Annotated in this window: 54 protein-coding genes and 1 rRNA gene (1 of these 55 running past the window's edge); 24 read left to right on the forward strand and 31 right to left on the reverse strand. The window is 31.5% G+C overall.

Annotated elements, in window-relative coordinates:
- Positions 1-91: ribosomal RNA gene (gene rrf, locus FOF46_RS08150) — 5S ribosomal RNA — on the forward strand; the annotation flags it as partial.
- A 150-nt stretch (positions 92-241) separates the two neighbouring features.
- Here rrf and FOF46_RS08155 read toward each other — a convergent pair.
- The 5 genes from FOF46_RS08155 to FOF46_RS08175 form a co-directional block, all read right to left on the reverse strand.
- Positions 242-448, reverse strand: coding sequence for a hypothetical protein (locus tag FOF46_RS08155; protein ID WP_109439227.1), 207 nt, complete (start codon positions 446-448; stop codon positions 242-244).
- A gap of 58 nt (positions 449-506) precedes the next feature.
- On the reverse strand, positions 507-2,714 hold the full coding sequence (locus tag FOF46_RS08160; RefSeq protein ID WP_143916119.1) for an ATP-binding protein: 2,208 nt from the start codon (positions 2,712-2,714) through the stop codon (positions 507-509).
- Positions 2,715-2,911: 197 nt separating this feature from the next.
- Positions 2,912-5,872, reverse strand: a complete 2,961-nt coding sequence (locus tag FOF46_RS08165) for a DNA polymerase III subunit alpha (RefSeq protein ID WP_143916120.1) — start codon at positions 5,870-5,872, stop codon at positions 2,912-2,914.
- Positions 5,873-5,923: 51 nt separating this feature from the next.
- The gene (locus FOF46_RS08170; RefSeq protein ID WP_109439224.1) at positions 5,924-7,135 is read right to left on the reverse strand and encodes a DNA polymerase Y family protein; all 1,212 of its coding nucleotides are present in this window, start codon (positions 7,133-7,135) and stop codon (positions 5,924-5,926) included.
- A gap of 165 nt (positions 7,136-7,300) precedes the next feature.
- Positions 7,301-8,122, reverse strand: coding sequence for a hypothetical protein (locus FOF46_RS08175; protein WP_109439223.1), 822 nt, complete (start codon positions 8,120-8,122; stop codon positions 7,301-7,303).
- A 295-nt stretch (positions 8,123-8,417) separates the two neighbouring features.
- Between FOF46_RS08175 and FOF46_RS08180 the strand changes: the two genes are divergently transcribed.
- Positions 8,418-8,927, forward strand: coding sequence for a DinB family protein (locus tag FOF46_RS08180; RefSeq protein ID WP_109439222.1), 510 nt, complete (start codon positions 8,418-8,420; stop codon positions 8,925-8,927).
- A 13-nt stretch (positions 8,928-8,940) separates the two neighbouring features.
- Here FOF46_RS08180 and FOF46_RS08185 read toward each other — a convergent pair whose 3' ends face one another.
- The 16 genes from FOF46_RS08185 to FOF46_RS08260 form a co-directional block, all read right to left on the reverse strand.
- Positions 8,941-9,177 carry a DUF6095 family protein gene (locus FOF46_RS08185; RefSeq protein ID WP_143916121.1) on the reverse strand — a complete coding sequence of 79 codons (237 nt, stop codon included), beginning with the start codon at positions 9,175-9,177 and terminating at the stop codon, positions 8,941-8,943.
- Positions 9,167-9,979 (reverse strand): N-acetylmuramic acid 6-phosphate etherase, encoded by an 813-nt coding sequence (murQ, locus tag FOF46_RS08190; RefSeq protein WP_143916122.1) that lies wholly within the window; start codon positions 9,977-9,979, stop codon positions 9,167-9,169. Before murQ ends, FOF46_RS08185 begins: the two co-directional genes overlap by 11 nt.
- A 54-nt stretch (positions 9,980-10,033) precedes the next feature.
- Entirely contained in the window at positions 10,034-10,870 is an 837-nt protein-coding gene (locus FOF46_RS08195) for a DUF4249 family protein (protein WP_109439219.1), read from the reverse strand.
- A gap of 4 nt (positions 10,871-10,874) precedes the next feature.
- Positions 10,875-13,235: a TonB-dependent receptor gene (locus FOF46_RS08200; RefSeq protein WP_143916171.1), complete on the reverse strand. Its 2,361-nt coding sequence runs from the start codon at positions 13,233-13,235 to the stop codon at positions 10,875-10,877.
- 314 nt (positions 13,236-13,549) lie between these two features.
- Positions 13,550-14,221: a hypothetical protein gene (locus FOF46_RS08205; RefSeq protein WP_143916123.1), complete on the reverse strand. Its 672-nt coding sequence runs from the start codon at positions 14,219-14,221 to the stop codon at positions 13,550-13,552.
- 105 nt (positions 14,222-14,326) lie between these two features.
- Positions 14,327-15,382, reverse strand: coding sequence for a hypothetical protein (locus FOF46_RS08210; protein WP_143916124.1), 1,056 nt, complete (start codon positions 15,380-15,382; stop codon positions 14,327-14,329).
- A gap of 31 nt (positions 15,383-15,413) precedes the next feature.
- Positions 15,414-15,956 (reverse strand): hypothetical protein, encoded by a 543-nt coding sequence (locus FOF46_RS08215; protein ID WP_143916125.1) that lies wholly within the window; start codon positions 15,954-15,956, stop codon positions 15,414-15,416.
- 4 nt (positions 15,957-15,960) lie between these two features.
- On the reverse strand, positions 15,961-16,500 hold the full coding sequence (locus tag FOF46_RS08220) for an RNA polymerase sigma factor (protein WP_235011048.1): 540 nt from the start codon (positions 16,498-16,500) through the stop codon (positions 15,961-15,963).
- Positions 16,501-16,772: 272 nt separating this feature from the next.
- Positions 16,773-18,554 (reverse strand): SH3 domain-containing protein, encoded by a 1,782-nt coding sequence (locus FOF46_RS08225; RefSeq protein WP_143916126.1) that lies wholly within the window; start codon positions 18,552-18,554, stop codon positions 16,773-16,775.
- Between the two features lie 145 nt (positions 18,555-18,699).
- Positions 18,700-20,925 (reverse strand): NADP-dependent isocitrate dehydrogenase, encoded by a 2,226-nt coding sequence (locus FOF46_RS08230; protein WP_143916127.1) that lies wholly within the window; start codon positions 20,923-20,925, stop codon positions 18,700-18,702.
- Positions 20,926-21,891: 966 nt separating this feature from the next.
- Positions 21,892-22,242, reverse strand: a complete 351-nt coding sequence (gene rplS / locus FOF46_RS08235) for a 50S ribosomal protein L19 (RefSeq protein ID WP_109439212.1) — start codon at positions 22,240-22,242, stop codon at positions 21,892-21,894.
- A gap of 175 nt (positions 22,243-22,417) precedes the next feature.
- Entirely contained in the window at positions 22,418-24,175 is a 1,758-nt protein-coding gene (locus tag FOF46_RS08240; protein ID WP_143916128.1) for a YARHG domain-containing protein, read from the reverse strand.
- A 92-nt stretch (positions 24,176-24,267) separates the two neighbouring features.
- Positions 24,268-24,945 (reverse strand): tRNA (guanosine(37)-N1)-methyltransferase TrmD, encoded by a 678-nt coding sequence (gene trmD, locus FOF46_RS08245; RefSeq protein WP_143916129.1) that lies wholly within the window; start codon positions 24,943-24,945, stop codon positions 24,268-24,270.
- Positions 24,946-25,012: 67 nt separating this feature from the next.
- Positions 25,013-25,630 (reverse strand): tRNA (guanine-N1)-methyltransferase, encoded by a 618-nt coding sequence (locus FOF46_RS08250; RefSeq protein ID WP_143916130.1) that lies wholly within the window; start codon positions 25,628-25,630, stop codon positions 25,013-25,015.
- 323 nt (positions 25,631-25,953) lie between these two features.
- Entirely contained in the window at positions 25,954-27,402 is a 1,449-nt protein-coding gene (locus FOF46_RS08255; protein ID WP_109439209.1) for a glyceraldehyde-3-phosphate dehydrogenase, read from the reverse strand.
- A gap of 140 nt (positions 27,403-27,542) precedes the next feature.
- Positions 27,543-28,955: a trypsin-like peptidase domain-containing protein gene (locus FOF46_RS08260; protein WP_109439239.1), complete on the reverse strand. Its 1,413-nt coding sequence runs from the start codon at positions 28,953-28,955 to the stop codon at positions 27,543-27,545.
- 165 nt (positions 28,956-29,120) lie between these two features.
- On the opposite strand from FOF46_RS08260, the gene dapF reads away from it, so the two are divergent.
- The 4 genes from dapF (at position 29,121) to FOF46_RS08280 (ending at position 32,458) form a co-directional block, all read left to right on the forward strand.
- Positions 29,121-29,906 carry a diaminopimelate epimerase gene (dapF, locus tag FOF46_RS08265; RefSeq protein ID WP_109439208.1) on the forward strand — a complete coding sequence of 262 codons (786 nt, stop codon included), beginning with the start codon at positions 29,121-29,123 and terminating at the stop codon, positions 29,904-29,906.
- Positions 29,900-30,427 carry a GNAT family N-acetyltransferase gene (locus FOF46_RS08270; RefSeq protein ID WP_143916131.1) on the forward strand — a complete coding sequence of 176 codons (528 nt, stop codon included), beginning with the start codon at positions 29,900-29,902 and terminating at the stop codon, positions 30,425-30,427. Before dapF ends, FOF46_RS08270 begins: the two co-directional genes overlap by 7 nt.
- On the forward strand, positions 30,417-31,460 hold the full coding sequence (gene mltG, locus FOF46_RS08275; protein ID WP_109439206.1) for an endolytic transglycosylase MltG: 1,044 nt from the start codon (positions 30,417-30,419) through the stop codon (positions 31,458-31,460). The genes FOF46_RS08270 and mltG overlap by 11 nt, the downstream gene beginning before the upstream one ends.
- A gap of 353 nt (positions 31,461-31,813) precedes the next feature.
- A complete protein-coding gene (locus FOF46_RS08280) occupies positions 31,814-32,458 on the forward strand; it encodes a peptidoglycan-binding protein LysM (protein WP_109439205.1) in 645 nt (214 codons plus the stop codon).
- A gap of 11 nt (positions 32,459-32,469) precedes the next feature.
- Here FOF46_RS08280 and FOF46_RS08285 read toward each other — a convergent pair whose 3' ends face one another.
- The 3 genes from FOF46_RS08285 to dnaA all read right to left on the reverse strand — a co-directional run bounded on the left by FOF46_RS08285 (position 32,470) and on the right by dnaA (position 35,437).
- Complete coding sequence (locus FOF46_RS08285; protein WP_109439204.1) at positions 32,470-33,198, reverse strand: SAM-dependent methyltransferase; 729 nt, start codon at positions 33,196-33,198, stop codon at positions 32,470-32,472.
- Positions 33,199-33,423: 225 nt separating this feature from the next.
- The gene (locus FOF46_RS08290; RefSeq protein ID WP_244299589.1) at positions 33,424-33,870 is read right to left on the reverse strand and encodes a low molecular weight protein-tyrosine-phosphatase; all 447 of its coding nucleotides are present in this window, start codon (positions 33,868-33,870) and stop codon (positions 33,424-33,426) included.
- Between the two features lie 139 nt (positions 33,871-34,009).
- On the reverse strand, positions 34,010-35,437 hold the full coding sequence (dnaA, locus tag FOF46_RS08295; protein WP_109439202.1) for a chromosomal replication initiator protein DnaA: 1,428 nt from the start codon (positions 35,435-35,437) through the stop codon (positions 34,010-34,012).
- Between the two features lie 199 nt (positions 35,438-35,636).
- Between dnaA and FOF46_RS08300 the strand changes: the two genes are divergently transcribed.
- Positions 35,637-36,041, forward strand: coding sequence for an acyl-CoA thioesterase (locus FOF46_RS08300; RefSeq protein ID WP_143916133.1), 405 nt, complete (start codon positions 35,637-35,639; stop codon positions 36,039-36,041).
- Here the strand turns inward: FOF46_RS08300 and FOF46_RS08305 are convergent.
- From FOF46_RS08305 to FOF46_RS08330, 6 genes are all read right to left on the reverse strand, one after another.
- Positions 36,038-36,652, reverse strand: a complete 615-nt coding sequence (locus tag FOF46_RS08305; protein ID WP_143916134.1) for an IMPACT family protein — start codon at positions 36,650-36,652, stop codon at positions 36,038-36,040. The genes FOF46_RS08300 and FOF46_RS08305 overlap by 4 nt on opposite strands.
- A 10-nt stretch (positions 36,653-36,662) precedes the next feature.
- Positions 36,663-37,532: a hypothetical protein gene (locus tag FOF46_RS08310; protein ID WP_109439199.1), complete on the reverse strand. Its 870-nt coding sequence runs from the start codon at positions 37,530-37,532 to the stop codon at positions 36,663-36,665.
- Positions 37,529-38,134 carry an HAD family hydrolase gene (locus tag FOF46_RS08315; protein WP_143916135.1) on the reverse strand — a complete coding sequence of 202 codons (606 nt, stop codon included), beginning with the start codon at positions 38,132-38,134 and terminating at the stop codon, positions 37,529-37,531. The genes FOF46_RS08310 and FOF46_RS08315 overlap by 4 nt, the downstream gene beginning before the upstream one ends.
- Positions 38,127-39,170 carry a bifunctional diaminohydroxyphosphoribosylaminopyrimidine deaminase/5-amino-6-(5-phosphoribosylamino)uracil reductase RibD gene (gene ribD / locus FOF46_RS08320; protein WP_143916136.1) on the reverse strand — a complete coding sequence of 348 codons (1,044 nt, stop codon included), beginning with the start codon at positions 39,168-39,170 and terminating at the stop codon, positions 38,127-38,129. Before ribD ends, FOF46_RS08315 begins: the two co-directional genes overlap by 8 nt.
- A gap of 78 nt (positions 39,171-39,248) precedes the next feature.
- Positions 39,249-39,761: a hypothetical protein gene (locus FOF46_RS08325; protein ID WP_143916137.1), complete on the reverse strand. Its 513-nt coding sequence runs from the start codon at positions 39,759-39,761 to the stop codon at positions 39,249-39,251.
- A 106-nt stretch (positions 39,762-39,867) separates the two neighbouring features.
- Positions 39,868-40,329 (reverse strand): hypothetical protein, encoded by a 462-nt coding sequence (locus tag FOF46_RS08330; protein WP_109439195.1) that lies wholly within the window; start codon positions 40,327-40,329, stop codon positions 39,868-39,870.
- 72 nt (positions 40,330-40,401) lie between these two features.
- Between FOF46_RS08330 and FOF46_RS08335 the strand changes: the two genes are divergently transcribed.
- The 17 genes from FOF46_RS08335 (at position 40,402) to FOF46_RS08405 (ending at position 56,414) form a co-directional block, all read left to right on the forward strand.
- Positions 40,402-40,890, forward strand: a complete 489-nt coding sequence (locus tag FOF46_RS08335) for a GNAT family N-acetyltransferase (RefSeq protein WP_109439194.1) — start codon at positions 40,402-40,404, stop codon at positions 40,888-40,890.
- An 18-nt stretch (positions 40,891-40,908) separates the two neighbouring features.
- Positions 40,909-41,760, forward strand: a complete 852-nt coding sequence (prmC, locus tag FOF46_RS08340) for a peptide chain release factor N(5)-glutamine methyltransferase (protein ID WP_143916138.1) — start codon at positions 40,909-40,911, stop codon at positions 41,758-41,760.
- A gap of 113 nt (positions 41,761-41,873) precedes the next feature.
- Entirely contained in the window at positions 41,874-42,464 is a 591-nt protein-coding gene (locus tag FOF46_RS08345) for an LOG family protein (RefSeq protein ID WP_143916139.1), read from the forward strand.
- Between the two features lie 121 nt (positions 42,465-42,585).
- Positions 42,586-44,580, forward strand: a complete 1,995-nt coding sequence (gene ligA / locus FOF46_RS08350) for an NAD-dependent DNA ligase LigA (protein ID WP_143916140.1) — start codon at positions 42,586-42,588, stop codon at positions 44,578-44,580.
- Complete coding sequence (locus FOF46_RS08355) at positions 44,577-45,263, forward strand: lysoplasmalogenase family protein (protein ID WP_143916141.1); 687 nt, start codon at positions 44,577-44,579, stop codon at positions 45,261-45,263. Before ligA ends, FOF46_RS08355 begins: the two co-directional genes overlap by 4 nt.
- A 151-nt stretch (positions 45,264-45,414) precedes the next feature.
- A complete protein-coding gene (locus FOF46_RS08360) occupies positions 45,415-46,110 on the forward strand; it encodes a hypothetical protein (protein ID WP_109439189.1) in 696 nt (231 codons plus the stop codon).
- 956 nt (positions 46,111-47,066) lie between these two features.
- Positions 47,067-47,594, forward strand: a complete 528-nt coding sequence (locus FOF46_RS32310) for a hypothetical protein (RefSeq protein WP_208746763.1) — start codon at positions 47,067-47,069, stop codon at positions 47,592-47,594.
- A 209-nt stretch (positions 47,595-47,803) separates the two neighbouring features.
- Entirely contained in the window at positions 47,804-47,932 is a 129-nt protein-coding gene (locus FOF46_RS32950) for a hypothetical protein (protein WP_255412255.1), read from the forward strand.
- A 133-nt stretch (positions 47,933-48,065) separates the two neighbouring features.
- Positions 48,066-48,590 carry a DUF6913 domain-containing protein gene (locus tag FOF46_RS08365; protein ID WP_235011046.1) on the forward strand — a complete coding sequence of 175 codons (525 nt, stop codon included), beginning with the start codon at positions 48,066-48,068 and terminating at the stop codon, positions 48,588-48,590.
- A gap of 1 nt (position 48,591) precedes the next feature.
- Positions 48,592-49,464, forward strand: coding sequence for a 4-hydroxy-tetrahydrodipicolinate synthase (gene dapA, locus FOF46_RS08370; protein WP_143916142.1), 873 nt, complete (start codon positions 48,592-48,594; stop codon positions 49,462-49,464).
- A gap of 14 nt (positions 49,465-49,478) precedes the next feature.
- Complete coding sequence (locus tag FOF46_RS08375; protein WP_143916143.1) at positions 49,479-50,408, forward strand: ion channel; 930 nt, start codon at positions 49,479-49,481, stop codon at positions 50,406-50,408.
- A 235-nt stretch (positions 50,409-50,643) separates the two neighbouring features.
- Entirely contained in the window at positions 50,644-51,459 is an 816-nt protein-coding gene (locus FOF46_RS08380; RefSeq protein ID WP_333924905.1) for an outer membrane protein assembly factor BamD, read from the forward strand.
- Positions 51,460-51,474: 15 nt separating this feature from the next.
- On the forward strand, positions 51,475-51,807 hold the full coding sequence (locus tag FOF46_RS08385) for a DNA-directed RNA polymerase subunit omega (protein WP_109439184.1): 333 nt from the start codon (positions 51,475-51,477) through the stop codon (positions 51,805-51,807).
- Between the two features lie 4 nt (positions 51,808-51,811).
- A complete protein-coding gene (gene coaBC, locus FOF46_RS08390; RefSeq protein ID WP_143916144.1) occupies positions 51,812-53,023 on the forward strand; it encodes a bifunctional phosphopantothenoylcysteine decarboxylase/phosphopantothenate--cysteine ligase CoaBC in 1,212 nt (403 codons plus the stop codon).
- Complete coding sequence (gene porD / locus FOF46_RS08395; protein ID WP_109439182.1) at positions 53,016-53,900, forward strand: type IX secretion system protein PorD; 885 nt, start codon at positions 53,016-53,018, stop codon at positions 53,898-53,900. Before coaBC ends, porD begins: the two co-directional genes overlap by 8 nt.
- A 148-nt stretch (positions 53,901-54,048) precedes the next feature.
- Positions 54,049-55,701 carry a DNA repair protein RecN gene (recN, locus tag FOF46_RS08400; RefSeq protein ID WP_143916145.1) on the forward strand — a complete coding sequence of 551 codons (1,653 nt, stop codon included), beginning with the start codon at positions 54,049-54,051 and terminating at the stop codon, positions 55,699-55,701.
- Between the two features lie 218 nt (positions 55,702-55,919).
- Positions 55,920-56,414 carry a CAP domain-containing protein gene (locus FOF46_RS08405; RefSeq protein ID WP_109439180.1) on the forward strand — a complete coding sequence of 165 codons (495 nt, stop codon included), beginning with the start codon at positions 55,920-55,922 and terminating at the stop codon, positions 56,412-56,414.
- A 16-nt stretch (positions 56,415-56,430) separates the two neighbouring features.
- Here FOF46_RS08405 and FOF46_RS08410 read toward each other — a convergent pair whose 3' ends face one another.
- Positions 56,431-57,671, reverse strand: the 3' portion of a protein-coding gene (locus FOF46_RS08410) for an OmpA family protein (RefSeq protein ID WP_143916146.1). It continues 709 nt past the right edge of the window; 1,241 of the gene's 1,950 nt are visible here — the last part of the coding sequence; its start codon lies beyond the right edge, outside the window — the gene reads right to left on this strand; its stop codon occupies positions 56,431-56,433.

Consider the following 57,671-nt stretch of genomic DNA (forward strand, 5'->3'; position numbering starts at 1 on the left):
TGGGGCTCACCTCTTACCATTCCGAACAGAGAAGTTAAGCCCATTAGCGCCAATGGTACTACAATCGTGGGAGAGTAGGTCGCCGCCTTCCTTGAAAACCCTTCAATATCAATATTGAAGGGTTTTTTTTTATACCCAAATGTAATAATAATAAAATATGTGAAGAGAATAGAATTAATGTAAAATTCTATAAAGGAGGAGATTTCATCTCACTTCTACAAATTCAATCGAATATTACAATTTAATAAGCACTAAGGCAACATCCTCTAAAACAAAAAACAGGAAATCCAGGTAGTAATGGTGTGCATTGTGATGCATTAGTACAACTTTCTCCAGTAGACCCACTTCCATTAGAGTTACATTGGCTAGAACGAGAACCAATAATGTTAGATTGTTCTTTTTTGGTAAGTTGTTGAACTCCTTTTACGGTTAAAATTTTTGAATACATAATTATTTGAGTTTTAAGATTACTACTAATATACTTAAAAACTTGAAAGTATTCTTGTTTAGGATGCTTTTGAAATAGAGGTATTAAGGTTTAGTTCAATTTTCTTAAAGAATTCTTCGTTCTTATATGGCTTTCTCATAAAATCACTAAAACCAGAATCTGGATGAAGTATTGCTTTTATCGTATCTTGAGTATCTGAAGCGGTCAATGCAATAATAGGTATGTGTGGATCAAATTCTCTAATTATTTTAGTAGATTCCATTCCGCCCATTTTTGGCATATTCAAATCCATTAAAATAAGATCATATCTTTTTTTCTTTACCATTTCGATTGCTATGAGCCCATTATCAGCAATTTCAGAGTGATACTCCTTTGATTTAAGAATGTTTTGTGTAACTATTTGATTTATTTTATTGTCCTCAACTATTAAGACATTATAATCTTTGGTATTTAAGGAAATACAATTTTTAGTATTATTTTCTTTGTTAATAGCTTCATTTTTTTTGTCGATTTCAAAAGATATTGTGAAGTAAAATGTAGATCCTTTTCCGGGAGAGCTGTTAATTTTAATGTCACCTCCATGGAGATTAACTAAATTTTTGACTATATGTAACCCAAGACCTGTACCAGTAGTGTGATCTTTAGAATTGGCTTGAGAAAATTTATCAAAGATTAGTTCTTGTTTATCTAAGGGAATTCCTCTTCCATCGTCCTTTATTTCAAAGGTTATTTCAACCTCGTTATCGGTAATGACCGGGTTTATAAAATTCAGCCAAATATTTCCGTTTTTAGTAAACTTATTAGCATTACTGATTAAATTGATGAAAATTTGAGATAACCTTACGGCATCTCCAATAAGTTGATTAGGGATATCAGGATCAAGATTTAGATGTAAAGTATTGCCATTTTTTTCAGCTTGATATTCGAATGAATTTTTAATATCATCTGCAAGATTTTTAAGATCGTAACTAGATTTGTCAAGATGTATTTCATAAGATTCCATTTTGGTAACTTGTAATACGTCATTAATGAGATTAAGCAGGTGATCGGCTGAGAATTTCATGAGCTTTATAAACTTATGATTTTCTTTGTCTGTTATTCGTTCCATTAGAATCGAGGATAGACCTACTACTCCATATAATGGAGTTCTGAGCTCGTGACTAACCGTTGATATGAATTTTGTTTTTACAGCTGCCAGATGATCAGATTTTTCTTTTGAAATTTTAAGTTCTTTATTCCTTAATGCAAGAGATTGCCCAAGAGTTTTTATTTTTCTATGATTGTAAATAAAGAAACAAAAGAATATTAAGCATAATAGAAGCAGAGAGACAGTGAATATAGATATGGTTTTAGATTGTTTGGCTTTTTTAGTTTCTACAGTGTTTTTTTCTTCACTTACGGTTAACTGTTTTTTATATTGATGAGCTTCTTGCTTTTCTATGTCGAGAGCAGTTTGATGATGCTTAGTATATTTTTTTAGAATCGCATATGCTTTATCTTCTCTTCCAATTTTGACCAATAAATCTTCATATTTTTTATAAATAGTCATCGCCTGCCTGAACAATTGATTTTTTTCGGTTATAGTAGCAGCTAGTTCATAATACTTTATAGCATTACTATATTGTCTAAAACGATAGTAGTATTCTCCATAACTAGCATATGTAGTAGCTAATTTTGAGATGTCTTGCTGGTTATTAATGAAATATTTTTTGCATTTTTCTAGCAGATCATAAGCTTTTTTGTAGTTTTTTGTTCTTATGTAAATATTGGCAAGGTTTAGTGCTAAAACATGCTGAGATTTTTCATTTAAATCATTAGAATTCTCATAAATATGCTTTATTCTTCTAAGCGCTTTTTTTGGCTTATTAAATCCGTTTATATACACTAAAGCAATATTATTATTTATATCTATGGACAATTCTGGATATCCATCGAGTTCTTTTATAAATAATTCAGCAATTTTATAATTTTTGATTGCTTCTTCGTAATCTTTATTGGTGTAGTAAACTTTCCCTAGAGCATTATATGAATGCGCTTTTAGATAATATTTTTGTTTGGGATTAAATTTTTCTGAGACATCAATTACCGTTTCAATAGTCATGATACGACTGGCTCTTCCTAATGAATTAAAATGGTTTTCAGTATGAATAATAATGCTTTCTAATTCAGAAAACGACATTTCTTCATATTCATGTTGAGCATATGTAATTGAATAAAATAAATAAAAGCATATAGTAACTATATGATATTTTTTAATTCTTATCATTCAATTCAGTTTTGGGGTGCTCAAATATATGAAAAAAACACAAATAAACAGATAATACGTAAAATAAATACGGTAAAAACGCATTTTTAGATAAAATAAAATTTAAATAGAAGGAATAATACTACTTTTTTAGAAATGAATTATTATAGCTTTGGATTTTAGAAAGTAATAATAAACTATATGTTGATTGTATGTATTTATACATATCTGGGGTCAGGGATGTAATCTTGTTTTATAATTTTTATAACCTCGATACTTAAAAAATTAAATTCTTCAACTACTTTACCGTATATACGATAAATACCTCTTCCTTTTAATTTATATCTTTCTTGTGTTTTTGGAAATATTACAGTATCAAAAATGTTTCCGAATTGGTCTAAAAATGTTCCAAAAGCCATGCGCTTTCCTGAATGGGTCTTAGTATTTTTCATGGCAATTAAGTATCCATAAATATCTATGAATTTATTAGTGTATTTATAAAGTTGATTAGCACTATTTTTGTTTTTTGGAGGAGAAGCTAATATTTTGTAATATCCAGAAAGAGGAAATCCAAAAGATTCAATTTGTTCGAATGCGGTTTCTAGTTCTGAAGTTTTTAATTCTGGAAGTTTGTACTCTGTACGTTTCTCTTTAAATAGGAGGGGTTGATTGTGTTGTTGAGTAGGTGCACCATTGATTTTAAAGTGAGCTTCCCATAATAATTCATGTTTATTCTTTTCGGTGAATCTGAAAGCTTCAATCTTGATAAGAATGCTTATCTGTTCTATGCTTATTTGTACTCTGTCAATAAAATTATCCAAAGAGGTGTAGGGGCCATTTTGATTTCGATCTGTTAGAATTGTTTGAGTAGTTTTGAGATCTAGGTTTCTTAGAATCATTAGCCCTAAGAATATATTTTTATCTATAATGGTATGTTCATGATTACTGGTGTTAATGCATGGAGTTTGTATCGTGGCTCCTAACATCTCTGCTTCATGAAGGTATATTTCAGGACGATAAAAGCCTCCTCCGTTATTGAGTGTAGCGACTAAGTATTCTAATGGAAAATATGCTTTTAAAAATAAACTTTGATAGCTTTCTACTGCATATGATGCAGAATGGCCTTTGGGAAATGCATATCCGGCAAAGCTAGCTACTTGATTCCAGATCTCATGAATTAGAGACTCTTTATATCCTTCATTTTTACAATTGTTTATAAATTTTTCTTTTACGTCTTTGAACTCTTTTCGGGATCTAAATTTACCACTCATACCTCGTCGTAATACATCAGCCTCATCCAATGTTAGCTTTGCAAAAAAATGTGCTACTTTAATTACATCTTCTTGGTATACCATAATTCCATAAGTTTCATTCATTAAGTCAAGCATAATCGGATGAGATTTTTTTCTTCTTTCTATATCATGTTCGCGTAAAATATATTCTCGCATCATACCACTTTTGGCTACACCTGGTCGTATAATAGAGCTTGCGGCTACTAAGCCTAAATAGTTATCTGTTTTTAATTTACTCAATAACATTCTCATTGCAGGAGATTCAACATAAAAACATGCTAAGCACTTAGCTTCTTTTATTAAGGTATTAATTTTAGGGTCTTTTTTAAATCTTGAGATATCATGAATATCAAAATCGGCTACTTCTGGTTGATTGTATTTAATGATTTTTATAGCGTCTTTAATTTTTGCTAATCCGCGTTGGCCCAGTATATCAAATTTATATAGGCCTAAGTCTTCTGCTATGATCATATCATAATGTACTGTTGGAAATCCTTTTGGGGGTAAATCCGTAGCAGAATAGAAATGTAAAGGATGTTCACTAATTAATATCCCACTGGCATGAATACTGAGGTAATTAGGAATCCCCTGGACAAGATTACTATAAATAATAACTAATTTATGAATATGATCAAGAGTGTTGTAGTCATAATCACCTTCACTTAATTTGTCGATTTCAAATTTCGGAAGGCCAAATACTTTTCCGAGTTCTCTTACTGCACCTTTATAATGAAATGTGATGTATGTTCCTAATAATGCTACATGATCAAATTCTTCAAAGATGAATCGTGTAATATCTTGTCGATCTTTCCAAGAAAAATCAATATCAAAATCTGGAGGACTTGTACGATGAGTATTTATAAAACGTTCAAAATATAAATCTAATTCTATAGGATCTACATCTGTGATGCGAAGTAAGTATGCAACAATGCTATTTGCACCACTACCTCTACCCACATAATAATAGCCTTTACTTTGTGCATAAGAAATAATTCTCCAGTTGATTAAAAAATAGGAGACAAACTGCATTTTTGTTATTAGCGACAATTCTTTTTCTAATCGATCCAATACTTCTTGTTTTGGATTTGGATATCGATACAATAACTCTTTTTGACAAAGTTCTCTTAATAGAGTATTATCTTCCTCAATAGTACCAGTATATGTTTTTTGGTTAAGAGAAGGTTTGTTTTTAGAAAAATCAAAATCAATAGTACAATTTTTCTGGATTGCAATGGTATTTTTAATAATGAAGTCAAATTCTGAGAATTTTTCTTCTATTTCATGATAGGGAATCATTTTTTCTGAAAAACAAGCTTGTTGAGTTTCAGGTAGTCGACTTAATAAAATATTGTTATCGATAGCTCTTAACAGGCGATGAGCATTAAAATCTTTTTTATTTCTAAAAGTAACAGGTTGTAATATTACTAATTTATGTTCTAAACTTTTTAATCTGGAAAGGCGGAGTTTTGAGATTTCTGTTATAGATACACCGATAAATTCGTTAGTTAAAAACTCAGTTTTATTTAATGATATTACTTTTTGGATAGGGTATATGATATATGCTTGTTTAAACACCGGAGCTGTTTCTGGGAAATTGATTTTTTCATGAGAATGATATGATAAGAAATCATTTAGTTCTTTATATCCTTCATTGTTTTTGGCGAGACCTATGTATAAAGGCTGGTGGTTGTTTCTAAAATCTACTCCTATAATGGGTTTGATTTTATACTCTTTTGCTTTTCTTATAAAATTAAGACAGGCTGAAGTATTATTAATATCAGTTAAGGCCAAACATTTTATATTGTTTTCTTCAGCTAATGTTAAGAGGTCTGTCTCAGAAAAAGTTCCAAAGCGTAAACTGTAGTATGAGTGGCAATTAAGGTACATTTAGTATCAAACTGTACGTTATATTTTATTTGTTGTTTATATTTTGAATATTTATTGTTTTCTGTGTGCTAATACTATTGGTGGCTGACCATTAAAAGGGTTTTGCATTCTGCCAATTGTAGATGATCCTATGGCTGCAGCTCTAATCACACTTCGATCTCCATATCGAACTCTAATATTGTCTAATGCCTGATACAGGTTAAGTTGTTTCTCATCATCTTCAAATAAGTTGATCTGATAATTTCCACTTACCAAATGACTAAACCGTATACCTATTAACCGTACTAATAATCTTTTCTGATATAATTTTTCGAATACCTCGAGAATTTTGGGAATAAGAATATGATCTCCACTTGTATATGGTATTTTTATTTGTTTAGAGTATGTGTTGAAATCAGAATATCTGATTTTTACGGCAATGCAAGCAGTTAACTTATTCCCTCTTCGCAATTGATAAGAAAGATTTTCTGTCATTGCAATGAGAATATTTCTAAGCTTATAAATATCTATAGTGTCTTTATCAAATGTTCTTTCTGTAGAGATTGATTTACGTTCAGAAAATGAAATAACAGGTGTGTTATCTATTCCATTAGCTCTTTTCCATATTGTTAAGCCATTTACTCCCAGTACTCCTTTCATGATATCTGCAGGCATGTCCTGGATAGTTTTAATATAACGAACACCTAAATTTCGAAGTGTATAATAGGTTTTATCACCTACCATGGGTATTTTTTTAATTGATAGAGGAGCTAAAAATGGCTTTTCTGTACCAAAATCTATTTTTAATTGGTTATTAGGTTTAGCTTCATTAGTTGCTACTTTAGAAACTACTTTATTACCAGAAAGACCAAAAGATATAGGAAGACCGGTTTCTGTGATTACTTTTTGGCGTAGCTCTGAAGCATATTTGTAGGATCCAAAAAATTTATCCATACCAGAAAGATCTGCGTAGAATTCATCAATACTCGATTTTTCAAAAACAGGTACTTTTTCTTTAATGATTTCTGTTACCAGATCCGAATATTTGCTGTAGGTTCCTGCATTTCCTTTGATTACTACAGCTTCTGGACAAAGTTCTTTTGCTATTTTCATAGGCATACCAGAATGTATGCCATAGGCTCTTGTTTCATAGCTACATGCCGCTACAACACCACGATCACTAATACCACCAACAAGCAGAGGCTTGTTTTTTAATGTGCTATTGATGATGCGTTCTACAGATACATAAAATGTATCCAGGTCAAGATGTAATATAGTTCTCAATACTAAGTTTTATGGAATAATTCCAAATATATGGAATTATTCCTATTGCTTTATAACTTAGTTATTAATTTTATTCACAATATAGCGTATAAAAAAACGACACCTATAAAAGGTGTCGTTTGAAAAAATTCTATTTTGGGGCTACAAAATAAAATTAAGCGGTTATTAGTTTTCTGCCATATTATAGCTAGCAAATTGCTGCATAGCAGTTTTAGTAAGTTCTTTTGCTCTGTTTACATAGAAATTCTTTGTGTCATGAAGAGATTCATTCTTTAAATCATTTTCACTTCTTACATAATCAGCTTGTGATTCAAATTTAGATTCTTCATTTAAAACAACACTCAATTCTTGTAAAGCGCTTTCTAATTTGTGTAGTGCTTGTTCAGCTTTTGATTTAATTAGAGATTGTTCTTTCAGTTCTGCTGCACGCTTAGCTTCAAATTCAGCCTTCTTTCTACTTTGTTCAGCTATTTGTTGCTCTAATTGTTGTTGTTCGATTTCTAATTGACGACGCTTGGCTTCTAATTCCTTTTGCTTATCAGATACTTCTTGTGTTGCTTCTGCTAATTCATTTTCTTCTTCAATAGATGCGGTTTCTTCTACATCAGAATAGCTACCTACACTTGCTTGACAAAATGTTAGTTGTTCTAAAATTTTAGAACCTAGCTCTTTAGCTCTTTTTGCAAAAAATCTACTACGCTCATATGTGTCTTGTTCTAATGAACTTTCCATATCAACTCTAGCTTGGTAAGCTGTTTCAGTTGCTTTTTTACAGTTACATTGGTCAGCTAAATTTTCTACTTTTTGAAAAGCTTCTATAGCTTTATCTGCATATTCTTGGGTGTGAAAAACATTATTAGCACCATGTGCTTTCTTACTATGAGAATACGCATAACTTGCAGCAGTTAAGGCATCGTCGTATACGTTTTGGGCATTAGTTTTAGGAATAAAACATAGCAATAATAAGATAAGTGCAATTCTTTTCATTCTTCGGGGGCTTTTAAATCACAAAGCAATAATACAATATTTTATTTGTAAAATCCAATAAAAAGGCCATTAATCGATAAAAAGCGTATTTTATCTTAATTTTTACGGGTAAACCTTAGTTTTAGTGATAAATATCCTACTGCTTGTGAGAAGGTAAGATAATTATTATGTGGACTTTATGATCCTAAAACGTTGATATTTGTTTTATATTTTATTATAATATTTGAAAAATAGATTTATAACTTAAAAATATTTATTTTGTAAGCTAATTATGTATATTACGTCTAAACAGCCCATGAAACAATTAATTATATCTTCAATAAATCATAATCTCAATAATGCTATTGCACTATTAGACGCAATTGATTCTAATACTTACAAAAACACTTCAGTGGGGCCATACTACTCTAGTATAGGTTCTCATATACGACACACACTTGATTTTTTTGACTGTATCATTAGCGGATTAGATTCTAATAATATTGATCTAACTGCTCGTAAGAGGGATGAGACTTTATCTACAGATAAGAAATCTGCAATAAACTATATATATCAACTTCAGGAAACATTGTTATCTTATGTAGATGTGAATACTGATTATTTAATAAATGTCACAGATAATATGGGACAAGGAAAAGTAACCGTTAATTATACTTTAGAAAGTATCTTATCACATGCAAATAGTCATGCGACGCACCATTATGCTATTATAGGATATATTCTTGATCATTTAAAGGTAGAAATCAAAATTAATGGATTTGGTTATAATCCTACATCCCCAGTCAATAAAAGAGAAGGTATTTAAATAAAAGAAGCTTTTATTTCTTCTTCCCAAAAATCGATTCCATTATAGTTTTTAGGCCTTTGAATGCCATAAATATGGCAAATCCAGCACTAATTAATCCTAATACTAATATAGGTATGTATAAAGGATGTTCTTGATTTTTGAATGCAGAATGAATAACAACCGGACTAATAAACATAAAAATCAAAGCTATAGTCATACGTTGAACTCCTTTGCCTAATAATTCTTTATTTGTTCTTTTAGGCTTCATAATTATCTATTGCGTTTCGTACACTTCCATATTGTTCTAGTAACCTTGATGCTTGCTCTCGATCAATAGATAATTCTTCCATAATCATACGTGTTCCTCGATCTACTAATTTATTATTGCTAAGCTGCATATCCACCATTTTGTTGCCCTTTACTCTTCCTAATTGAATCATTGTAGCAGTGGAAATCATATTTAGGACTAGTTTTTGAGCTGTTCCTGCTTTCATGCGAGAGCTTCCCGTCACAAATTCGGCCCCCACGGTAACCACAACAGGAAATTGTGCAGTTGTGGCCAAAGGGCTTCCTTCATTACAAGTAATACAACCCGTAGTAATATTATTTTCGTTACAATGTTGTAATGCTTTTACTACATAAGGAGTTGTTCCTGAAGCTGCAATACCAATCACTACATCTTTTTCTGAAACATTATATTCTGTTAAGTCTTTCCACCCTTGAGTAGGACTATCTTCTGCAAATTCTACAGCTTTTCGAATGGCAGTGTCACCTCCTGCAATTAAACCAATCACAAGATCATGTGAAACCCCAAAAGTAGGAGGGCATTCGCTGGCGTCTACGATACCTAATCGACCACTTGTTCCTGCTCCTGTATAGAAAAGCCTACCTCCATTTTTTAGTTTTTGTACAATTTCTTTGACTAAAGCTTCTATTTGCGGAATTGATTTTTCTACAGCATCAGGTACCGTTTTATCTTCAGTGTTAATATTTGTCAATAACTCAGTAACACTCATTTTTTCTAAATGGTTGTGTTTTGAGGTTTGTTCTGTAGTTTTAATAAATTGCATATATCAAAAATACAGATTAAAGAGCGCAATAAGTCATATTATTGAGTAGAAATACTATTTTTTCTGAATTGTAAAAGGAAAACTATAAGTCTCTGAAAGGTTAAAATATCCCAATGGATAATTATCAGAATTTGTAGTATTGATAATATTTCCTCTTAATATTGCAGGTGGAGCTTGGAAAGGATTACCACCATCTTGTTCACTTTGTTCGATAAGAATACTAGAATAATTAAAATATCTTTGATCAATACCAAGAATTTTTATAGTAACTTCTCTACCTTCAACTTCTTCTGGGTTTTCATAGAAGTATGAGAATTTAAAGGGTTTTCCCTGATAAAAGCGATCTTCACTGGGTAGAAATAGATTAAAATCAAAATCAAAAAGATAGAAATCATTGCGATTTCCGTCATCGGTAAAACTAACTTCTATTTCGATTTCATTACCTTCAAACAATGTTCCATCTCCTTGTGCAATATTGTCAATAGGTACGGATGGGATAATTTTTGTAGTAGCTTTATAGGTCTCATTATCATGAATTACAGTAAGTTCGTAATCTGATTCAAAATCCCATAAAAAACTTCCGTTAGAAGGTATGTATGTACCAGGTTCAAAAGATAGTTCGTCAAAATTGTATATAAAATCAAATGTGAGGTTAGTAATATAAATTGTAGCATCACTAACAGTAGGAGTATTTTCATCAAAGAAAGGCGCAGACATTGTTAGTTTTATTTCTTCATTTTCGAGTCGTAAAGAACCATCTGTTTGTGTAACAAATTCTAATGAAGCGTCAATGACCAGTTTTGGCTCACCTTCGGGGACATCAATATCAACGACATCTTCACAACTCATAAAAAATAGAATCCCAAATGCTATATATATTACTTTCCTCATTTCTCTAAAATTTAAAATTGTAGGTTATAGCTGGTATAATCCCAAAAATTGAAGTTCTAATAGCTTCATTGGCAAAAGTATCTTGATTTCGACTAAAGTTAATAGAAGCAGCATTTCTGCGATTATATATATTATAGACGCTAAAGACCCATTCTCCTTTCCATTTTCTATTATTGTTTTTTCTTGGAGTTAAGGTAGCAGAGATATCAATTCTATGATACGAAGGTAAACGTTCACTATTTCTGGGTGCATCAAATACAGGAACTACCAATCCTTGAAACTCGAACTGCCCTGTTGGATAGTTAGTAGGCTGCCCAGTTTGGAACAAAAAATTTGCTCCAAATTTCCATTTTTCATTTAACTCATAACTTCCGTTAAAGGATATGTCATGAGTTTTATCATATGGAGTATTATACCATTCTCCATTATTAATGCCTGGTTCTTGAGGTGTTCTTCCAGGAGTTCGTTGTTCTGATTTAGATAATGTGTAGGCCAACCAACCTTTAAACTTTCCTTCATTTTTTCGTAATAAAAATTCGAGACCATAAGCACGAGCTTCTCCATTTAGAATATCTTGTTCTATAGCATTGTTTGCAATTAGCTCTGCTCCATCAATATAATCGATTCGATTTTTAATTTCCTTATAGAAAATTTCTGTTTCGATAGAATAAGTATTGTCGTTAATATTTTTAAAATACCCTAATGCATATTGATTAAGTAATTGAGGTTTTATAAAGTTGCCACTTGGGGTCCAAACATCTAGTGGAGTAGGGGAATTAGTGTTGGATAGCAAGTGAAGATATTGAGCCATTCTATTATAACTTGCTTTTATCGAAGTGTCATCATTAAAAGAATATGCCAGAGCAACTCGAGGTTCTAGATTAGTAAATGTTGCTATTTGATCATTTCTGCTAAGATTTTCTGTTCCTATAGGTTCGGCAGATTCATAAATTTGAAGATTTTGATTAAATAAGAGAGGATTGTTATCTTGATATACATTTACTTCATTTTGCCCTAGTCTAACAAAGTTACTTAGTCTAAGACCGTATCGAAGAATTAGATTATTAGAGATTTTATGCTCAGCATCTATATAGGCACCAAATTCATTTGCATATTTATTGATGAGTTTTTCTCTTTTGATTCCAGAGTCTTCACTATTAGGTTTTATTTCTCCAGGATTAAATCTATAATATATATTGCTAACCCCATAGTTCAGTTGAAATTTATCACTTAGATAATGTTTTAGATCATATTTTAAATTGAAATTCCTAATGCCCGAATCCCATTCAAAACCTACAAAATCGAGTTCTAAACCATAAAAATAATCAGAATATATTAAAGAAAGATTTGAAAATAATTTATCCGAAAATAGGTGATTCCATCTTAAATTAAGTACTGTATTACCATAGATGTTTTCAAAACTCTCATTAATGCCAAATACATCACGACCAAAATATCCAGAAAGATATATGTTATTATTTTCATTGATTTTGTAATTGAGTTTTGTGTTTAAATCATAGAAAAATGCAGTATTATCGTTATCAAATAGTGGTAAGAAAAGATGTGCATAAGAACCTCTTCCTCCAATAAGAAATGCCCCTTTATCTTTTTTGATTGGTCCCTCTGCCAGTAATCTACTGGATACAGCGCCAAGGCCACCATTTATTTTAATTTTTTTACTATTTCCTTCTTTTTGATAAATATCGAGAACAGAGGATATACGTCCTCCATATTTTGCAGGAATTCCGCCTTTATAGAGTTTGATGTCTTTTATAGCGTCTGGATTAAAAACAGAAAAGAAACCAAAGAGGTGAGAGGAATTAAAAATAATCGCTTCATCTAATAGAATAAGATTCTGATCAGCTGCTCCACCACGAACATTAAACCCCGAAGCTCCTTCGCCACCACTAGTAACACCTGGTAAAAGCAAAATAGATTTGATTACATCAGCTTCTCCCAAAACCACAGGAATCTGTTTTATGGTTGCAGCAGAGAGTCTGTTGACACTCATTTGAGGGGTTTTTACATCTAATTTCTCTATGTTCTCGGTAATAATTACTTCATCTAAAGCTTCTGACGCTTCAGTTAGTTGAAAATTTAATTTTTTATCCTCACTAAGATCAATTTCTTGTATGATATCCTGAAATCCTAAATAGCTAATTTGAACTTTATATTTGCCTTGTTTTAAGGTGATAGAATAAAAACCGTATTCATTAGTTACTACACCTTGTCCCATTTCTGGGAAAATAACATTGACACCAATTAATGTCTCATTACTTGAACGTTCTGAAATTACACCACTTAGAGTGAATTTTTCCTGACCTAATAAAGAAGAGTAGGTTAACAAAAATAGAAATACCAGCATTAGGCTGGGAGAAATGATTTTTTTCAATAGAGAAGTATTTTTGTTATGATTATCTAATATGTAAACTGTAAAAGAAAAAAGATGTTACGACTTCTACAACTACACAAAAGTTAATTTTGAGTTATATTATTTTATTGCACTCGAAAATAACCTTTTTAATTTAAATACTCCATTGAAAGTTTATGGGAAACCATTCTTCGTTAGGCGTTGAATTCTCCGAGGATTCAAAGGAAATGTTTTTTTTGAGATATACTTGATTGTCTTTTGTAAAGACATAAAGTGTATTTAGATTTTGACTATTAATTGTTTTTGATTCATTTATCATTTGGGATCTTTTTTTTATAACGGTTTCTTCCTAAGTTAAACACACCAACTTTTATACCAAAACTAGCAGAAAATCCATTGATACGAGTAATAGTGTCTGGAGATAACTCTACTTTACTAGAAAACCGGTATTTTATTCCGGTTTCTAATTGAACATATCTAGAAATATTATATAGGATGCTTACGCCAGGTTCTACAACAAATACGGCATCCCATTGATCTTCTTGATAACGTTCTGCTTCTTCATCGTCGACCCAATCAGTATTAACATAACCAGTAGCCCCGCCTCCTATTAAGAGAGGGAAAGAAAGGTTGATTTTGGCTCTGCTGAAAAAAATAGGTTCTAAATGAACGCCTGAGTAAACTGCCCCCAGATCAGCACTATTTGAGGAAAAAACACCCGATATGTTTTGATTAGAGAACAATCCTTTTGTTACAAATCCAATTTCAAATTTACGATTGGCTACATAAGCTATTTTGAGTCCTGCAATATATGTATCCCTGTTTTCAACTTCTCCATACCCTGCACTAATACCTATATATACACCGTGTACAATATTTTTTCGATCGTTAAATTCAATATAATCTTTAGATTTTTGGGCAATGCTGTTAAAATTATATCCAACCAGCATAAAAAGTAATATGATTCTTAAATGTTTCATTCTACTTGATTAGTTATGTTATTATCATTGACAGTTTAATTTTATAATGGTTGCACTGAAATGATTTTTTTTTTGATTTAGTATTTTTTTGATAGTACCTTTTAATTATTCTGTTAAAACGATGACTCCTTTTTTTCCTGTTATATGAAATTTTCCTGGAGAACTACTATTACCATATGTTGCGCTAATATCTCTTATTCTCTTTCTTTTATCAATCATATCGGTTGTAATATTAGTAAATGATTTAGGAATTCTTAATAATCCCTGCTCCAAAGAAGCACTAAAATCAATAGCTAAACCAGATATATTAATATTTAATTCTGAAGATTCTTGATTAATAACTACAGCAGTGTTAGATTTTTGGATTTTAGATATCCAAAAATCAGCAACTTCCATAGTAAGGTTTATGTTTTCGTACACATCATTTAAGTACATACTACTAAACATTAATTCACCTTGAAGGTTCCCTATTTTGTTAACAGCAACCTGATCTTTACTCGAGTGTATTTCGAGAGATTTTACATGTTCAATTTTTATAATTGTTCCGCTACTGGTGATTTTAAGATCTTTGGATTCTTTTATATCAATCTCCCCATTTTTAAAACGTATGTTTCCGTAGGTAATTGATTTTGTTTTTAGTTTTCCAAATTTCATTTCAATATTCGCATTATTAAGATCTTTATTTATCCACATATCTCCATGTTGTGCATTTACTTTTAGTTTACCGACCCATTCGCTTATAATAATATCACCAAATTTGTTTATAAGATTAATTTCGGCATTAGAAGGTAAGTGTATTGTATAATCAATTTGGATATTTCCTTTGTCGAAATCAAATGGATTTACATTATTAAAAAGTTCTTTATTAAAGAATTTAGAAATCATACTGGTATTTTTTTCTTCAATAATAGAAGTGATGCTAATGAAATCCTCGGTAGTGTTAATTTGAGGTTTAATACGTTGCAGTAGCTCTTCAGCAGCTTCTTTTTTCTTTTTAACCACTTGTATGTCAATGGTTACTTGTATTGTTTTTTTATCCCAACCATTGATAATTACATTACCATATTTGTTTTCCAAATGTAATTCGCCAGTATTGGTCAAAGCATATGTTTTTTCGATCTTTTTTGATACTTTTTCTTGTGCATGTATGCCATTCTTCATACAAAATAGTATGAGTATCAACAGGAGATATTTATAAAATGTAGCCATCATTATTATTTGATTTTTTAGAATCATTGATCTGTTTCAATAAATTCTCGATCAATTCTATTCTTTTTTTATAATTGTTGACAATGGCCTCTAAAATGTATTCATTATTCAGGTTCTTTGTCATTTCTAATTTTAAAGTTTCATATTCCTCGTCTAATTCATCCATAAAAGACAGAAACTCTTTCTTATCTTTTGGTTGTAGCTTGGGATTGTTCTTTACCAGTTGAACTTGAAATGAGACTAAATCCTTGTAATAGTTATCAATGTCTTTAAGTTCTTGGTGTACTATATTGTTTTGGTTATTTGCGTTAAACCCAGATGTTATAAAGAAGTTTACTGTAGAGAAGGCCCCAATAAGAATCAGGATACTAGCTGCTATTTTTAGTAACGGAAATTTTCTCCATAACGGAATTGTTTTTGGAGTTTCTAACCCAGATTCGATATGAGACCACATCTTTGATCTATCAGCTTTGTATTCGTCAAATTGATGTTTGTTCTCTTTTATATATTTTTCAAAATCGTCCATTGTATTATAAAGTGTTTACAATTTCAATAAGTTTTTTCTTTGCTCTATGGTACTGTGATTTGGAAGTAGAAATGGCAATGCCTAATATTTCTGAAATCTCGATATGATCATATCCTTCGAGTAGATAAAGGTTAATGATTTGTCGATATCCATCGGGGAGTACCTTAATACCTTTTTTTATTTTTATAATATCAATTGTTGCTACTTGATCATTTGCTTCTTCACTGATATGATACTCATGTTGATCAAGTGGGGTCAATTGTATTTTTTTTAATTTTAAATGATTTATACTTTTATTAATTACTATTCTTTTTAACCAGGAACCAAAAGTGCTTTCATATCTAAATGATTTTAGATTTTTAAAAGCTTCAATAAAACTTTCCTGAACAATGTCTTCTGCATCTTCTTTTGTACCTAACATTCGCATACTAATATTGTACATGGCATCTATATAGAGCTCATATAACTGGTATTGCGAATTCCTATCACCAGACTTGCTTTGCTCAACAAGATCTTTATGCGTATAAAGGATATTGGTTTCCAATTAGTTTTACTTGATTGTAATTTTCTTTAAAAGTACTTTTCTTTTCTAGTTATTACTATTGACAATCCAAAAAACAAAGGGTTGCATCTCATAGAAAAAAGAATGTGTTTTTATAAAAAAAATAGAATAATAGAAAAAGTCTTTAATGAGAATAACTCTAGACAAAGTATAGTTGATTATTATATCTTTAGTGCAATTATACCTTTTACAATCAAGTTTTGCAATACAAAGAAAGGTAGGGGAGACTTAATTAGATTAGATTTTGGGTGATTTTAGTTTTCTGTAGAGAGTTGAGAGTGCCAGGAATCTTTAAACAAAATCATATTTGTTTTATAAATTTTTAATTCTTTTTTCCAAGAAGAATCATCACTGCTAGGAATTAATTTGGTTTCTTGTATGAGTTGAAAGTCATTGATATCATGATTGTACAAATATTTTAATTTGAAAATACAGTTTTCATAGGGGTGTGTATAGTATCCTGAGTAAAATATACTTAACTGAAAACCATTTTTGTTAATATCAATAGTTGTAAGAGGATCATTTTGATCATGAAAAATTAGATTGTTATTACTTGAGTGTAATTTATATGTGCCAGATGTATTTCCTAATGCAATAGCTAGTGTCGAACGATTTTGAGTTTTGTTATTTATCATGTAAATGAATGCATCGGCAATCCCATCTTTATTAATATCGGCTGTCTTATAATATCTTAGTTCACAATTTTTAAATTCTTGTTCAATAAAGGTTTGTATTTTTTCAGTTTCAGTAAGTTTTGGAACTAATTTACCATTAGTGTCAACGGTATATGCTTTAGCTATTTTTTTTCTATAAAAACTATTATAAGAAGTGCCTGATAAATCAGGAGAGGGGATGTCAATACTTTCACCTTCTGAGTATATTGTGTTAATCGTATTTCTGGTACCGTTGATGAATGATGGGAAAATAGTAGTATTTCCTTCAAATAGACCTCCATCACCAACACCTGTATTATCTATAAAATACTTTAGTTTTCTACCATTCCAGCTATAGATAATATCTCCACTGGTTTGTCCACAACTTTCAGCATAGTGACAAATAGTTATAAACTCCTCAACTTGTGGAATTCCTAGATTGCCTAAGAGTGTTATATTATCTCCTCCGTTTATTTTTATTTTATCTATGGTTTTTCCATTTTTTATAGCGATAAGATAGTTTTCTTTCATTAAAAAAGTGACTTCTTTATTTTTTAGGCTCTCGGCTCCCATTGGTGTTAAAAATTGATTCCATACATAGGCTTCTTGATGTTTATACTTTATATGACTCCAGTACCCTTTTTGGTTATTTATAGTATCTTCTTTAAAACTATAGTTAAGAATTTCTACGCTGTTTGGTATCTGTAGTGTTGCTATGATAGGCGATTTTATAGAGGCTTCAGATCTGATATTTACATTATTGGCTGTTATATACCCTAATTGTGAATCATTTAGAAATGGGAGTTCTAATTTTTTGGTAAATGGTGTTAATGCACCTTCGTCCCATTGATAAAGTAAAAAGTCATTGGGTTCTTGAAATTTAAAAACTATTATTTCCTTATTGTCGCTATTATGGGTAGTACCAATGCTAAAGACTTCGGATAATTCTTTATTTGCTTTAAGTGCTATAGGTTGATGTGATATAAATTGGTTATTATGAAATATTTTTACGCCTATTTTACTTTCTGATTCTTCTTTTATAAGTAATCTATAATCGGTATTTGTATGAAGTTTAAAAGCAAACCTTGAAACAAGATTATTCCATACGTATGCGATCTTGTTTTGGTATTGTGTTTCAATCCAATATCCAGGAGTGCCATTAATTGTATCCCTTATATGAGTATATGTTTCTTGTAATTTGTCACCTGGATTTAAGGTTGCGATTACTTTTGATTTTATTGAAGAAGAGCTCCTTAGGTTAACATTAGCGTTATAAATAGAAACAGGGCTATTGGATATGTGATTCATATAGTATCCTCCTCTTTGGGAAAAGCCTATAGTTGATTGTAAAAGAATAAAAATAAGAAGAATGTAATACCGCATAGTTTTATGTATCCTATTAAGAGCAAATATAATATTGTAGATATCCAAAAAAGCCTACGAATATATATCCGTAGGCTTTTTTTATAGATTTGCCTGATCTTGAAAATAAATTGATTTTGTCAATTTACTTTATAAGATTCAATATTTATGCTTCTATAATGCTATTTAAAGTAGTACTAGGTCGCATTGCCTTAGATACTTTCTCTACATCTGGCCAATAATAACCTCCCATATCTACAGTACTCCCTTGGGCATTGTTGAGTTCAGTAATGATTTTAGTTTCATTGTTTGCTAGTTCTTTTGCTATTATAGCAAATTCACTTTGTAAATCATTATCTTGAGTCTGTTTTGCAAGTTCTTGTGCCCAATATAAAGCCAAATAAAAATGGCTCCCTCTATTGTCTAATTCATTTACTTTTCGAGAAGGAGATTTTTTATGATCTAGAAATTTTATAGTTGCCTGATCCAAAGCTTCAGCTATAATTAGTGCTTTAGAATTGTTATTGGTTTCACCTAAGTGTTCTAGTGAGACAGCCAAAGCGAGAAATTCTCCTAATGAATCCCATCTCAAATGTCCTTCTTTATTAAATTGCTGAACGTGTTTTGGTGCAGAACCTCCTGCTCCAGTTTCAAATAAACCACCTCCATTCATTAATGGAACAATAGATAACATTTTTGCACTGGTGCCTAATTCTAAGATAGGGAAGAGGTCGGTATTATAATCACGTAATACGTTTCCTGTAACTGAAATAGTATCCTGACCAGCTGCAATTCTTTCTAGAGAGAAACGTGTTGCTTCAACAGGAGACATAATTCTAATATCTAATCCTGTAGTATCATGCTCGGGTAAATATGTATTAACTTTTTTGATTAACTCTGTATCATGAGCCCTATTTTTGTCTAACCAAAAGATAGTAGGAGTATTAGTTGCTTTAGCTCTATTTACGGCAAGTTTTACCCAATCTTTGATTGGTGCATCTTTGGTCTGACACATGCGCCAGATGTCTCCTTTTTCTACAGTGTGTTCTGTGATTATATTACCTGCAGAACCAATAACTCTAACGCTACCGTTTCCTTGAATTTCGAAAGTTTTATCATGAGAGCCGTACTCTTCAGCTTTTTTAGCCATTAGCCCTACATTAGGAACAGTTCCCATAGTGGTTGGGTCAAAAGCACCATGTTTTTTACAAAAATCAATAGTTTCCTGATATATGCCTGCGTAGCTACTATCAGGGATAACTGCTTTGGTATCTTGAAGATTTCCCTGAGTATCCCACATCTTACCTGAGTTACGAATCATAGCCGGCATAGAAGCATCAATAATAATATCGCTTGGAACATGTAGATTTGTAATTCCTTCGTCAGAATTTACCATTGCAAGTTTTGGGCCTTTTTCATAGCATGCTTGAATATCAGCTTTTATTTCTTCTCTTTTTGCATCTGGAACTCTTTTTAATTTGTTGATGAGGTCACCAAAACCATTGTTAACTTCTACTCCAGCTTCTTCAAGAGTTTCTGCATGTTTTTCAAATACATCTTTAAAAAATACTTCTACAGCATGTCCAAAAATAATTGGATCAGAAACCTTCATCATTGTTGCTTTCATATGTAGTGAAAACAATACATCTTTTTCTTTGGAATCAGCTATTTGTTCTTCAAGAAAAGAAATAAGTGCTTTTTTACTCATTACAGTAGCATCTATGACTTCTCCTGATAGCAGAGAGGTTTTTTCTTTTAGTATAGTTGTATTTCCGTTTTGATCAATAAATTCAATTTTTACTTCATCGGCTTCAGCCATGGTAACTGATTTCTCGTTAGAGCAAAAATCACCGCTTGTCATTGTGGCAACATGAGTCTTAGAGTCAGAGGACCATTCTCCCATAGCGTGTGGGTTCTTTTTGGCATATTGTTTCACCGGTTTAGGAGCTCTACGATCAGAGTTTCCTTCTCTTAAGACAGGGTTTACAGCACTACCCTTGATTCTGTCATATCGTGATTTGATTTCTTTTTCATTGTCATTCTCTGGCTCTTCTGGATAGTTTGGCACAGCAAATCCCTGGAGTTGTAATTCAGCAATAGCGGCTTTTAATTGAGGAATTGAAGCACTAATATTAGGAAGCTTTATGATATTTGCTTCAGGTTTTTGGGCAAGTTGACCTAGCTCTGCAAGAGCATCAGCTTGTTTTTGCTTATCGGTTAATTTTTCGGGAAAATTAGCAAGAATTCGAGAAGCAAGTGAGATGTCTTTTGTCTCAATTTCGATATTTGCTGCTTTTGTGAATTTTTGAACAATGGGTAAAAAAGAATATGTAGCTAAAGCAGGTGCTTCATCAGTTCTAGTGTATACAATTTTTGAGTTATCAACTCCCATATTTTTGGTTTTTTATTTAGGGGTTCTCTTTTTTTAAGCTTAAAAGATCTAGATACCCTAATTTATTATACTATTTATGTAAGGAAATAATTAGTCGTTTAATTATTCTTAGACAAACAATATTGGTTGATCTTTTTTGGCATTGACCATATTGAATATACAATATTATTAGTCAGAGATTTTCCGAGCGCGAAGATACAAATCTAGTAATGTAAATGCAACCTGTAAGGTGTTAGTTTTGAGTTAAAGACTTTGAATTGTAGTTTCCAAAAAATAAAAGGTAAAAAAAATAAGATATGAAAAATTAGCCCCTGTTTTTATTGATACTTTTAGAAAGATAAAAAGCCATATCAAGAATACGAGTATTTTGATATGGCTTCATCGGAAATAATTTTTATGCTAGCTGTTTTACCCGCTATTAGATAAAAACTTTCGTTTGTTATTACATAATCTTTTATTTCCAGATTAAGTAGATTTAAATTTACCAAATGATGATTTGTATAATTTATTTCTACTCATACGACTAATACGAGCGCTTGTGTTTCTAAATTACTAATGCAATTTTTCAGTTTTTCACCCAAATAGTCTAATGCCATTTAAAATTAAAAAGGTGTCAAGACTTAATTTTTTCTTTTAAATTTCATTTTGAAATGATTTTAAAGAAAGCCCTTAAATTAATTTCAAGGATGTACTCAAAAAAATAACTTTCGTCTTATATTTATTTTAATTATAAAGTGGTCTTTTTATGTTCAAAGAACGTATTGTGTACAATTACATAACGTAGAGAATCCTTGTGTCATCTCTTATTGAATGTAATCTTAGATAAATATAAGCAAAATCTATTGTTTGGTCAATATTTATTATTGCATTAGTTATCAACTGGTTATGAACTAGGGTTATTAACTTTTGTTCATAAAAAAAGGTCGTTGATTAACGACCTTTTTTGACTTGTATAAGAAGTGAAAATTAGTTTCTTCTTTCTTTGATACGTGCTTTTTTACCAGTAAGTTCTCTAAAGTAAAATATACGTGCTCTACGTACTTTACCTCTTTTGTTAACTTCAATTTTTTGAAGTGCTGGTAAATTTACAGGAAAAATACGTTCTACTCCAATAGTTCCTGACATCTTTCTGATTGTAAATGTTTCAGTAGCTCCAGAACCTCTTCTTTGTATTACAACTCCTCTAAAGAACTGTGTACGTGTTTTGTTTCCTTCTTTAATTTCGTAATAAACAGTGATAGTATCACCAGCAGAGAATTGAGACATCTCTTTTTTTTCAACAAATTCGTCTTGTACGAATTTTACTAAATCTTCCATTTTTGATATAGTTTCTTAGGTTTTGTTAAAACAACATTCACGGTTTTCGCCAGAGGTTGTTCTAATCAGGGTGCAAAAATAAGTATTATTTAAAGATTTCCAAGCTTTTTGAAATCTTTATTATTGTTTTTGTTTTCAGAGTGTTAACAAACATACTTTGTGTAAATGAAGTTTACTAGTTTATTTCCTCTGAAGGAATATACTCTAAAGTGTATTTGTCTGAGTAAAATGTTTTTTTATGTTCGGGAAACGTGATTTTCATAAATAAGATATACGTACCATATTCCATGTCAGGATGAAAAAGATCTACAAATTCTAATTGCTTTTTTTCATTATTCCAATATTGAACTTTGTATTTTTTATCAATTTCTTCTGCGCTACTATCATCATAAAGAATAGCGTGGTCAGCACCAATAAGAGCAGGTGACTCATCATAAAGTTTTTGTTCATATCGTTTATTACTCATAGAGATATATACATAACTTACCTGATGCTGACTGCATAATAATACAGATTCCCTGGTATTGTATAGGTCAAGTGAGTGTATATATGCTGCGTCCTTGTCTTTGATATAATTATTAGTGCTTAATTCTAACCCATTGCTTTTGGGATATTCTTGTTCGTACAGTTTTACTAGTTCGTCAAAAAAATATTCTTGATCCGAGTTTGTTGTCAATGATTGTGTGACGATTTGACTCATTTCTTTTTCTGAAGGCGTCTGAGTTGTATGGAAATCATAAACTGTGGCGTAACTATAAATATCTCTGATGGTTTGTGTGGAGTCTATATCTTTATGTTGTGATGTTGTATAATACTCCCAAACGATATGCCAATCACTTTCTTCTTGTTTACGAGATTCAATATCAAAAGCGCTTATGTTATGCTGGAAATCAGATTCTTTTCTTTTTTTTCCTGTATTGTGATACTTTTCTTGAAAAGCAGTGTGTGAATCAGAACCATTTTTACGAATAAATAATTCTTCATTAACGATACCATTATTATGGTACTCGCGAAACTGTTCTTGTTTATGATATAGATTAAAATATCCTATTCTTTTTGGTTGTCTTTTTTCTTTATCATAGTAGACATATGTACTATTTAGAAGTATTTGTTCTTTTTCTTTTGAGCTACCCCAAAAGTTATATGTCTTTTGATTTGTGCAAAGCACCTCTTTGATCATATCATTATCATAATATTTGATAGTATCTATAGCTGGGAAAAGGGGATTGGATTTTATCTGTTCATAATATTGAATGAATGCAATTTCGGCTTTTTCTTCTTCGGTAAAAGCGATTTGTTTTAAATTGGTCACCGTTGGAGAATACCATTTTTTGGAACCAAAGTAGTTGTTAAATTGTTCGTTTTTGAAAACATACCCTTTTTGAGCGTAATATTCGTTGCGCATAAGCCGTAATTCTTCTAGGGAACATTCAAAGAGAGATTTGTCTGAATATAAAAAAGGGTCAGGTTTAATGTTGTTTTGGTTAGATTCTTGTTTGGTTAGGTGTTTATGTACGAAATAAGGCTTCATTTCACGATTCACAATAGTTCCGTTATTAAAAAAAATGTAATTTTCTCCATCAAACGTAAAGTGATCTTCTGCATTAAGAAAAAAAGTAATGTCTCTATTTATGTAGAGAGGGGATAAGCTGGTATACGATAGTTTTACAACAACATGATCATTATCTACGATTTGAATTATTTTATAGGTGATCTCTGGGATGTATAAACCATTTTCTGTCAATGAGAAGTTAAATTGATCAATATTAGCCTTAGTCATTCTAAAACTTCCTTCATTACGAATAACACATGTGGTCGTTATGGTAGGGTAATTTTCAAAATTTAATCGATTAGGATATATACTAAAGAATGGTTCTGCATGTAACCCAAAAGCGATTAAGAGAAATGAAAAAACTAAAATTTTTCTTTGCATTGTAATACAATTAGATGATTACTGCAAAGGTTAGGTAAATCATTATAGTACGGTACCCCGTTTATAGTGAATATTGGTTAGATGTTGTTGTTTTAGTTATCTAGTAAATCCGGTCTTCGTTCTTTTGTTCTCTGATAAGCCTGCTCTTCTCTCCAGGTTTCAATTTTGGGAAAATTACCTGAGGTTAGGATTTCTGGCACTTTCCATCCTTTGTATTCTGCTGGTCTTGTATATATTGGGGGTGCTAATAGGTTATCTTGAAAAGAATCAGTTAGGGCAGAAGTTTCATTGCCTAATACTCCAGGAATAAGTCTAATGATAGCATCACACAAAATCAATGCTCCTAATTCTCCTCCTGATAATACATAATCTCCAACCGATAATTCTTTAGTAATAAAATGATCACGTACGCGTTGGTCTACTCCTTTATAGTGGCCACAAAGTATAATGAGATTCCCTTTTAATGACAATTGGTTAGTGATTCCTTGATTTAAGGTTTCTCCATCTGGGGTCATATAAATAACCTCGTCATAATCTCTTTGCGATTTTAATTTTGAGATACATTTATCTATAGGTTCGATCATCATTACCATACCTGCGCCACCACCAAATTGATAGTCATCTACTTGTTTGTAACTGTTTGTGGTGTATTCTCTAAGATTATGGAGATGTACTTCGACTAATCCCTTTTCTATAGATCGCTTCATGATTGAAGCTTCAAAAGGACTTCTTAGGATATCGGGTACTACGGTTATAATATCTATACGCATCTTAACATTAAATTCTATACTGAATGCAAAGATGCAAAAGAATATAATATAAATCTAGAAATTAAATTTACTTAGCTCCTGCTTTACGTTGTTTGTTGATTTCATCCTGAAGCTTACGCATAACTTTTTGCTCTCGTTCTAATGATCTGCGTCTGTGATCTTCAAACTCTTCTTCAGTTTCGGCTAAAGCTTTCTTGGCTTGTACTGTTATAGCATTACTGTTTTTAAATTTATAAATAAACAAACTTAAAAAAGCTAAAAGAATTCCTATAATCACTAACATAATAGTGTTATAGCTTGATTTGGTTACTGCAGCTCCAAAAAAGCTCATACTATCTTTTTCTTGAGTTACTGCAGTGAGATCACCATTTGTTTTGGCAAGTGATTCTTCGAGACCTGTTATTGTAGATTGTTGTTCTGTAATCTTAAGGTTAGAAGTATTCAATTTCGATTCTAATGTCTTTAGTGTATCAATGGTGTTAGATTTAAGCTTGTTTATCCAAACTTGTTTTACTACTTTATATTCCTGATACCTTCCAGATTTTTGTATAACAATATCAAATTGTCCTTCTATCTTTTCTTGCTTCAAAGCTTGCTCGACCGTTACGGTTTCTTCCTGAGCGTATGAAGTTTCAAAAAAAGATAATAAAATAGTTAAAACTATTAGGTATTGTGATAATTTCATGCTGTTATTCTTAATTTTAGTGGTTGTATATACAATATCCCTACGTGTAGTAGTTAGAAGATAAAAATAACTATTTACAAATGATTTAGAGGAATATTATATATCCTTTCTTTTTTTGGTTATTAATTTCTTCTGTAACGGTAATAAATGTACGATATTGTGGTTAAAAAAAAAGAATTTTTGGTTGTAATTTACCAAAAAGCAAAATTATTGTTAATTTATTGTTTACTAATGCTTTATGTTGACTGATAATTACATGTTAGGTTATCGTAAATAAAAAAAGCCGTTATGATTAACGGCTTTTAAGTGTCTTGTTGAATATTTTAATAGTAAGTAAAACGCCTTACTTTGGCTATATATTTTGATAACCTAATTACTTGATGACTATATCCATATTCATTATCGTACCAAACATATAAAATTGCGTTATTTCCTTTGGTATCGACTATAGTAGCGTTACTGTCATATATTGATGGAGCAGAAGAGCCTATGATATCACTAGAAACCAATTCGTTATCTAGCGAATATTTTATTTGTTCTACCAAATTTCCTTCTAATGCATATTTTTTGAGTGCTGCATTTATACTTTCTTTAGAAGCCTTCTTTTCTAAGTTTAGATTTAGGATTGCTAAAGACCCATTGGGTACAGGAACTCGAATTGCATTAGAGGTTAGTTTACCCTCAAAACTTGGTAAAGCTTTAGAAACAGCTTTCCCAGCTCCAGTTTCTGTGATTACCATATTAAGAGCGGCTGCACGACCTCTTCTATATTTATTATGCATATTATCTACCAGATTTTGATCATTGGTATATGCATGTATTGTTTCTAAATGGCCGTTTACTACACCAAAACTTTCGTCTACAGCTTGTAAAATAGGTGTTATTGCATTTGTTGTGCAAGAAGCGGCAGAGAATATATCTACTTTATCAGGGTCGTTTTCTTTGTGATTTACCCCGTGAACAATATTTGGGATACCTTTACCTGGAGCGGTAAGTAATACTTTGTCAATCCCTTTGGCAGCCAAATGTCTGCTTAAAGCTTCTTTGTCTCTAAAAGCGCCGGTGTTGTCTATTAATAAAGCATCTTTAATTCCATAAGAAGTGTAATCTATTTCTTCTGGATTATTTGCGCTGATAATTTTTACAGTAGTACCATTGATAATAAGTGCACTATTTTTTAGATCTGTTTCAACAGTACCAGCAAAATCTCCATGTACAGAATCACTTCTTAATAATGAAGCTCTTTTTTCTAAAACTTCCTGATTAATTGCTCCTCTGGTAACTATGGCCCTAAGCCTTAATTGACTTCCTTTTCCTGTAATAGTCATCAATTCTCTAGCTACAAGGCGGCCAATCCTACCAAAACCATAAAGAACTACATTCTTAGGCGAAATTGGTTTGAATTTCTTTGCATCCTTTAGTTTATTCTGTACAAAGCGATTTATCGATCCATATTCCTCACTTGCTAGATGATATTCATATGTGAGTTTACCAATATCTAATTTTGATGGAGGTAAATTCATTAGTTTGATAGCTTGTGCGATTTCTACTGAATCAAAAATCGAGATTGGCTTTTGTACAAACTCGCCAGCGTATTCGTGAAGATTTATAATCTCACTAACATTTTTGTCAATTAGCTGATTGCGAAAAAGTACCAATTCTATAGAATTGTCGTACCATAAGTCGCTTACAGTTTTGATAAATGCCACTGTTGCGCGGCGTCTGTCTGCCTGAAAGGCAAGTTCTTTTTCATAAACTTCGTTAGAGCTCATAATGTGTTGTGTTTTACAGTCTTGAAATTTCGTGCAAAAGTATATATTTCAAACGTTTTCGTGAAACGTTTTTTGATAAAAAAATCCCATTACTTTATTAAAGTAATGGGAACTATTGTTTTTTATAGCTTTTTAATTAATTATTGAAAGACAAATTCACGTTTTTTTCCATCTCTATCTACAAGACTAATTGTGATGTCTTCGTCTTTATATTTATTTTCGATTATTTGCTTTACTTCAAGAACATTTTTTACTTTTTTACCATCAATTTCGCTAATAACTAATCCTTCTAAATTATATCTTTTCATTCTTGAACTCAATGCTTTACTAATTACAACACCATGATCAAGTTTAAAGTTCTTTAAATAATCTTTTGGAGGGTTTGCAACTTCTACACCAACATCATCAATGTTGTATCGTTGTATCTCATATTTGGATAAAGTAACTGGTAGTACTAGTTCTTTATTTTTTCTAAGTACTCTTACGTTAATAACATCTTTTGGCCTCTTGCTATTTACATATCCGGTTAAATCAGCAAATTTTCTAATAGGTAGTCCATCGATTTCTTTTATAACATCTCCTTCTAAAAGTCCTGCCTTTTTCGCTCCGCTTTCTTCGGCTACAGAGGCAACAAATACTCCTTGAGAAGTAGAGATGTCATACTCCTCCATTGCTTTTGGGTTTATTGTGCCTCCTGTGATCCCTAAAATACCTCTTTGTACACCGCCAAATTCTATAATATCATCAATTATTTTTTTAGCATTATTAGAAGGTACTGCAAAAGCATATCCAACATAACTACCTGTTTGAGAAGTTATGGCAGTATTAATACCTATTAATTCGCCTCTTGTGTTGACTAAAGCACCACCACTGTTGCCTGGGTTAATTGCGGCATCAGTTTGTATAAAAGATTGACTTTTATTGTCAGATTCATCCAAATCTCTTGATTTAGCACTTATAATACCAGCAGTAACTGTTGAGGTAAGGTTGAAAGGGTTTCCTACAGCTAATACCCATTCTCCAATCTTAGCAGAATTAGAATCGCCAAAAGGGATGTAGGATAGTTTTTCATCTGCATCTATCTTAATCAGGGCAATGTCAGATTGTGGAGCAGTACCTACTACTTTGGCTTTATAAGATTTATTGTTATTTAATGTGATTTCAAGATCAGAAGCTCCATCAATAACATGATTATTTGTTACAATGTATCCATCTTCTGTAATGATAACTCCAGACCCGGCACCTTGAATTCTTCTTTCCTGTGCTCCTCCGTTTCTAAAAAATTCCATTAAATTTCTGGGTGCACGAGTGATTCCATATTGTTTGACATGTACTACGGCGTTAACTGTTTTTTCTGCAGCTAGCGTAAAATCAATACTAGCATTTGGTATACTTGAATTCGTATTAGTGACCGTATAATTTACGGGAATTGAATTTGATTTAACTTCATTTTCCGTAACAACAGTTTCGGGTTCTAAAAACAGTTTATATAATCCTAAAGTAAATACTCCTGCAAGGACTGCTACAACCAATAAGCTCAAAAATCTTTTCATTTTCTTTTCTTTTTTGTTTGATTTTACCATTAACTTCTTTAATAGACTATCAATAACTATTAAAATTACAATTATAGTATACTTTTTTTATGATATTTAACTCACAATTAACAACAGTTTTATGTTGACATTCTTTGTACCTTTGTCTATATAATTGAAAGAACAATGACCCTTACTTTTTATAAATATCAAGGTACCGGTAATGATTTTGTAATCATTGATAATCGTGAATCTATACTTTCCAAAAATAATACCAAATTGTTTGCCAGACTTTGTGACAGAAAATTTGGGATCGGAGCAGATGGTTTAATGTTATTAGAGTTGCCTCAAAATAACGAGGATGATTTTACTATGGTGTATTTTAATGCAGATGGTAATGAGAGTTCTATGTGTGGTAATGGAGGGAGATGTTTGGTTGCATTTGCAGCTTTTCTTGGTGTGATTAGGGATAGAGCAACTTTTACAGCTATAGATGGTAAGCATCATGCTGAAATTAAAAACGGTTTAGTGTATTTGCAGATGCAAGATGTGTTAGAGATAGAAAAGTATGATGATCATTTGTTTCTGGATACTGGTTCTCCTCATCATGTTACTATGGTTGATGGATTATCCGAATATGATGTAGAAAATGTTGGAAGAAGAATTAGAAATGGAGCTCCCTATTTTGAAGCAGGTAGTAATGTAAATTTTGTTGAGAAAAGAAATGGTAGTTCATTTGCTGTTCGAACTTATGAAAGAGGAGTAGAAGATGAGACATTGTCTTGTGGGACTGGAGTGACAGCTGTGGCACTTTCTATGCATGCAACAAAGCTTACAGATAAGGAAGCGGTTAGTGTTCAGACCCAAGGTGGAGAATTGAAGGTCACGTTTAAGAAAACTGAAAATGGATATGAGGATATCTTTTTGATAGGTCCTGCTGAGCAGGTTTTTAAAGGAGAGTTCTCATGGTAACACTTAAAGGAGAAAACATTTATTTACGAGCTCTAGAACCAGAAGATCTTGATTTTGTTTATATAGTAGAGAATGATGAACAGATTTGGGAGATGAGTTCTACGCAAACTCCCTATTCGAGATTTTTAATTAAACAATATTTGGAGCATGCTCATAAAGATATTTATGAAGTAAAACAATTGCGATTAGTCATTTGTTCAAATGATGATGCAGTTCTAGGATTAATTGATTTATTTGATTTTAACCCTACGCATAATAGAGCAGGTGTCGGTATTTTAATTGCAGAGAAAGAAAGCCGAGGTAAAGGTTATGGGGCAGAAGCTTTAGAACTTATAACAAATTATGGTTTTACACATCTGCATTTACATCAATTGTATGCGAATATTTCTGAAGATAATGGGACGAGTATTAAATTATTTGAAAAAAAAGGATTTAATAAAGTTGGAGTGAAGAAAGAGTGGAATTTAGTAAAAGAAACTTATAAAGATGAATTTTTATATCAATTAATATATGTACATTAAAAAAATACTATTAGCTATTGCATTATTAGGTTTAATTGCAGGAGGAATTTTTGCATATTATGTGTATCAGGCAGTTTTTTCTCCTAATACTAGTTTTGAAAACGAAACTAAAACTGTTTATATACCAACTGGAGGAACATATACTGAGCTTATTGAGGTGATTAGTCCAATAGTTAAAGATATTTATAGTTTTGATAGAATAGCTAGAAGGAAAGGATATATTGATAATATTAAGGCTGGGCGATATATTATAAAGAAAGATTTGAATAATAATGATATTATCAATGTTCTAAGAAGTAAAAATGAGCCAATTCAAGTTAGTTTCAATAATCAGGAAAGACTCGAAAATCTTGCCGGAAGAATTGCTACTCAGATAGAAGCAGATAGTATTTCATTGTTAAAAGTTTTTAAAGAAAAAGCTTTTTTAGAAGCAAAGGGGTTTTCTCCAGAAACTTCTCTAGCTATGTATGTGCCAAATAAGTATGAATTCTTTTGGAATACTTCTGCAGAGCAGTTTAGAGATAGGATGCTAAAGGAGTATAATAAGTTTTGGAATGAATCGCGTCTGTCAAAAGCCAAGAAAATAGGTTTGACACCTGCTCAAGTTTGTACAGTTGCTTCGATTGTTCAAAAAGAGACAGCTAAGGTTGATGAAAGACCAAGAGTTGCGGGGGTTTATATGAATAGATATACTAATGGATGGAAATTAGATGCTGATCCAACAGTAATCTATGCAATTAAAAAACATCGTAATGATTGGGATGTAGTAATAAAACGTGTTTTGTATAAAGATTTAGAGTTAGATAGTCCTTATAATACATATAAATATGCTGCATTACCACCTGGGCCAATAACAATGCCTGATATTTCTTCTATCGATGCTGTTCTTAATTATGAAAAGCATGAATATTACTTTTTTGTTGCTAACGTAGAGAATTTTGGATACCATAAATTCGCTAAGACATTGAGTCAGCATAATCGTAATAAAAAACAGTATGTAAAGTGGATTAACGAGAAGGGGATAAATAGGTAGATTTATATCCTCTTTTTTGTAGGAAAAAATAGAGTTTTTTTTCTGTACTGCTTTAAAAACTTCATCAATTTATTAACAAAATTGTATTTTTTTTGTGAATTACTATTAAAAGTTTAGGTTTATTTTTATTCGACTAAAAGACTTGGTTCGACGTTTAAGTGTCAATTTTAAGGTTTTTTATACAAATTTTAGTGCTTTTTAAGCTTGTTTTTTTGATATAAAACGCTGTTTTTCAGCATTATAATAATTTTAACACTCTGTTCTTTTTTATTTTTAAAAAAGTCGTATATTTGCACGGCAAAAATTTAAGTAGAGGGGACCATTTTTTTAATGGCTACTTAGAAATTTTTTATATGATAAAGAGGATAATAGGATTATCTATATTACTTACAATTGGAGGGGCGCTTTTGTTGAGTTTTACAACAAAAGAGAAAGTAGATTTTAGCTCCTATAGTACTGCTGGTTTGGATTTGTACTACATTGCACCTAATTTTAGTGAAATTGAAGATGATAGCGCATTTTTTTCTCCTGAACTGGGGAAAACTTATGTAGGATTTAAAGAGGCTGTTGCTTTTAAAGAATCTCGTGGCGACTATGGTGTGGTGAATCAATTTGGTTATATGGGGAAATATCAATTCGGTAAAGGAACATTGGCTTTAATTGGTGTTAAAAATGTTTCAAAAAACCAATTTCTTAGAAATCCAGAACTTCAGGAAAAAGCTTTTTATGCAAATCTTTCTAGGAATAAATGGGTTTTACGTAGGGATATTAAATGGTTTGCCGGTAAAAGAATGAATGGTGTAGAGGTAACAGAATCTGGAATTCTTGCTGCTGCCCATCTAGCTGGGCCTGGTGCAGTAAAAAGATATTTGCGTACTGGTGGAGTAGAAGGATTTGCTGATGCATTTGGTACTACTATTCGATATTATATGAAACGATTTGGAGGGTATGATACGTCTTTTGTCGTTGCGAATAGAAGAGCGAAAGCTGTATTGTGATCGTAGTTTCTTTATTCTCGTTGTATTATGTATATAGTAGGTCTTTTATGTAGATCTATTTCTTCTTTTTTCCATTCTTCAATGGTTTTAGTGGCAATGAATTCGGTAGTAAGTGTGATGTCGCATGCAATACACAATCGGGTATTGGGGTGTAGCATAGATGTTAGGTCTGCGAACATTTTGTCATTTCTGTATGGTGTTTCTATAAATATTTGAGATTGGTTCCTTTCTAGTGAGATTTTTTCTAAATGTTTGATGGTAGATTTTCTCTCATTTTTGTCAATAGGTAAATACCCATTGAATGTGAAATTTTGTCCATTCATTCCACTGCTCATCATAGCTAATAAAATAGAGGATGGGCCAACAAGTGGTGTTACAGGGATACCTTTTTCATGGGCTATTTTTACAACTTCTGCTCCAGGATCAGCGATTCCTGGGCAACCTGCGTCTGATAGTAGTCCTATTGATTCCCCGTTAAGACAAGGGGTCAGGTAGCTTGGGATTTCTGAAGTATCAGTGTATTTATTAACCGTGTGTATGACAAGAGAGCGTTGAGATTTGCTAGGGCTTACTTTTTTTATAAACCTTCTGGCGGGTTTTTCGTTCTCTACAATGTAATGATTTACTTGTTCTAGTACTTTTTTAATGGATATTGGTAGAACTTCTAAGGGGACATCGTCTCCTAGCCGAGTTGGTATTAAGTATAATTTTCCTTTGGGATCTAGGGGTTTAAGCTCCATAGGTTTATAAGTGGTTTTTAGTATAGTTTTTTAATGTTTAGGTGATAGGTTGTGTCTTTGTTTTTGTTGATTGCACACTAAAATAATATTATTTTTTTATTGTTATTGATTATGACGCTATTATTTGTGTTTGTAGTATTTGTTTCTGGGGTATGAGATGTTTTGGTGTTTTTATATGGGTAGTGTTGTTTTGAGAGTGATGAGAGTAAAGCGTTATTTTTGTAGTTAATTGCTTTTTTGCAATCTTAAAGCTATATTTTCGCAAGCTTCATCAAGCATTCGAAAAACATCTTCAAAGCCTTGTTCACCGCCATAATATGGATCTGGGACATCGAGATTTTTATTTGGATGAAGTTCGTTGAGAATGTGATTAACTTTGGTTCTATCTTCTTCGTTATTCGTGAGTTTAATAATGTTTTGGTAGTTAGAGTGATCCATTGCGTAGATGTAATCGTAGGTTTTGAAATCACTTGCCTTAAATTGAGCTGCGCGTTGACTTGCTATGTCTATGCCATGTTTTTTGGCTACATCAATAGATCTTGTGTCTGGTTTATTGCCAATATGGTAGCTACTTGTACCGCAGGATTCAACGCTATATTTGTTTAGGTCGAGTTTTGATTTTAAGATTCCTTCTGCTAGAGGGGATCTGCAGATGTTTCCGAGGCATACCATTAGGATTTTGATTTTCATGTTTTTGCTTTGTTATTTGAGTATTCAAAACAGATCATGTATGCATATTTACTGTAAACCCGATGGTGAAATAAAGGGGGTGTCTTATGGTTTGTTTTTTTTGGTAAAATATGCTTAATGTTTATAACGTAAGTTTCTTTCCTAGGTCCTCTACGTATTTTCTAAATTGTTTGTCTGTAGAAGAAAGGTTGTCCACTGTTTTGCAAGCATGAAGAACTGTTGCATGATCTCTCTTGCCAATTTGTGTACCGATACTTGCTAGTGAGGCCTTGGTTAGCTTTTTAGCAAAAAACATAGCTAGTTGACGTGCTTGGACAATATGACGTTTACGTGTTTTGGATTGAAGTGTTTCTACATCCATTTGGAAATAATCACTAACGACCTTCTGAATGTAGTCTATTGATACTTCTCGTTTTGTATTTTTTACGTAGTTGTCTACTATAGTTTTGGCTAAATCTATAGTAATATCCTTTTTGTTAAAAGAAGAATGGGCAATTAGTGAGATAATAGCGCCTTCCAATTCTCTTATGTTGGTTTTTATGTTGTTAGCAAGAAACTCTACTATTTCTTCAGGCATTTCCACGCCGTCACGATATAATTTATTTTTGATAATAGAAATTCTGGTTTCAAAATCTGGTTGATGTAGTTCTGCAGATAGTCCCCATTTAAAACGAGATAATAATCGTTGCTCTATGTCTTGCATGTCAACAGGAGCTTTATCACTTGTTAGGATTACTTGTTTACCATTTTGATGTAAATGGTTGAATATATGGAAGAATACATCTTGAGTTCCTGCTTTGCCTGATAAAAGTTGAATATCATCAACAATAAGTACATCAATTATCTGGTAAAAATGAATAAAATCATTTCTATTATTCTTTTTTACAGATTCAATATATTGTTGAGTGAATTTTTCTGCTGATATGTATAAAACAGTTTTCTCTGGGTAATTATCTTTGATGTTAACACCTATAGCATGAGCTAGGTGTGTTTTGCCTAGACCAACTCCTCCAAAAATAAGTAATGGGTTAAAAGAGGTCCCTCCAGGTTTGTTGGCTACGGCCATACCTGCAGAACGTGCTAATCGATTAGAATCTCCTTCCAAGAAATTTTCAAAGTTGTAACTAGGATTTAATTGAGATTCAATTTTTACATTTCTTATCCCTGGGATAACAAACGGATTTTTAAGTTCTGGGTTTTTACTTTTAATAGGAACGTCAACTTCTTGTGAATTAACCGGAGTGCGATTTGCGCTAGGTATTTTTTCAGTAAATGGTTTTTTGTTACCGTACGTGTTTTCCATTTTGATAACATAAACCAACTTTGCACTTTCGCCTAATTCTCGGGTTAATGAAACTTTAAGAAGATTTACATAATGTTCTTCTAACCATTCATAAAAAAATTTACTAGGAACCTGTATGCTCAGGGCGCTATCTGTAAGTTTTACAGCTTTGATTGGCTCAAACCAAGTTTTAAAAGCTTGGGGCGTGATGTTGTCTTCTATAAAAGACAAACAATTATCCCAAACTGACTGCGCGGTTACATTCATTCTTACTGGTTAGGTTTACTTTTTTTTGTTAAGATACTAAAAAGAAATTGTTGAAAAACTCCTTACTGTTTTTGCACGACAAATATGTGAACAAAAAATGTAAAAAAAAAACGATTTGGGTATTGAATATTAATTATTTTTTTTGCATAATTTGATAGTACTACTTTTAACTTTAATACTAATTTTTGATTATAACAATATGCCAATCACTTCAGAAACCTCATTAAAAGTACGATATGCTGAAACAGATCAAATGGGCGTAGTACACCATGGGAACTATGCACAGTACTTAGAATTAGCACGAATCGATTGGTTGTCCCGATTAGGGATTTCATACAAATCAATGGAAGAAAATGGTGTTATACTTCCTGTGTTTACATTAGACCTTAAATTTAAGAAATCTGCCTTCTTTGACGATAATTTGACTGTTAAAACTTCATTGAGGAAAATTCCTACAGTTAAAATAATTTTTGACTATGAAATTTACAATCAAAATCAAGAATTACTAACAATCGCTTCTACAACTTTGGTCTTTGTTAATGATAAAACAAGAAAACCTACTTCATGTCCTCCTTATTTACTTGAAAAAATAAAAAATTATTAACCCTCTATTCTTTTAATTTCTATTTCATACAACGGGGAGAAAATGTCTTTTATTTTATCAGAGATCTTTTTTCTTACAGAAATATAAATTTTGCAATTAAGTTCTAACTCTTGTTTGTTGATTTTCAGTTTGTTTTCTTTTATGATACGCATGACTTTATTCATGTCTTTGTATTCAAAAATAATAACATAATTGATGTTGATAGTTTTTTCTATAATGTTAGATGCTTCTAGGGCTAATTGAGCTGCGGTTCTATAGGCGTTAATTAGTCCGCCTACTCCTAGTTTTACACCGCCAAAATAACGTACAACAACGATTAATATGTTAGTAACCTCAAATGATTGAATTTGTCCATATATAGGCTGTCCGGCAGAATTAGAAGGCTCACCATCATCGTTAGAACGATATCTTGGGTTTTCTGTGCCAATTTGCCAGGCATAACACCAATGTCGTGCAGAGTGATGTTGTTTTTTAAGGCGTTCCAGGATCTGTTTTGCGTCCTCTTCGGATATAATAGGAAATGTGTATCCAAAAAATTTACTGTTTCGATCTTTGAAAAGAACCTCGTTTCCTGAAGTGTTAATCGTTTTATAGGTGTCGTTTATGTCCAATTTGATCTTGCTATATAGAAAAGGCTACCAAAATTATACTCAATATAGCTAAAATGATCCCAATCCAATTTTTAAGAATTAATTTTTCTCTAAAAAATAAAATTCCAGCAATCGTTGAAACTAATAAAACGGCTACATTATTAATTGTAAAAACAGTAGAGCTATCCATACTGTCATGACGCAATGCTTTTATTAAAAAATAAATAGAAAAATAATTTGGTATTCCTAATCCGATTCCGGCAATAATATTTTTAATTGAAATCTTAAATTTCCCTAATATAGCTTTATATAGTATTGTAAATACTCCTACAATTGCTGCAAATCCGAAAATAGTTGCTGAAAAAACAGGAACATCATTTTGAGCTACATAATGTGTTTCTAAGAATTTTAGACTAGTATCTATAATACCACTTCCAATAAAAACAAGTAATGGGAAGATTAGATTTTTTCTTGTTATTGAAACTCCATCAGGAGTTTTCATAGAGGTTAAGTATACCGCTATTAGAGCAATAAGGATTCCGATTATTTTTAGAATACCTGTGCTTTCTTGGTAAGCTATAATACCAAATACTATAGGTATAGCTAAGCTCATTTTGGTCGCAACTGCTGCAACAGAAAGTCCGTTTCTTTGTGTTGTGACAGCCATAAGGTTGAAAACAGAAATAAAAACAATACCTAATATCATTGCTCCATAAAACCATCCTTCTTTTGATATTGTAACTATATCCACCGGTTCTGAATATGCTATAATTCCTGAAACACAAGCAACTACATAGTTTACAATAATAGCTTGTAAAGTGTCTACATTGTATCTTGAGAATAACTTGAAGATTATAAAAATCAAGCTTGAAGCTAAAACGCTAAGAATTAAATAGATCAAAATATATTAGATTTTATAGTAAATAAGTTTGTAATGTCCTCGGTTTTTGGATTGTTATTCCATACATGAATACCTAATTTTTTAGCTGAATCAGTGTTTTCCTTTGTGTCATCAATGAATAATGTTTCTAAAGGGTTTAATTGATGTTGCTCTAAAACAAATTCAAAAATAGACGTATCAGGTTTTCTTAAACCAATTTCATGTGATAAATAAAAGAAATTAAAACATGACTTAAATATATTGTAAAAAGAAACATGTTCTTTAATCCAGTCAATGTGCAATTCATTTGTATTGCTTAGCAAGATTAATGTATATTTTTTGGAGATAGATAAATTCCGAATGAATTGTAACCGATGCTCTGGGAAATCAAGTAATATGGCATTCCAGGCATTAATGATTTCTTTTTTTGTAGCATTGGTAAGTATTGTTTGAAAGGCATTAACGCATTCTGATGTAGATAACTTTCCTGTTTCATATGCGATATTGATTTCTTGTATTTGTGGAGGAGAGATTTTGCCTAAGAGCGAAAGTTCTTTTTGTATGGCAGGTTTGTCTAGATTGATAAAGACATCTCCAAAGTCAAAAATTATAGTCTTAATCATTATAGTATGTCCTTAAAGTGTCATTTTCTATTTTGGTTTCAGATGCTATATGTCCATTAAGTATAGGGCTTTTTATTCCAGAATCGAAGGTAGTATCCCCAGTAAAAACTCTTGCTTCATCCCAGAGTTCGCTATCAATAAATGATTGGATAGTAAACGTACCGCCCTCTATGATTATTGATTGTATATTATGATGATAAAGGATGTCGCATATTTTTTTTGTTAGTGAGTTTTTCGAATCAATAGTTTCATAAATGAGATGATGATGATTTTCTTGTCTGAATTTTTCAGAAGTGATTGTAATAGTTTTTACCGTTTGATCTAATATAGAAGAGTCAATAGGTATTTTGCCAGATCTATCTATGACCACTCTTGTAGGGTTTATACCTGACCAATGTCTTATTGTGAGTTTTGGATTATCTTTTATTACGGTTTGATTGCCTACCAAAATAGCTTGCTCTTCTGCTCTCCATTTGTGTACTAATTGCCTTGAATAAGGATTAGTAATCCATACAGGTTCTCTTTTGTTGGTTAGAGCAGGAGCCACGTAACCATTTCTAGTTTCTGCCCATTTTAATATAATGTAAGGGCGTTTTTTGTTATGGAAAGTAAAGAAACGTTTATTTAATTCCAGGCACTCTTTTTCCAGGACACCTACAATTACATCGCAACCTGCATTCATCAATTTTTTGATTCCGGCACCTGATACTTTCGCAAAAGTATCTATAGTGCCAATAACTACCTTTTTAATTCCTTTTTCGATAATAAGATCACTGCAGGGAGGAGTTTTTCCATAATGACTGCACGGCTCAAGACTTACATAAATTGTAGCATCTTTTAAAAGAGAAGGGTTTTTGACAGAAGCTATAGCATTTACCTCTGCATGTGGTTTTCCTGATTGATAATGCCATCCTTCACCAATAATTATATCATTATGTACAATAACGCTACCTACCAAGGGATTAGGATAGGTTGTTCCCAGTCCGTTTTTGGCTAACTGGATACATCGTCTTATATAGTTTTCGTGTTTTGTCACTTTTACAATTCACAAAAATAAATAAAACTATGCGTTTTGAAACCTTTTGGGACTAGTTAATAGTGATGTTTTGTGAAATTATCTTTTAACATCGAAAACATATTTAATATGTTCTTTATTTTGGTCTTTTTCTGGATTCCATTTGATACGAACTATTTGAGTTTCTTTGGAAGGGAATATTTTTTCATTTACTCCGTGTAAAGCAATAAAAACAACACATTTTGAAAAATAATCTTTTTCTACATCTTTACCAATTGAAGAGATTTTGAGTGTAATTTCATTAGTACCGTTTTTAATAAGTTCCTGAGCTTCATTATTGAAAAACCTAGAGCTTTCTTTATTGAACTCATGTAATTTTTTGCCATTTAAATAAATTTCACCTTTGACTCCAGTAGCAGTTTCACCTTGAAGTTGAAAATATTTAAAAGCTTCTTCTTTTATTGGAATGATTTTTATGATTTTAGGTTCATTCTGACTTAATTTTATTGTGCTAAAAGAAGTGGTGGTACAGAGTGTGATTGTGATTAAAATAGAGTTTAGTATTAATTTTGTCATTTTGTGTTCTATATCTGTTAATGTAAAATCGAGCATTAACTAACTTATAATGTTATATGCTATTTGTAAAGATCTATATAAGGTATTCAAAAAGGAACACTGTTTCCAGTGAAAAATAGATGTTTTTAGATAGGAGACACTTTTATTTTATAGAAATGTCTTGAGTCTTATCAATAGCATATGGATAAGAGAAGTTTCCTAAATGGTATCGAATTATACCTTTATATTGAATAGAAAGAGAATCGGTTTGTATTACTTTGAGAACACTACCGAGAATACTGTTTTTATTGTCTTTATATACTTTAGAAAGAGAAACCGTACCTTCTAGAGGTATGATAAATTCATTTTTAGAAGGGACATCAAATTCTTGTGCAGAAATTGTACCTACATCTATATTATCAACAAAAATATGGACATCTTCAATAGAAAGTTTCCCTTTTAAGTGGTTTGGATTGTTGAAAACAGCATCAGCTTTAAGTGTTATATTACGCACACTAATATTTTTAACCATAATATTATCAACGTATTTAAATTTTGGTTGTTTAGAAATAGAACAGCTTGTGATGCTAATAATTATTGTTGATAATAATAGAAATTTCTTCATTGATTCATGGTTAGGTTTAACGTATATTTCAATATCCTTTGATAATAACGTAAAAGTAGTATTTATAATATAATGAGTAATGTCAAAATCCGTCTGTTAGAACCCAAAGATGATAAAGCATTGGCTAGTTTGATACGAAGTGTTTTGGTAGAAATGGGGGTGCCAAAAGTAGGTACAGCATATGAGGATGAATCTTTGGATAGAATGTATGACACTTATAATTATTCCGGAATGCGATATTATGTGGTAGAAGAAAAAGGTGAAATAGTGGGAGGCGCAGGTATAGCACCTTTGCAGGGAGAAACTTCTGATGATATTTGTGAATTGCAAAAGATGTACTTTTTACCCGTTACAAGAGGAAAAGGAATTGGATATAAGATGATACAAACGTGTTTGAGTTATGCAAAAGAGCAAGGGTATACCAAATGTTATTTAGAAACTATGCCGTATATGCAAGCTGCCAGAAAATTATATCAGAAAGTTGGTTTTGTGTCATTAGAAAAACCTATCGGAAATACAGGTCATTACAGTTGCCAGGCATGGATGATAAAAGAGTTATAAATTAAAATAAACTTCCAGTTGAAGATAAAAGACCTAAGAACTAGTTTTGTGAATTCTCTATCCGGACTTTATGATTCTACAGAAATTTTATCCTTTTTTTATTTGCTTTCAGAAGAAATTTTAGGCCTTACCAGAGTGAATGTCGCTATCAATCTAGACAAAATTCTTTCTGATGATGAGATTAGTGATTTTGATGCTGCAAAAAACCGATTACTACACCAGGAGCCTATTCAATATATAATTGGAAAAACTGATTTTTATGGATTGCCTTTTGCGGTAAGTGAAAATGTATTGATTCCCAGGCCAGAAACTGAAGAATTAGTGGATTGGATTATAAAAGACCGCCTTAACTCGAATGATCCAATAGCAATATTAGATATAGGAACAGGTAGTGGTTGTATTGCGATTTCTTTGGCAAAAAAAATACCAGAAGCTAGAGTATACGCAATTGATATTTCAGAACCAGCAATTAAGGTTGCAGAAGAAAATGCAAAATTAAATAAAGTAAACGTTACTTTTATCAAAGCAAATATTTTAGAGACTCAGGATTTATCTATTGATTTTGATGTTATAGTTTCTAATCCACCCTATGTTCGTGAGTTAGAAAAAATAGAAATGAAACCAAATGTGCTTGATAATGAACCGTCAAGAGCTTTGTTTGTGTCTGATGATCAACCATTGGTTTTTTATGAAAAGATTACAAGTTTGGCAAAAAATAAATTAAAAAAGGAAGGGTCGTTATATTTTGAGATTAATCAATATTTGGGTTTAGAAACTAAAGATATGATTGAAAACTTAGGTTTTACATCTGTAGAAATACGTAAGGATTTGTATGGAAATGATCGAATGATAAAGGCTTGTTTCGACTAGTGAGAAGATGTTAAATTGGCCGACATAAATAAGAAAATACAAATCTGGGATTTTTAATAGAAATTATAAGATTTGTAGAGATTCTTTTTTGAGAATTTAAAAGGTATAAATGTATGAATAATCTTAATTCAATTTGTGTATTTTGTGGAAGTAGTGAGGGTAATGATACTAAAGTTATTTCTGAAGCATTTTTATTAGGAGAAAAAATGGCTTTACAAAATATTACTCTGGTGTATGGAGCTGCCAAAATAGGAATTATGGGTAAAATAGCAGAAGGTGCTCTTACTAATAAAGGAAAGGTAGTTGGGATAATTCCCGAGTTTTTGAAACTAAAAGAAGTGGTTCACCTTGGTTTAACAGAGTTGTATACTACAGAGAATATGCATCAACGGAAAATGAAAATGCAAGAATTTAGTGATGGGTTTATTACATTACCAGGTGGGTTTGGAACATTAGAAGAATTGTTTGAAATTATCACTTGGGCTCAGCTTGGTCTGCATCAAAAACCAATAGGCCTATTAAATGTTTCAGGATTTTATAATGATTTACTAGGGCTTTTAGAGAATATGGTTCGAAGAGGTTTTTTAAAAATGGAAAACTACGAACTTCTTATAGTAGAAGATGATATTGATAGGCTATTAGATAAGATGAGGAATTTTAAATCGACAGAAGTTCCAAAATGGTTAAAACCAGAAAGGACATAAAATCTGAAATAGATACTATATAGATAAAATTTAGTAATTTAAAAGAATACTTGTAAAAGGGGAATGATTGTTTTAGTAGTCGAAGGTTGGATTTGACTATTGAACGATATATATAATACAGATGAATACAGAACAACAAATTAATCAACTAAGAGAAGAGCTAAGAAAACATAATTATAATTATTACGTATTAGATGCTGCAGTGATAAGTGATTATGAGTTTGATATGAAACTCAAAGCATTACAAGAATTAGAAGAAAATCATCCAGAGTTTTATGATCCTAATTCTCCAACACTTAGAGTTGGAGGGGAGGTGACTAAGAATTTTGAGACTGTAGTACATGAATATCGAATGTATTCATTAGATAATTCATATTCTAAAGAAGATTTGCTAGACTGGGAAAAACGTATTAAAAAATTAGTTGATGGAGAAGTTAGTTATACATGTGAACTTAAGTATGATGGAGCTTCTATAAGCCTCACGTATGAGGAAGGGAAACTGATTAGGGCTGTAACAAGAGGAGATGGTATTCAAGGAGATAATGTGACTACAAATGTGAAAACCATTAATTCTGTACCGCTAAAATTAAAAGGTGATTTTCCTCCAAAATTTGATATACGTGGTGAAATTGTTTTGCCGTATGAAGGTTTTGCCAAAATGAATCAGGAACGAATTGCAGCAGGAGAAGAACCATATGCAAACCCTAGAAATACAGCTTCTGGTAGTCTTAAACTACAAGATAGTAGTGAGACTGCTAAGCGTCCGCTAGATTGTTTGTTGTATAATATCACGGGAAATAGATTAGGGATAGCGTCTCAGTTTCAAAGTTTGGAAAAAGCAAGAGATTGGGGGTTTAAAGTTCCAGCAGAATCCAAATGGGTAGGTTCAATCGATGAAGTGTTGGATTTTATTGGGTATTGGGATGAGCATCGTCATGATCTGCCATATGAAACTGATGGTGTGGTTATTAAGGTAAATGATCTTCAGCAACAAGAAGAATTAGGTTTTACAGCAAAAGCCCCAAGATGGGCAATGGCATATAAATTTAAAGCAGAACAAGCTTCAACAATACTTCATGAGATAACATATCAGGTAGGGAGAACAGGTGCAATTACACCAGTAGCTAATCTTGAACCTGTGGCTCTTGCGGGAACCACAGTGAAAAGAGCTTCATTGCATAACGCAGATCAGATAGAGAAATTGGATATTCGGGTAGGAGATACTGTTTTTGTAGAAAAAGGAGGAGAGATTATTCCGAAAATAATAGCTGTTGATTTTCAAAAAAGAGATCAGGCTTCAGAACCTACGGTTTATATAACAGAATGTCCAGAATGTCAAACAGAACTTATTCGTAAGGACGGAGAAGCGCAGCATTACTGTCCTAATTATGCAGGTTGCCCTCCACAGATTATTGGTCGCATACAACATTATATTTCGCGTAAAGCGATGGATATAGAAGGATTAGGAGGAGAAACGGTGGCACTGCTAGTAAATGAAGGTCTGATTGCTAATTATGCTGATCTCTATGAGTTAAAAAAGGAACAGGTAATTCCGCTGGAAAGAATGGCAGAGAAGAGTGCCGAAAACCTTATTGTGGGAATAGAAAAGTCTAAAGAAATTCCTTTTGAACGTGTTCTATTCGCCTTAGGAATTCGATATGTAGGAGAAACAGTGGCAAAGAAGTTAGCCAAACATTATAAGTTTATTGATGGTATTATTGCAGCATCAGAAGAAGAACTAGTAAATGTTGATGAGATAGGAATTAAAATAGCTCAGAGTGTTATAGAATTTTTTGCATCTGATGAAAATAAGGCATTGGTTACTAGATTACAACAATATGGTGTTCAGTTAGAGGTTTCTGCAGAAAAACTGGCAAATCAAACAGATACGTTACAGGGTCAGACATTCGTGGTTTCAGGAGTGTTTGAAAAAGTATCTCGTAATGAGCTTAAAAAGCTAATTGAAGATAATGGAGGTAAAGTGTCAAGTTCTATCTCTTCTAAAACTTCTTTTATTGTTGCCGGTGCCAATATGGGACCAAGTAAATTAGAAAAAGCAAAAAAATTAGAAGTTCCTATTATTAGCGAAGACGAATTTCTTGGTAAATTATCATGAAAACAAGAACCCTCATTAAAATATTATTAATTATAACGGGGGGACTTTGCGTGTTAAGTACAGCTATGCAATGGCCGGTTTTAGAATTCTATATAAAACCTACGACGGTGCCATTATTTTTTATGCTGTATTGGTTTAATACAAAGAAGATAGATGTTTTGTTTTTAATGGTTTTATTGCTTTGTTTTTTAGGAGATATATTTTTGTTGACAGATGTGGAGAATAGCTTTATGTATGTTTTGATGAGCTATAGTGTGTGTTACTTGTTATTGTTCTTTTTTTTATATAAAAACTATAAACCGATAGACTATGGCACAACGGATGTTGTTTATTTAAGTGTTTTCTGGGTTGCCTGGACTCTTATCGTATATGAGATTTATGAAGCTATTGAAGGATCAATGGGTGGGATTAAATTTTATGGACTAACGTATTTATTAATATTGTATTTTTTATTTATAGGTGCTGTTTTTCAGTATGTCAATATTAGATCTACTAAGTCATTATGGTTTTTGATCGCGATACTCAATTTTGTTATAAGTGATTCCTGTTTTGCTTTGGATAAGTTTTATATTTCTTCTATAGAATTTGAAATTATAAATTCTATTTATCAGTTATTGGCCGTTTTCTTTTTAGTACAATTTCAAATAGCAAGTCCAGCTCCGTTAAAATTAAATAAGCTTTAATTAAGGTGTTGTGTAGAGTCTTTTTTTGTTTGATTTTTCCCAAAATTTTTGTTCTTGTAAAATTTAGTATATTGTGTAAGGGAAAAAAATGATTGTATAACAAAGTGTTTGGATTTAAAAAAAGTCAAATTTCAAGCACAAAATATAGTTAATGAATGGAGAGAAACTACTAAAGCTTTTAATTTCTTTTTTGATTATCTTACAAGTGCTTGGTTTTGTGTTTGAAAATGAGTTTTTAAACACATACAGTAGCATACTTCTTTTGATATCAATAATCACACTTTATTTCATAAGTACTAGACAGGTACAGGTGTATAAGGTAATCATTCTGTTGATCTTCTTTATACGAGAATTGATTGTTTTTTGTGAAATTGAAGAAGTTGTTAAATTTCAAATAATAGGACATATGATTGCTTATGTTCTAATGTTTTACTTCTTGTATTATAATCATAAGTCATTTAAGTACAATAGAAGGGATGTCTTTACATTGGTGCTAGGTAGTTCTTTATATACTGTTATATTTTTCATAGCATATATGGAGCTAGAAGAACCTATGGGAGAACTCAAAATACTAGGGTTTCTTTATTTATTACTAATTTATATGTTGCTCATAATAGGAGCAATGCATTATATTAATATAAGATCAGAAAAATCACTTTGGTTTTTTTTATCGATGTTAAATTTTGCATTTGGTAATTTCATGTTCTTAATAGATAGGTTTTATCTTGAGTCTTTTGAGCTTAAGTTACTTATGTTGATATGTGAACCCATTGCTCTCGTTTTTTTAGTACATTATATGATAACAAAATCTTTGATTCTTAAGGCTGAAGAGTTTGAAGGTTTTTGATGTTTAATACGAAAGAATTAAGTATTGATGACAGAGAAACTAACATACCGATTATTCTACCTAACAGGAATACTTACTTTGATTGTGTCAATTTTTGCGGAGAAATTGATCATTTTCTTTAAGCCTTCTGTGATTATTTCACTGTGTATTTTATATCTGATAAAAGCAAAACGAAAAAATTACTTGGTTATATTTACAATGCTATTAATTATGGTCTTGGAGATTTTAACTAGTAAAGATTTTATCCGTTACTTTAGAATTCTTAACATTTTACTTTCAGTATACTATATACTTAATATCATTTTACTTTGGAAAAGTTTAAAAAAGATAAAGGTTCAATTCAAGAAAATTTTCACGGTTCAATTGATAATAACTATGTTGCTTATCATGTATGTTCTGTTTTCTGTCGCAGATTTAATTTTACCTCAAGTATACGATCATAAGTTCTATCTTTTTGTATTAATAGCTTGTTTTACTTCTTTTATAGGGCTTTGCTATTATATTTATTTAAATAGTAAAACAATTATCAGTTCTTCCTTAATGGTTGCTGCTTCCTGCTTTTTAATAGTGAATATAGTTACAGCACTTGATAACCTTTATGTTTCTTTAGAGGTGTTTGTGTTAATAATAAACCTATTACAGATTTCGGGTCAATTTTTCTTAATTAAGTTTTTCATAGAACAGCAGAATTTAGTTCCGGTAAATGATGATTATTTCTAAGAGGAAAGCATTAAGGAAATAAATATCTAGTAGTTGAAGTGTAATTTTTTTAAATATTCTTGAAAAAAACAAGCATTACATATTTGTTCTTCTGTCTCACTTTCTTGATGGTTATATGGGTCGCCGTTTTTCTTGATAAATGGTTGTTGATTTATGTAAAGCCATTTGTTCCTTTGTCGTTGGTTTTGTTGTATTTAAAATCAGTAAAAAGGATACGTTTTCTATTTCCTTTAAGTATGGTCATTATTGCTGTCACTGATATTTTAATATATGTAGATTTTGTAAAGTATTATATTCTTATCTCTATACTTATTGCTTTGTTTTATGTCTTGTGCATACTCATGTTAAAGCGCTATGTTAATAAGAAAGATGTTAAATTAAGTATGTTGTTTTCTCCTCCGGTGATAATTAGTACTCTATTAATTGCATATTTAATATTTTCTGTAACCGAATTGGTGTTGCCTAAGATTATAAATGATATTAAAGCTACAGTATTAATAATAGTTAGTGCACTTTTATTCTCTGGGGTAAGTTTTTTTATTTATTTGTCCGATCGTTATGAAAAATCAATTTACCTTTTTATAGCTACATGTTGTACTTTGTTTGTGGATTTTCTCTTGGCTATAAATGAATTTTATTTTTATAATAGGGTATTTACCGTGCTTATTAATATCGCAGAAATAGGGGGGATTTACTTTTTTGTAAGTTTTTTTATTGAAACAAAGCGCATAGATTCATCGTCAAAAGAGGAGGGGCATTTTTAAAATTGTTTCTTCTGGATAAATCAAAGTTTTTATCTGGTGTTTATAATTTATATTCGTAAATATTTTTAGGCTTCAATATCACTAATTAAAGACTTTGATAAAGAATAATAAAAGAAGAGGGTAGTGTTCAAAAAAAACATGCTACAACAATAGGAATCATTTTACCGTTTAAAGATCAGGTTATTTTAATCGAAAAAAATGGGGGCTATTTGGGAATCGATTTAATTGGATATTCGAGAGATTTTGAATCTTTATTTTCTGTAGAACGATATAAGGTTTTATATCGTATTGAAATTCAGGTTGTTCCTTTTGAGTTGTGTGACTTGGTATTTTGGTAAAAACATAAAAGAAAAACTGATGGATAGATATAGATATTCTGGGATGATTTAGTTTTTGATTTTTCTTATATCTTCATAGATGATTGTAAACTGTAAAATAGCTACATTTGTGGCTTATTAATTTTTTTAATAAATGATTTTAAAGGGTCTTAAAAGAAATGCAATAAAGAAAAGTATCGATGCTCATCTAAAGAAAAGAGATGCTGAATCTAGAAGTATTTCTAATCTTAAGACACTAGCAGTTCTTATAGATGCGTCGCATTCTATCAATATTATTTCATTATTGAAACTAGCTAACGAATTAGGAGTTAGTTCTGGGGCGCTTAAAGTAATGGGGTACAAAGAAGATCAAAAAGATATTGAAGATGATAAGGATACGGCTTATTATAATGACAAAAGTTTTGGAGTTAATGGGGCAGTAAAAAGTAGATCTTTGCAAGAATTCATAAATAAAGATTATGATGTTTTGATTAATTTTTATGGAAAAGATAAAATGGAATTAAATTATGTTGCAGCTGCTTCCAAAGCCAAATTAAAAGTAGGTTTTGCAGATGTGGATAATCGAATCAATGATTTAATTATTGGAGCTACAACCGATGATGCTAACCTTTTTATATCAGAGCTTAAGAAATATTTAAAAATTTTACAGATTATATAGTATGAGTACTTTTCTTAGAGGGACAGGTGTAGCATTAGCTACTCCTTTTAATATAGATGGTTCAATAGATTATCAAGGAGTAACTTCTCTTGTTAATTTTTGTATAGAAGGTAAAGTAGAGTATTTAGTGGTTTTAGGAACTACTGCAGAATCGGTTACTTTAACCAAAGAAGAAAAGAAGAGTTTAATAACTCATATCATAGAAGTGAATAATAAAAGACTTCCTCTGGTAATTGGTGTGGGAGGTAATAATACTTCAGCTATTCTTGATGAAATGAAAGAGGTTAATGTTTCAGAATTTGATGCGATTCTTTCTGTTGTTCCTATGTATAATCGACCAACTCAAGAAGGGATTTATCAACACTATAAGGCTATAAACGATGCGGCAAAATTACCAGTATTGCTGTATAATGTGCCTTCTCGAACAGGAACAAATATGACAGCAGACACAACATTGCGTTTGGCTCAATTAGATAATATTATTGGTATTAAAGAGGCTGTTGGTGATTTTACACAGGTGTTGAAGATTATCAAAGATAAACCAAAAAACTTTCTTGTAATTTCTGGAGATGATGCTCTGGCTTTACCAGCTGTTGCTGCTGGAGGGGATGGTGTTATTAGTGTAGTGGGACAGGGGTTTCCAGAATCTTTTTCAGAAATGATACGATTAGGGTTGTCTGGAGAAACAAAAAAAGCTTTTGATATTTTATATCAACTTTTACCGGTTCTGGATTATGCTTTTGAAGAAGGAAACCCTGCCGGAATAAAGCATGTTTTGAAGGTAAAAGGAGTATGCGATGATTATGTGCGTTTACCATTAGTAAAAGTATCACAAAGCTTATCTCATAAAATAAAAGAGTATATTGAAGATTAATAGTTTTCATAGTAATGGCTAAAAGAATAAAAGATCCGGGAATAGGTAAGTCCTCAAATAAACACGCCAAACGATTTATAAATCAAGATGGATCTTTTAATATAAAACATGTCAATAGACCTAGTTCTTTATCAGAGAGTTATAATTACTTAATTAGTATTAGTTGGACAAAATTCTTTCTTTGGGTAGTACTAGGGTATACTTTGATCAATTCTATATTTGCACTTATTTATACTCTATTTGGAATTTCTAATATTGCGGATCCGACAGGTAATTTTTTTAGAGATTTTTTAAAAGCATTCTTTTTTTCGGCACAAACAATTACTACTGTTGGTTATGGAGCTATGGCTCCAAAAGGATTGCTTTTTGGAATTATATCTTCTTTTGAAGCGCTTATAGGATTACTGAGTTTTTCATTTATTACAGGATTGTTATATGGTAGATTCTCTAAGCCTAGAGCCAATATTAGATTTAGTAACACTATAGTTCTTCGAGAACACAATGAAGTATATTCTATTATGTTTAGATTGATGAGTAGAAGTACTAATGTAATGATTCGGCCCAAAATAGAAGCAACGCTAGCTTTGTCTCAAGAAGATAAAGAAGGGGAGTATGTAAACAGTTTTTATAAATTAAAATTAGAACGAGATTCTATTACCTATTTACCTACAACTTGGACTATAGTTCATCCAATAGATAAGTTGAGTCCATTAGCAAAATTTGAAAGAAAACAACTGCCAGAATTAAACGGAGAAATTCTTATTCTTGTAAGTTATTATGATGAATCTTTTGCTCAAGAAGTGCATCAAGTGCATTCATACGAACTAAAAGATGTAATACAGGGGCAAAATTTTGTTTCTGCATTCTATTATGATGATGAAGGGTATACTATTCTTGACCATAATAATCTTGATAAAACCATAAATAATACAGCACATAAATAGAAAATTGTCCTTCAAAAGGATATGGATGAATCTAAATGTTCTAAAATAGAGAGTGAATAAACTTAATTCTGCAACAAAGCTTTAATTATATAGTTATTGAAATAAGTCAAAATTGTTAAGTTTACAGTAAACTTAGATATATTTTGAGCAATTCTATCCAAAATTAAAGAACAATATATGAGGATAGATGAATTGATGAATTAAAGTTTTTGTAATACGGCAGAAATATATACTTTTGCCAGATGTTTTTTTAGCTATGATGAGATTATTGTATTTATTTGTTTTTGTATTATTTTTAGGGTCTTGTAGTGAGTATCAAAAGGTGCTTAGAGGTGAAGATTTAGCTGCAAAATATAAAACTGCCGAAGAATTGTACAAAAAAGAGAAGTACAAGAAAGCTTTGCGTTTATTCGAACAGATTGTACCTCAATATCGAGGCAAGCCACAAGCAGAAAGAATAATGTACTATTATGCTGATACATACTATCAGTTAGAAGATTTTTATCTTGCGGGATATCAATTTGAGAGATTTGCAAAGTCTTATCCTAAAAGTCAAAAAAGGGAAGATGCATCATATAAAGGAGCAAAAAGTTATTATGAATTATCTCCCAGATATAGTTTGGATCAAGAAGATACTGATAAGGCACTCGAAAAACTTCAGGCATATATAAATACGTATCCTGATAGTGAAAGATTAAAAGAGGCTAATGCTTTAGTGGCTGAGCTTAGAACTAAGAAGGAGAAAAAAGCATATGAAATAGCAAAACAAAATCATCATCGCGAAGATTATAAAGTTGCTATTGCAGCATTTGATAATTATTTGGTTGATTATCCAGGTTCTTCTTTTAGAGAAAAAGTATTATATTACAAGTTAGAATCTGAATACCTTCTTGCTATAGGAAGTTATCAAAGCTTAGTAAAAGAGAGACTTACAGTAGCTCAAGGGTATTATAATAACTATAAGAAGTATTATAAAACTGAAGGTGAATATATTGAAAAGGCAGATGAGATAGGAGAAGATATAAAATCAAGATTAGAACAATTCAAATAGAAAATAAAGTAGAAGATGGATTTGAAAAAAAGTAATGCGCCGGTAAACACAACTACTATCGATAAAAACCGTATAGATCAACCAACAGATAATATCTATGAAGCGATTTCGGTTATATCAAAAAGAGCAACACAAATCAATACAGATATCAAGAAAGAACTTCTTGAGAAATTGGATGAATTTGCTACTTATAATGATAGCTTAGAAGAAATCTTTGAGAATAAAGAACAAATAGAAGTTTCTAAGTTTTATGAAAGATTACCAAAGCCACATGCATTAGCTGTACAAGAATGGTTAGAAGGTAAGATTTATCATAGAAATACAAAGGCAGACACAGAATCTTTATAAATCTATGTCAATTTTAAGCGGTAAAAAGATTTTAATTGGTGTAACCGCTGGTATTGCAGCCTATAAAACAGCTAGCTTAGTTCGTTTGTTTATTAAAGCCGGAGCAGAGGTAAAGGTTATTATGACCCCTGCATCTAAGGACTTTGTGACTCCGCTAACCTTATCTACATTATCCAAAAACCCTGTGTATTCATCTTTCTTTAATGAAGAAGATGAAAATGCAGAATGGAATAATCATGTCGATTTTGGTTTATGGGCTGATTTGATGTTGGTAGCTCCAGCTACAGCTAATACGATGTCTAAAATGGCAACAGGAAATAGTGATAATTTATTACTAGCTACTTACTTATCTGCAAAGTGTCCTGTGTATTTTGCGCCAGCGATGGATTTAGATATGTATAATCATCCATCTACACATCAAACTTTCAAAAAATTACAAGAATTTGGTAATATTATGATTCCTGCAGAGTCGGGAGAATTAGCTAGTGGGTTAGTTGGACAAGGACGTATGGCAGAACCAGATACTATCGTTAAATTTATAGAAAAAGATATTTTAGGAAAGCTTCCGTTAGAAGGAAAAAAAGTTCTTATTACTGCTGGGCCAACCTATGAAGCAATTGATCCGGTTCGATTCATTGGAAATCATTCCAGTGGCAGAATGGGAATCGAATTGGCTAATGTAGCTGCTAATCTTGGGGCTCAGGTGTGTTTGGTTTTAGGACCATCCTCACTTTCTGTTAATCATAGCTTAATCAGAGTGATTAATGTAATCAGCGCAAAAGATATGTATGAAGCGGTGATGTTAGAATATGAGACTTCAGATATAGCTATTGCGTCGGCTGCTGTTGCAGATTATAGACCTAAAAATATATCAAATCAAAAAATTAAAAAGAAAGATACTGCATTTTCTATTGAATTAGAGAGAACAAATGATATCCTTAAATGGATGGGAACAGAAAAGAAACACCAGTTTTTGGTAGGTTTTGCGTTAGAGACTGAAAATGAAGAAGAGAATGCAAAAAGTAAATTAAAAAATAAAAACTTAGATTTGATTGTTCTTAATTCTCTTAATGATAAAGGGGCTGGTTTTAAAGGGCAAACAAATAAAGTGACTCTGATTAATCATAAATTAGGGATTAAAGCGTTTGATCTAAAAACAAAGTCAGAGGTTGCTCAAGATATATTCAATGAAATTAATACGCTAAAAAATGAATAGACTGTTCCTTGTTATCGCGCTTATAGTAAGTTTTGGAGCTAATGCCCAGGAATTTAATGCTACAGTAGTAGTTAATGCCGAGCAAACGGGGAATCCAAATTTACAAGTGTTTAAAACTTTGGAGCGTTCACTAACAGAATTTATTAACAATACAAAATGGACAGATGTAGATTATCGTACAGAAGAACGCATTAATTGTAGCTTTTTTGTCACAATAGTAGGATATGATAATGATGCTTTTACAGCAACTGTTCAGGTGCAAGCTTCACGCCCTGTATTTGGATCCAATTATTCAACTACTATTTTTAATGTTAATGATAAGCAGTTTAGTTTTAATTATCTAGAATTTCAGCCACTAAACTATAATCCAAATAATTTTGAATCTAATCTGATTTCTGTTGTTGCATTTTATTTATATACTATTTTGGGGGTGGATGCAGATACTTTTGAAATGAATAGTGGTACATCGTATTACGAAGAAGCAAAAAATATCGTAGGAAATGCGCAAAGTAGTAATACGTTGGGGTGGCAACGAGAACAAAACCCTAATAGATTTAGGCTTAACGATGATCTTCTGTCTAATACGTATGAAGGGTATAGGAAAGCGATGTATACTTATCATAGAGAAGGGCTGGATGTAATGCATAATAATTTAAAAGAAGGTAAAAAAACAATTACTGAAGCAATGAAGTCGTTGGAAGATGTTCATAATACCAGGCCAAATTCATATATAATGCGAGTGTTTTTTGATGCCAAAGCAGATGAAATAGCAAGCGTTCTTTCCGGTGGGCCTTCTGTAAATATTGCCGAAACAATTCAGATACTCAATAAAATTGCTCCTACTTATGGAGATAATTGGAAAGAAATTAAATTCTAAGAATACTTTTATTTTTGTTGGGTTTACTTCAGGTGTTTTTGATAATTATGTTACAAATTTTGTCCGTTTAAAAAAATAAAAGCAACAGATGTTTTTTTTAAAAACTATAGTATCTTTACTTTTTTAAAACAATAAATATTTCTATCCCTTGCTTAAAGGTCTTTCGATAAAAAACTTTGCGTTAATAGAACAACTACAGGTATCTTTTGATTCTGGTTTGATAACTATTACTGGAGAAACTGGAGCCGGTAAATCTTTATTACTTGGTGCTTTAGGATTACTTCTTGGTAAAAGAGCAGATTTAAATAGTGTTAAAGATAGTTCTCAAAAATGTGTAATAGAAGGCGTGTTTTCTGTAGCAAAGTATAATCTAAAATCTTTTTTTGAAAAAGAAGAACTTGATTATGAAGATGAGACTATAATAAGACGAGAAATATTACCTTCAGGTAAATCAAGAGCTTTTATAAATGATACACCTGTTACTCTGCAATCCCTTGCTTCACTAGGAGTAAGATTGATAGATATACATAGTCAACATCAAACTTTAGAGGTCACTACAAACGATTTTCAATTTGAAGTTTTGGATGCCTTGTCAGGAGCAGATCGAGAAATAGAATCATACAAAAGAGGACTTAAGCTATTAAAAGAAAAAGAAAAAGAGGTACATACGCTTATTGCTAGTCAAGAAGAATTTACCAAAGAGTATGAATATAATGCTTTTTTACTCAAAGAATTGAAAGAAGCAAAATTAAAACCTGATGAGTTAGAAGAGCTAGAAACGCAATATGAACGGCTAAACAATATAGAAGAAATTCAAGAACGATTATCCGGTTCGATTGCTATAGTTTCTTCAGAAGAGGTTGGGGTATCTGATCAATTAAATACGATTAAGGCTAATCTATCAAAAATAGAATCATATTCTGGTTCTTTAAAAGAGCTATCAGGACGAATCGATAGTGTATATATAGAATTGGAAGATATATATGCTTCGTTGCGAGATGAATTTGATAAGCTTGAAGCAGATCCTCAACAATTGCAAGCAGCAAGTGAACGATTACAGTTGTTGCATAATTTACAGATAAAACATAATGCCTCTGGTATCAATGAATTAATTAGTTTGACAGAGGTGTTGCAGGAAAAAGTAGCTAAAACAGAATCACTTACTGAAGATATAGAAAAAATTAAAGAAGAGATACTAGTTGTTCAAGCTCAGCTGGATAAAGTAGCAGAGAAGATTCATGAGAAACGAAATAAAGCACTTCCTAAGCTGATAAAAGAATTAGAGGATATTCTTAAAGCCTTAGGGATGTCTAATGCTACTTTTCAAGCTTCTCTAGAATTACAGGATAAATATTTAACTAATGGAAAAGAACTCTTAACATTTCTATTTTCTGCTAATAAAGGAGGGGCGTTTGGAGAACTTAAAAAAGTGGCTTCAGGCGGGGAGTTATCAAGAATAATGATTGCAATTAAGTCAATTCTTTCTAGATACGCTCAATTGCCTACTATTATTTTTGATGAGATAGATACAGGAGTTTCTGGTGAAATAGCGCATAAAATGGCAGATTTGATGATGAATATGAGTAAAAATCTTCAGGTTTTTAGTATTACTCATTTACCTCAGATCGCAGCCAAAGGACAAAGTCACTACAAAGTTTACAAAGAAGACCTTAATAATTCTACAATTACACAGCTTAAATTATTAAGCAAGGAGGAGCGAATAAGAGAAATTGCCGAAATGATAGGAGGAAAAGATATTTCTGATTCGGCATTGACTCATGCAAAAGCGTTGATACAGTAAAGTTAATAGTATTAGATTAAGCTGAATATGAAAAAACATGTTCTTAATTGGTTAAAAAACAGGTTTTTAAAACTTTGGCTCGTGTATTTCATCGATTATTTGCAGAATAAACCGATGAAATGATTGTTTTTTATCGATTTTAACAGTATGCCCACTATTTGTCTCTATTTATTTTGTAGTTTGCAAGCGTAGTTCCCAAATCTACAAACCCCCAAATTATGAAATCACCTATTAGAGTAATCTACATTGCTTGCATGGTAATGTTATTTTTTTCGTGTTCCTCAGAAAATGTTGATGATGATTTAAATTCTCCTATCAAAGAGTTTACTGTTCCAGAAGTAAAATCCATTGAGGTTGAAATTTTAGAGCGTATAAATAATTACAGAGCATCTATTGGATTATCTGTTCTGGAGACCTTGGATATTGTGAAATCACAAGCATATAGTCATACTGAGTATATGATTAAAGAAAATCAAATTTCTCATGATTACTTTCATGCTCGTAAATCATATCTCCTTACAAATGCAGGAGCAAATTCTGTTGCCGAGAATGTTGGTTATGGATATTCTTCAGCAGAATCTGTAGTCAATGCATGGATAAAAAGCGATAGCCATAGAGAAACAATAGAAGGTGATTTTACGAATTTTGACATTTCAGCAGAGCAAAATGAGGATGGGGTTATGTATTTTACAAATATTTTTATTAAAAAATAAAAAAATACTATCTAGATTATTTATAATCATTGAGTATTAAAAAAGCCGAACGTCTATTTTCTTCATGATCTTTTTCAGTACACTGTCTGTCATAACCTTTACCACATTTATTTAATAATTGTGATTCGCCATAACCTACAAAACTAGGAATTCGTTCTGTATTAATTCCTCTGGATATAATATAATCTCTAGTGGATTTGGCACGTCTTTGGGATAGTTTTAGATTGTATCTATCTGCACCACGACTATCTGTATGGGATTCAATTTTTATAATCATTTTTGAGTTTTCTTTCATTACACTAACAATATTCTCTAATTCATACGCGGCATCAGTACGAATTTCATATTTGTCAAAATCAAAGAAGATAGGATTGATTACAATTTCCTTGTTTATAATTAAGGGGGTTAAATATAAATCTATTTCAGTTTTATCTTTGTTTTTGGTTGTTGTTGAGAATTCTTTGGAATCAGGTTTATAATTAGCTTTTGTAGCAAAAATGGAAAACGTTTTTCCACATGGTATTTCTTCAAAAGTATATTCACCATTTTTGTTTGATAGCGTAGAACTAATAATTTTACCTGTTTGATCAATAATCTGTACTGTAACTTCAGGAAGAGGTTCTGATGTGTTTTTATCATATGTGATGCCGGTTAAAATTTGCATGCACTCGTATCGATCAAAAGTGTAAATATCATCACTTCCTATACCGCCAGTTCTATTGGATGAGAAATAACCAGAATCCCCGGTTGGATTGGAAAAAAATGCAAAATCATCATAACCACTATTAAAGGGTGCCCCAAGATTTTTGATTTCTATATCTTCATCTATGTCCTTTTTTAGTATATCAGATTTATAAATATCTAAAAGGCCTAAGTTTATATGACTATCTGAAGAGAAATATAATGTAGAGTCTTTTGCTACAAAAGGGAAGACCTCTCGCCCTTCTGTATTAATTCTATCACCTAAGTTTTCAATATTTCCAAATGTGCCATCAGTATTGATAGCAACTTTGTATATATCTGACTGACCATAACCTCCTTCTCTGTTTGAAACAAAATATAAGGTCTTCTCATCAGGACTTAAGGCTGGATGTCCGGTAGAAAAAGTTTTACCATTAAAAGGCAGCTCCTCAATATCTGTCCATAGACGATTTCGAAGTTTAGCTCTATAGAGTTTTAGGTTAGAGTTACCTTCTTTGTCATATGATGCTTTTTTTCTTTTATTAATATTATTTCTTGTAAAGTATAGCGTTTTTC

Origin of the sequence: Aquimarina algiphila (assembly GCF_007489275.1) — a bacterium.
Classification (GTDB): domain Bacteria; phylum Bacteroidota; class Bacteroidia; order Flavobacteriales; family Flavobacteriaceae; genus Aquimarina; species Aquimarina algiphila.

What these genes read in the sequence shown, in the direction of transcription:
- FOF46_RS08155 (WP_109439227.1), bottom strand. Translation starts at nt 448, where the DNA reads ATGTATTCAAAAATTTTAACCGTAAAAGGAGTTCAACAACTTACCAAA.
- FOF46_RS08160 (WP_143916119.1), bottom strand. Translation starts at nt 2,714, where the DNA reads ATGATAAGAATTAAAAAATATCATATAGTTACTATATGCTTTTATTTA.
- FOF46_RS08165 (WP_143916120.1), bottom strand. Translation starts at nt 5,872, where the DNA reads ATGTACCTTAATTGCCACTCATACTACAGTTTACGCTTTGGAACTTTT.
- FOF46_RS08175 (WP_109439223.1), bottom strand. Translation starts at nt 8,122, where the DNA reads ATGAAAAGAATTGCACTTATCTTATTATTGCTATGTTTTATTCCTAAA.
- FOF46_RS08180 (WP_109439222.1), top strand. Translation starts at nt 8,418, where the DNA reads ATGAAACAATTAATTATATCTTCAATAAATCATAATCTCAATAATGCT.
- FOF46_RS08185 (WP_143916121.1), bottom strand. Translation starts at nt 9,177, where the DNA reads ATGAAGCCTAAAAGAACAAATAAAGAATTATTAGGCAAAGGAGTTCAA.
- murQ (WP_143916122.1), bottom strand. Translation starts at nt 9,979, where the DNA reads ATGCAATTTATTAAAACTACAGAACAAACCTCAAAACACAACCATTTA.
- FOF46_RS08195 (WP_109439219.1), bottom strand. Translation starts at nt 10,870, where the DNA reads ATGAGGAAAGTAATATATATAGCATTTGGGATTCTATTTTTTATGAGT.
- FOF46_RS08200 (WP_143916171.1), bottom strand. Translation starts at nt 13,235, where the DNA reads ATGCTGGTATTTCTATTTTTGTTAACCTACTCTTCTTTATTAGGTCAG.
- FOF46_RS08205 (WP_143916123.1), bottom strand. Translation starts at nt 14,221, where the DNA reads ATGAAACATTTAAGAATCATATTACTTTTTATGCTGGTTGGATATAAT.
- FOF46_RS08210 (WP_143916124.1), bottom strand. Translation starts at nt 15,382, where the DNA reads ATGAAGAATGGCATACATGCACAAGAAAAAGTATCAAAAAAGATCGAA.
- FOF46_RS08215 (WP_143916125.1), bottom strand. Translation starts at nt 15,956, where the DNA reads ATGGACGATTTTGAAAAATATATAAAAGAGAACAAACATCAATTTGAC.
- FOF46_RS08225 (WP_143916126.1), bottom strand. Translation starts at nt 18,554, where the DNA reads ATGCGGTATTACATTCTTCTTATTTTTATTCTTTTACAATCAACTATA.
- FOF46_RS08230 (WP_143916127.1), bottom strand. Translation starts at nt 20,925, where the DNA reads ATGGGAGTTGATAACTCAAAAATTGTATACACTAGAACTGATGAAGCA.
- rplS (WP_109439212.1), bottom strand. Translation starts at nt 22,242, where the DNA reads ATGGAAGATTTAGTAAAATTCGTACAAGACGAATTTGTTGAAAAAAAA.
- FOF46_RS08240 (WP_143916128.1), bottom strand. Translation starts at nt 24,175, where the DNA reads ATGCAAAGAAAAATTTTAGTTTTTTCATTTCTCTTAATCGCTTTTGGG.
- trmD (WP_143916129.1), bottom strand. Translation starts at nt 24,945, where the DNA reads ATGCGTATAGATATTATAACCGTAGTACCCGATATCCTAAGAAGTCCT.
- FOF46_RS08250 (WP_143916130.1), bottom strand. Translation starts at nt 25,630, where the DNA reads ATGAAATTATCACAATACCTAATAGTTTTAACTATTTTATTATCTTTT.
- FOF46_RS08255 (WP_109439209.1), bottom strand. Translation starts at nt 27,402, where the DNA reads ATGAGCTCTAACGAAGTTTATGAAAAAGAACTTGCCTTTCAGGCAGAC.
- FOF46_RS08260 (WP_109439239.1), bottom strand. Translation starts at nt 28,955, where the DNA reads ATGAAAAGATTTTTGAGCTTATTGGTTGTAGCAGTCCTTGCAGGAGTA.
- dapF (WP_109439208.1), top strand. Translation starts at nt 29,121, where the DNA reads ATGACCCTTACTTTTTATAAATATCAAGGTACCGGTAATGATTTTGTA.
- FOF46_RS08270 (WP_143916131.1), top strand. Translation starts at nt 29,900, where the DNA reads ATGGTAACACTTAAAGGAGAAAACATTTATTTACGAGCTCTAGAACCA.
- mltG (WP_109439206.1), top strand. Translation starts at nt 30,417, where the DNA reads ATGTACATTAAAAAAATACTATTAGCTATTGCATTATTAGGTTTAATT.
- FOF46_RS08280 (WP_109439205.1), top strand. Translation starts at nt 31,814, where the DNA reads ATGATAAAGAGGATAATAGGATTATCTATATTACTTACAATTGGAGGG.
- FOF46_RS08285 (WP_109439204.1), bottom strand. Translation starts at nt 33,198, where the DNA reads ATGGAGCTTAAACCCCTAGATCCCAAAGGAAAATTATACTTAATACCA.
- FOF46_RS08290 (WP_244299589.1), bottom strand. Translation starts at nt 33,870, where the DNA reads ATGGTATGCCTCGGAAACATCTGCAGATCCCCTCTAGCAGAAGGAATC.
- dnaA (WP_109439202.1), bottom strand. Translation starts at nt 35,437, where the DNA reads ATGAATGTAACCGCGCAGTCAGTTTGGGATAATTGTTTGTCTTTTATA.
- FOF46_RS08300 (WP_143916133.1), top strand. Translation starts at nt 35,637, where the DNA reads ATGCCAATCACTTCAGAAACCTCATTAAAAGTACGATATGCTGAAACA.
- FOF46_RS08315 (WP_143916135.1), bottom strand. Translation starts at nt 38,134, where the DNA reads ATGATTAAGACTATAATTTTTGACTTTGGAGATGTCTTTATCAATCTA.
- FOF46_RS08325 (WP_143916137.1), bottom strand. Translation starts at nt 39,761, where the DNA reads ATGCTCGATTTTACATTAACAGATATAGAACACAAAATGACAAAATTA.
- FOF46_RS08330 (WP_109439195.1), bottom strand. Translation starts at nt 40,329, where the DNA reads ATGAAGAAATTTCTATTATTATCAACAATAATTATTAGCATCACAAGC.
- FOF46_RS08335 (WP_109439194.1), top strand. Translation starts at nt 40,402, where the DNA reads ATGAGTAATGTCAAAATCCGTCTGTTAGAACCCAAAGATGATAAAGCA.
- FOF46_RS08345 (WP_143916139.1), top strand. Translation starts at nt 41,874, where the DNA reads ATGAATAATCTTAATTCAATTTGTGTATTTTGTGGAAGTAGTGAGGGT.
- ligA (WP_143916140.1), top strand. Translation starts at nt 42,586, where the DNA reads ATGAATACAGAACAACAAATTAATCAACTAAGAGAAGAGCTAAGAAAA.
- FOF46_RS08355 (WP_143916141.1), top strand. Translation starts at nt 44,577, where the DNA reads ATGAAAACAAGAACCCTCATTAAAATATTATTAATTATAACGGGGGGA.
- FOF46_RS08360 (WP_109439189.1), top strand. Translation starts at nt 45,415, where the DNA reads ATGAATGGAGAGAAACTACTAAAGCTTTTAATTTCTTTTTTGATTATC.
- FOF46_RS32310 (WP_208746763.1), top strand. Translation starts at nt 47,067, where the DNA reads ATGGTCATTATTGCTGTCACTGATATTTTAATATATGTAGATTTTGTA.
- FOF46_RS08365 (WP_235011046.1), top strand. Translation starts at nt 48,066, where the DNA reads ATGATTTTAAAGGGTCTTAAAAGAAATGCAATAAAGAAAAGTATCGAT.
- dapA (WP_143916142.1), top strand. Translation starts at nt 48,592, where the DNA reads ATGAGTACTTTTCTTAGAGGGACAGGTGTAGCATTAGCTACTCCTTTT.
- FOF46_RS08375 (WP_143916143.1), top strand. Translation starts at nt 49,479, where the DNA reads ATGGCTAAAAGAATAAAAGATCCGGGAATAGGTAAGTCCTCAAATAAA.
- FOF46_RS08385 (WP_109439184.1), top strand. Translation starts at nt 51,475, where the DNA reads ATGGATTTGAAAAAAAGTAATGCGCCGGTAAACACAACTACTATCGAT.
- coaBC (WP_143916144.1), top strand. Translation starts at nt 51,812, where the DNA reads ATGTCAATTTTAAGCGGTAAAAAGATTTTAATTGGTGTAACCGCTGGT.
- porD (WP_109439182.1), top strand. Translation starts at nt 53,016, where the DNA reads ATGAATAGACTGTTCCTTGTTATCGCGCTTATAGTAAGTTTTGGAGCT.
- FOF46_RS08405 (WP_109439180.1), top strand. Translation starts at nt 55,920, where the DNA reads ATGAAATCACCTATTAGAGTAATCTACATTGCTTGCATGGTAATGTTA.